Annotated in this window: 41 protein-coding genes, 1 riboswitch and 1 other annotated feature; of the genes, 9 read left to right on the top strand and 32 right to left on the bottom strand. The window is 31.6% G+C overall.

The genetic code is table 11. The features are described 5' to 3' along the window. From KPL54_RS22825 to KPL54_RS22805, 5 genes are all read right to left on the bottom strand, one after another. The coding region (locus KPL54_RS22825) for an L-fucose/L-arabinose isomerase family protein (RefSeq protein WP_375373013.1) at positions 1-797 on the bottom strand (797 nt) is incomplete at its 3' end. A gap of 496 nt (positions 798-1,293) precedes the next feature. Beyond that, positions 1,294-5,709, bottom strand: a complete 4,416-nt coding sequence (locus KPL54_RS22820; RefSeq protein WP_216108794.1) for a hypothetical protein — start codon at positions 5,707-5,709, stop codon at positions 1,294-1,296. Beyond that, on the bottom strand, positions 5,709-6,419 hold the full coding sequence (locus KPL54_RS22815) for a DUF6063 family protein (RefSeq protein ID WP_216108793.1): 711 nt from the start codon (positions 6,417-6,419) through the stop codon (positions 5,709-5,711). The genes KPL54_RS22820 and KPL54_RS22815 overlap by 1 nt, the downstream gene beginning before the upstream one ends. Position 6,420: 1 nt before the next feature. After that, complete coding sequence (locus tag KPL54_RS22810; protein ID WP_216108792.1) at positions 6,421-7,953, bottom strand: hypothetical protein; 1,533 nt, start codon at positions 7,951-7,953, stop codon at positions 6,421-6,423. Positions 7,954-8,227: 274 nt separating this feature from the next. Then, complete coding sequence (locus KPL54_RS22805) at positions 8,228-8,455, bottom strand: hypothetical protein (protein ID WP_216108791.1); 228 nt, start codon at positions 8,453-8,455, stop codon at positions 8,228-8,230. A gap of 264 nt (positions 8,456-8,719) precedes the next feature. Between KPL54_RS22805 and KPL54_RS26305 the strand changes: the two genes are divergently transcribed. Beyond that, complete coding sequence (locus KPL54_RS26305; protein ID WP_216108790.1) at positions 8,720-9,577, top strand: polysaccharide deacetylase family protein; 858 nt, start codon at positions 8,720-8,722, stop codon at positions 9,575-9,577. Between the two features lie 458 nt (positions 9,578-10,035). Continuing rightward, a riboswitch (cyclic di-AMP (ydaO/yuaA leader) is annotated at positions 10,036-10,165 on the top strand. A 115-nt stretch (positions 10,166-10,280) separates the two neighbouring features. Next, the gene (locus tag KPL54_RS26765) at positions 10,281-10,814 is read left to right on the top strand and encodes a cell wall hydrolase (protein ID WP_216108789.1); all 534 of its coding nucleotides are present in this window, start codon (positions 10,281-10,283) and stop codon (positions 10,812-10,814) included. A 56-nt stretch (positions 10,815-10,870) separates the two neighbouring features. Here KPL54_RS26765 and KPL54_RS22790 read toward each other — a convergent pair whose 3' ends face one another. The 5 genes from KPL54_RS22790 to KPL54_RS22770 form a co-directional block, all read right to left on the bottom strand. Then, on the bottom strand, positions 10,871-11,281 hold the full coding sequence (locus tag KPL54_RS22790; RefSeq protein ID WP_216108788.1) for a BRcat domain-containing protein: 411 nt from the start codon (positions 11,279-11,281) through the stop codon (positions 10,871-10,873). 30 nt (positions 11,282-11,311) lie between these two features. Beyond that, entirely contained in the window at positions 11,312-11,977 is a 666-nt protein-coding gene (locus KPL54_RS26635; protein ID WP_290444462.1) for a J domain-containing protein, read from the bottom strand. Then, on the bottom strand, positions 11,977-12,795 hold the full coding sequence (locus KPL54_RS22780) for a DUF5685 family protein (protein WP_216108787.1): 819 nt from the start codon (positions 12,793-12,795) through the stop codon (positions 11,977-11,979). The genes KPL54_RS26635 and KPL54_RS22780 overlap by 1 nt, the downstream gene beginning before the upstream one ends. Before the next feature lie 40 nt (positions 12,796-12,835). Next, positions 12,836-14,605, bottom strand: a complete 1,770-nt coding sequence (gene dnaK / locus KPL54_RS22775; RefSeq protein WP_216108786.1) for a molecular chaperone DnaK — start codon at positions 14,603-14,605, stop codon at positions 12,836-12,838. A gap of 71 nt (positions 14,606-14,676) precedes the next feature. Next, positions 14,677-15,912 (bottom strand): ATP-binding cassette domain-containing protein, encoded by a 1,236-nt coding sequence (locus KPL54_RS22770; RefSeq protein WP_216108785.1) that lies wholly within the window; start codon positions 15,910-15,912, stop codon positions 14,677-14,679. 146 nt (positions 15,913-16,058) lie between these two features. Here KPL54_RS22770 and KPL54_RS22765 point away from each other — a divergent pair, with 146 nt between their 5' ends. Together KPL54_RS22765 and KPL54_RS22760 are read left to right on the top strand one after the other, a co-directional pair. Then, positions 16,059-16,733 carry a response regulator transcription factor gene (locus KPL54_RS22765; RefSeq protein WP_216108784.1) on the top strand — a complete coding sequence of 225 codons (675 nt, stop codon included), beginning with the start codon at positions 16,059-16,061 and terminating at the stop codon, positions 16,731-16,733. A gap of 92 nt (positions 16,734-16,825) precedes the next feature. Continuing rightward, positions 16,826-17,761, top strand: a complete 936-nt coding sequence (locus KPL54_RS22760) for a HAMP domain-containing sensor histidine kinase (RefSeq protein WP_253203710.1) — start codon at positions 16,826-16,828, stop codon at positions 17,759-17,761. Here the strand turns inward: KPL54_RS22760 and KPL54_RS22755 are convergent, their stop codons facing one another. From KPL54_RS22755 to KPL54_RS26625, 20 genes are all read right to left on the bottom strand, one after another. After that, entirely contained in the window at positions 17,762-18,022 is a 261-nt protein-coding gene (locus tag KPL54_RS22755; RefSeq protein ID WP_216108782.1) for a hypothetical protein, read from the bottom strand. Positions 18,023-18,325: 303 nt separating this feature from the next. Continuing rightward, positions 18,326-19,048: an amino acid ABC transporter ATP-binding protein gene (locus KPL54_RS22750; protein ID WP_216108781.1), complete on the bottom strand. Its 723-nt coding sequence runs from the start codon at positions 19,046-19,048 to the stop codon at positions 18,326-18,328. Continuing rightward, on the bottom strand, positions 19,045-19,695 hold the full coding sequence (locus KPL54_RS22745; protein ID WP_216108780.1) for an amino acid ABC transporter permease: 651 nt from the start codon (positions 19,693-19,695) through the stop codon (positions 19,045-19,047). Before KPL54_RS22745 ends, KPL54_RS22750 begins: the two co-directional genes overlap by 4 nt. Before the next feature lie 94 nt (positions 19,696-19,789). Further along, complete coding sequence (locus KPL54_RS22740) at positions 19,790-20,575, bottom strand: transporter substrate-binding domain-containing protein (protein ID WP_216108779.1); 786 nt, start codon at positions 20,573-20,575, stop codon at positions 19,790-19,792. 257 nt (positions 20,576-20,832) lie between these two features. Continuing rightward, complete coding sequence (locus KPL54_RS22735) at positions 20,833-22,452, bottom strand: GDSL-type esterase/lipase family protein (RefSeq protein ID WP_216108778.1); 1,620 nt, start codon at positions 22,450-22,452, stop codon at positions 20,833-20,835. A 54-nt stretch (positions 22,453-22,506) separates the two neighbouring features. Beyond that, positions 22,507-24,696, bottom strand: a complete 2,190-nt coding sequence (gene gnpA, locus KPL54_RS22730) for a 1,3-beta-galactosyl-N-acetylhexosamine phosphorylase (protein WP_216101687.1) — start codon at positions 24,694-24,696, stop codon at positions 22,507-22,509. An 18-nt stretch (positions 24,697-24,714) separates the two neighbouring features. After that, positions 24,715-25,737: a glycoside hydrolase family 88/105 protein gene (locus KPL54_RS22725; RefSeq protein WP_216101688.1), complete on the bottom strand. Its 1,023-nt coding sequence runs from the start codon at positions 25,735-25,737 to the stop codon at positions 24,715-24,717. Between the two features lie 111 nt (positions 25,738-25,848). Then, positions 25,849-27,459 (bottom strand): extracellular solute-binding protein, encoded by a 1,611-nt coding sequence (locus KPL54_RS22720; RefSeq protein ID WP_216101689.1) that lies wholly within the window; start codon positions 27,457-27,459, stop codon positions 25,849-25,851. 72 nt (positions 27,460-27,531) lie between these two features. Continuing rightward, positions 27,532-28,410, bottom strand: coding sequence for a carbohydrate ABC transporter permease (locus tag KPL54_RS22715; protein ID WP_216101690.1), 879 nt, complete (start codon positions 28,408-28,410; stop codon positions 27,532-27,534). Positions 28,411-28,426: 16 nt separating this feature from the next. Continuing rightward, positions 28,427-29,401, bottom strand: a complete 975-nt coding sequence (locus KPL54_RS22710; RefSeq protein WP_216101691.1) for an ABC transporter permease — start codon at positions 29,399-29,401, stop codon at positions 28,427-28,429. A 229-nt stretch (positions 29,402-29,630) separates the two neighbouring features. Continuing rightward, positions 29,631-31,991, bottom strand: coding sequence for an AraC family transcriptional regulator (locus tag KPL54_RS22705; protein WP_216108777.1), 2,361 nt, complete (start codon positions 31,989-31,991; stop codon positions 29,631-29,633). A 160-nt stretch (positions 31,992-32,151) separates the two neighbouring features. Beyond that, complete coding sequence (locus KPL54_RS26630; protein WP_290444461.1) at positions 32,152-35,286, bottom strand: rhamnogalacturonan lyase family protein; 3,135 nt, start codon at positions 35,284-35,286, stop codon at positions 32,152-32,154. 18 nt (positions 35,287-35,304) lie between these two features. Then, complete coding sequence (locus KPL54_RS22695) at positions 35,305-37,503, bottom strand: SGNH/GDSL hydrolase family protein (RefSeq protein ID WP_216108776.1); 2,199 nt, start codon at positions 37,501-37,503, stop codon at positions 35,305-35,307. Between the two features lie 385 nt (positions 37,504-37,888). After that, positions 37,889-38,533, bottom strand: coding sequence for a cytidylate kinase-like family protein (locus KPL54_RS22690; RefSeq protein WP_216108775.1), 645 nt, complete (start codon positions 38,531-38,533; stop codon positions 37,889-37,891). 188 nt (positions 38,534-38,721) lie between these two features. Beyond that, a complete protein-coding gene (locus tag KPL54_RS22685; RefSeq protein WP_216108774.1) occupies positions 38,722-39,705 on the bottom strand; it encodes an aromatic acid exporter family protein in 984 nt (327 codons plus the stop codon). Positions 39,706-39,987: 282 nt separating this feature from the next. Continuing rightward, on the bottom strand, positions 39,988-41,889 hold the full coding sequence (locus tag KPL54_RS22680) for an FtsX-like permease family protein (protein ID WP_216108773.1): 1,902 nt from the start codon (positions 41,887-41,889) through the stop codon (positions 39,988-39,990). Then, the gene (locus tag KPL54_RS22675) at positions 41,876-42,649 is read right to left on the bottom strand and encodes an ABC transporter ATP-binding protein (protein WP_216108772.1); all 774 of its coding nucleotides are present in this window, start codon (positions 42,647-42,649) and stop codon (positions 41,876-41,878) included. Before KPL54_RS22675 ends, KPL54_RS22680 begins: the two co-directional genes overlap by 14 nt. 108 nt (positions 42,650-42,757) lie before the next feature. After that, entirely contained in the window at positions 42,758-43,777 is a 1,020-nt protein-coding gene (locus KPL54_RS22670) for a sensor histidine kinase (protein WP_216108771.1), read from the bottom strand. Continuing rightward, the gene (locus KPL54_RS22665) at positions 43,774-44,448 is read right to left on the bottom strand and encodes a response regulator transcription factor (protein WP_216108770.1); all 675 of its coding nucleotides are present in this window, start codon (positions 44,446-44,448) and stop codon (positions 43,774-43,776) included. Before KPL54_RS22665 ends, KPL54_RS22670 begins: the two co-directional genes overlap by 4 nt. A 10-nt stretch (positions 44,449-44,458) precedes the next feature. Beyond that, complete coding sequence (locus tag KPL54_RS26625; RefSeq protein ID WP_268037974.1) at positions 44,459-44,590, bottom strand: hypothetical protein; 132 nt, start codon at positions 44,588-44,590, stop codon at positions 44,459-44,461. 74 nt (positions 44,591-44,664) lie between these two features. Between KPL54_RS26625 and KPL54_RS22660 the strand changes: the two genes are divergently transcribed. Continuing rightward, complete coding sequence (locus KPL54_RS22660) at positions 44,665-45,456, top strand: flavodoxin family protein (RefSeq protein WP_216108769.1); 792 nt, start codon at positions 44,665-44,667, stop codon at positions 45,454-45,456. 211 nt (positions 45,457-45,667) lie between these two features. Here KPL54_RS22660 and KPL54_RS22655 read toward each other — a convergent pair whose 3' ends face one another. Then, on the bottom strand, positions 45,668-46,864 hold the full coding sequence (locus tag KPL54_RS22655) for a MerR family transcriptional regulator (protein ID WP_216108768.1): 1,197 nt from the start codon (positions 46,862-46,864) through the stop codon (positions 45,668-45,670). A gap of 340 nt (positions 46,865-47,204) precedes the next feature. Between KPL54_RS22655 and KPL54_RS22650 the strand changes: the two genes are divergently transcribed. The 4 genes from KPL54_RS22650 to asnB all read left to right on the top strand — a co-directional run bounded on the left by KPL54_RS22650 (position 47,205) and on the right by asnB (position 52,437). Then, a complete protein-coding gene (locus tag KPL54_RS22650; protein ID WP_216108767.1) occupies positions 47,205-48,518 on the top strand; it encodes an ABC transporter substrate-binding protein in 1,314 nt (437 codons plus the stop codon). Positions 48,519-48,630: 112 nt separating this feature from the next. Next, positions 48,631-49,497 carry a carbohydrate ABC transporter permease gene (locus KPL54_RS22645; RefSeq protein ID WP_253203708.1) on the top strand — a complete coding sequence of 289 codons (867 nt, stop codon included), beginning with the start codon at positions 48,631-48,633 and terminating at the stop codon, positions 49,495-49,497. 3 nt (positions 49,498-49,500) lie between these two features. Further along, on the top strand, positions 49,501-50,343 hold the full coding sequence (locus tag KPL54_RS22640; protein ID WP_216101701.1) for a carbohydrate ABC transporter permease: 843 nt from the start codon (positions 49,501-49,503) through the stop codon (positions 50,341-50,343). A 115-nt stretch (positions 50,344-50,458) separates the two neighbouring features. Beyond that, positions 50,459-50,713, top strand: a binding site (T-box leader). Positions 50,714-50,847: 134 nt separating this feature from the next. Further along, a complete protein-coding gene (gene asnB / locus KPL54_RS22635) occupies positions 50,848-52,437 on the top strand; it encodes an asparagine synthase B (RefSeq protein WP_216108766.1) in 1,590 nt (529 codons plus the stop codon). 60 nt (positions 52,438-52,497) lie between these two features. On the opposite strand, the gene KPL54_RS22630 is transcribed toward asnB, so the two are convergent. Continuing rightward, on the bottom strand, positions 52,498-55,026 hold a 2,529-nt coding region (locus tag KPL54_RS22630; RefSeq protein ID WP_216108765.1), incomplete at its 5' end, for a DUF7507 domain-containing protein.

The raw sequence follows: 55,026 nt of genomic DNA, 5'->3' as shown, positions 1-55,026 counted from the left end.
CATTTATTTGCAAAAACAACATATTTTCTTGAACCTTTATGTTCTTCCATCCAATCAAGTAATGTTATTTCATATTGAGCAAGCTTTGGCAGTATACCAGGCATTTTATTTCCTTTACCTAATTCTTTTTCCATACTAGTTATTACTTCTGGAATTCTTGAATCACCCGCATGAGCGTTGAAGGCTGCATATAAATCAAGTTCTGAATTTTCTTCTATTTCAACTTCTAGATTATATAATTGCTTAATTGGTGCATTACATGCTAGGAAATCTTGTGGACGAGGTCCGAAAGAAATTATTTTCAAATTGTTAAGGCCTAGTAATGTAGTAGCAACTGGTACAAATTCTGAAATCATATCAGCAACTTCACTAGCTGTTCCAACAGGATATTCAGGAATAAATGCCTTTATATTACGTAGTGCTAAATTGTAACTAGCATTTAACATTCCACAATAAGCATCCCCACGGCCATTCATTAAATTATCACCGCTTTCCTCTGAAGCAGCTACAAACATTACTGGTCCACCAAATTGTTTTGCAAGTAATGTTTCCGAAGTTTCAGGACCGAAATTTCCAAGGTATACTACTAATGCATTTACACCAGCTTCTTTAATTTCTTTTAATGCTTTTAACATATGAGTTTCATTTTCTACAGTAGTTAAACATTCAAATATATCAACATTAGATTTTTTATAAGATTCAACTACAGCTTTTCTACGGCTAACAGATAACTGCATTGGGAAGCAATCTCTACTTACTGCAATAATTCCTAATTTTAATTGTGGTAAATTTTTCATTTTTCATTCCTCCGATTATTTTATTATGAATAGTTATTTTTAAGTCTTGTATTATTTCTAAATCTTCTAATTATTTAATTTATGCATCACTTGGCAATGATGTCGTTTTCATTTTTCGACTAATTTAGAACAATTATAATTTTCTTAATAATAATATTTACCTTCTCCTTCATTTAAATATAAACCGAAATACTTTTTAAACTCGTTTTAATAAGTTCATTCTACATCTAATTTTCACTTTCTGCAATATCATTTTGTAAACTTTTTCATTTTTTTTAAAATTATTAAGATCTTGCCTATCGGTTTCACTAGTATTTGCCCCAAAAATAACCTCAGACTAATAAAATGCCATTCATTACCATTAATTGGAACAAACTTGACACAAAGCCACAACTGTAGTTTTTCAATAAATAGCTATTTATACAGCAAAAAAGAGCCTATTGGGCTCTTTTTTCTCTGACCTGCTATGATTTATAAATCTATGTGTTTTGGTTTTTTATGATAATTCAAATCCCAGCTGCTCATGTTCTATTTTCTTAAATTCAACCTGCTCCACGCAGACCTGACTTCTTACCTGCATTACTACCGTCTGCTGCTTATTACCAATAAGTTTTTGACCTAGTATATAATTTACATCAAACCTTCCAGATATAGCAGGAGTAGCACCACGGGCTGGCACAATTAGCTGCACATTATTTGTTTTTAGGAACTCAAATATAGGTTCCCAAATATATATGTCTTTAGCTGCTCCAAATGGATTGTCTATAAATATAGTTTTTCTTAATTTATTATTATCTACATTAAAGGAATTTATATTTTTAATGTAATTAATGATGGATATTAAAAATTGAATATATATTCCTTGTGACTGACCTGTACTACCAACTGCCTGCTCATATTCTAATATTTTACTTTGCTCTGCTATCTGTTCTCTTTTGTAAAGTTTTAAAACTATTTTATTCATATCTGTTACAATAACAGAAAAAAGCCTTTTAAGAGCTAATTGATTTTTAATATATTTTATTTCATCAAAATTATCATCCATATTATCAACATTTCTTATTATCTCTTCTATATACAAAGACATATTGAATTTTTGCTGTTCTTCCTTAACATATGGTAACTGAAGACTAACCATTTGTATTATCTCATCATTCAAATTTAATCTTGATAAACGCGGTAATCTATCAAGCTCTGTTTTCACATCTCTGCAACGTTGGAGACATTGATTTTGAAAATTATCTTTTATTTGCTCCATATCCTTAATATCATTTTCTATTTTCCCCTTTTGAAGAAATATAAGCTCTTTAATACTTTCTAAATTCTCTATAAGCACCCTACACTGCTTAGTTAAGACAGGAGCATTAATGCTCCTTAAAAATTCTTCTGCTAGATCAAAAGCTCCCATTTCTTTAAGAGCTTTTATATTTTTTTCTTTATTACTCGCAAAATTTGCTCCACTGTTTTTTTCTTTAATGCAAACTTTATCAAAGTCTTTTTCTAAACTTTCATAATAACTTTTTATATCGAGAGTGTCGTCTATCATGTCATTTGTTTTGTCTTTAGAAATATTACTAGATCTTAGAACTACTTCAATATTAACTATAATAGCTTTTAACTTCTCAATAACTTTATTAATTTTAATTTGCAATATTAAAAGTTCTGCTTTTTTCAAAGCAAGTTTTTCTCTTTTGCAAGTATTGTCTTCTTCAAATTGTTGAAATTTAAAGGCTTCAATTTCAATAGCTACATATTGTCCAAACTTCTTTGAAAAACTATCTTCTAATAGTTCAATTTTTCCACAAATATTACTCCTGGCTAATGTATACTTTTGAACATCTTTATTAACCAATTCCTGCTTTTCTTTTAATATTTTATATTCTTCTTTTAATTCTTTTAATTCTTCCTGCTTTGTTACTGAAATCTCGTTTCTATCTTTAAGTTCATAAAGCTTATCTATAGAATATTCTCTATTATCAATTTCACTCCTATCTTTATCCATATTACTTTGATAATTTTGTAGTAGTTGATCTTTGTCTTTTATATCTGAATTTTTTTCTTCTAATGCTTTTTTACTTCCTCTAAATTTCGCATCTATTTCATCATCAGTTATGTTTAATTCTTCATATTTATCGTTATTATAATATGTTTTATACATTTTAGTCCATTCATCATTTACTTCATCTATTTCTACCTTTAAGCGACTATTTACCCCAAGTTCATTTTTTTGCTTACCCTCCTCTGTTATCATTTGTTTTTTGATTTCCATATGCTTCAAGTTTAAAGAATTTAAACTTTCTACAAATTTCTGAAGTTTATTTTCTTCCAAATCTAAATTATCTAAATCAATCTTTAATTCACGAATATTCTTTAAATCCTTCTCCAAAACAGTTAACTTATTTTCTAAATCTATATTTTCTAAATTGATGTTTTTCATCTTGAATTCAAGTCCATCTATATCTTTACTACAAACTATCCTTTCATTTTCTAATGAAATCTTTTCAGAATTTAATTTAGTGCGTGACCCTTTAATCACATCTATTTTATTATCATAAGAAAACTTGAACTCTTTAATATATGTATTATCTATTTTTAAGGTTTCTTCATTTCTTTTAAGAAGGTCCAGGTTACTTCTTATCTCTGATATTTCTCCCCCTATTTTATCTTTTTCCTGTTTTATTTTCTCTGAATTTATAAATTTGGACCTATCTTTTAAGGCGAAATCCAAACCATTAATATTAAAGTCGAAATCATCTTTAATAGTCTCTAAGCTAATAATCGGAATAGCATAGTTACCAAAATCACAATCCCTAAACTTTTCGTCCTTAAGAAGTTTATCAAAATTATAAGTTACAATAATAGAGTATGGCAAGAAAGGTATCTTACTTAAAAGAGTTTCTTTTTCCTCTATTGAGAGGTCTTTAAGATATTCTATGCCCAAAATTCCGTCCTCATTATAGTTCCTATTAATATATCTTTTTAATTTTAATATTTCTTTAGTTGTTGGCATTGGCTTATCCTCATCTAACTGAGTATAATAATCTAATGATTTTTGTAATACTTGCTCCTGTGCAAGTATTTCTCTAAGCAGCTCTTTATATTTAATTTCTAGACTATTACTTAAAGATAAAACATCCCGTGCCTCATAAACTTCTAATAATTTATTGACCTTAATTTTATCTATGTCATACTTATGCGTTAAATCATTATATTCTACTATTTTGCCTTGAATTGAGGTTATTTTTTCTTCATTTTTAGCAATATCAATTTTGTAGTTACTATTTTTTAACATTAAAGAATCAAATATATATTTATTATCTTTTATTTTTAGAAGGGTTTGTGATCTATCCAGATCGATTTTTTTGATATCACCACCTATATCCCCTATAATCATAATGTTCAGCTGATTTCTAAGAACTTTAACCTTTTCTTTTAGTGAGTTAAGTCTTTCTTTTGATTGTAATATGTTACTTTCAGAGACAGCTATTTTATTATCAATATCCCTTTCTAACCTAACAAATTCTTTTACTTTACTTGACAAGTCATAAACTTTACTTAATGATTCAGTTAACTTATTATTTAACTCCTTAAGTTTAATCTCATCTCTAATTTTTTTATTATAGGCTAATATATTTAAATCTGATGTTAAATTTTCATTGGCTTTAAATATATTATCAATTACCTCTTTTATTTCAGAATGTTTATTTTTATTCTCTAGAAAATCTACAAAATAATTTTTAACTTGTCTAAGATTAATTTCATTATAAATATTGTCAACTTTAAGCTTAACATTTTCAAATTTTTCTTGTGAATTTTTAAGTTCACCTTGTCCTATATTTAACTCATTTTTCATGATTTGTAGCTTTATAGTTTGAATGTTTTTTTCTGTTTTCTTATCTTCTTCATTAATGTTATTTGTTTCTTCTTCTATTAAATTAAGTTCTTCATATTTGCTTTTCTTTTTGCTTTCCAGCGTATTGTAAGTTTTTACAATCGCATCTTCAATTTTATCCTTTTCGTCATATACATTAACAAGTGTTTTTGTCCTAATAATAAAGTCGTTAACAACACTCGCCTGTCTATCGTAATTTGAGATTTCTTTTTTCTTTTTAGATAACTCTATGATTTTATCCTTGATATCAAAAAGGGTTTTTGCCATTTCTTCTTCATCATTTATCTTACTTGTTTTAGCCATAAAAGCTTTTTGAATAATCTTTTCTATAAGTAAGTCCTCAACAATCTTTCTTGATGTCCTATAATTTTCTTCAAAGTAACCTCTCACATGACCCTCAGTCTTATTTATCCCCCTAATAATTTCCCATTCGCTTTCATATAAACCATGCTCACTAATAAACCTTTGATATTCTCCCTTTCTATCCTCAAAGATACCCGAAACCACAACAAAAGAATTATCACTTTGGAGAGTCCTTAATTGTTTTTTTAAGCCACCATAAGTTATTCTTTCTTTATTATCTTGAAGTGACAAATTATTTATATCATTTTCATTATAAGTATTATAAAATATGCAGTAATTAAAATAATCAAAAGATGTTGTGTCTTTTTTATTTTCAATATTTCCAGAGTTCTCTGCAGCTTTCCTAGCACAAAAACCTGTGGTCATATACTTATATCCTGATTTATCTCCATCATCTAATCGCCATTCAATTAGTGAATGAATAACATTACTAGAATCTTTACCCCTAAAAAGTTTTTCTATAGGTTGCTTGTCATCTAAATGACAGTTGGGTATAAGATTTTGCATAAGCAATAACATTAAAAGGCTTTTACCTCCACCATTTGCGAGGTCATACAAAGTATTGCCACAAGAAAGTTCCATCTTAAAATCATCATATGTTTGAGTACCATTATTATATTTAACATTGTTTATTCTTATCCTGTTTATTTGTGGCATTAATTAAGTCCTCCTTCTGACATTATCGCGTAAAGCCTACCTCTAAAGTCTTCAAAGTAGTTTTCTATAAGTGCCTTAAATCTAACGCTTGCATAATACCGTTCCTCTACTTCAATAAAAAGGTTCTGCTCTTTTAGAAAATTAAAAACAATTTTTATATACCCTAGTTTTGAACTTTTATAGGCTCTAGCATTTACTGATAAATCAGTTGAGTGAGTTAAAGGGAGTTCATCCCACAAAAGAGCTATGGCATTAAAACTGTTCTCCTCAAGTTCGTTTTTTACTATTACATCCATTTTACTAATAATACTTGAAAGTGAACCATCAACGCTCCGCAGAACATCCTCACTTTTTATATACTCTTGAAATGTGTAACTTGATGAATCTTTATAAAACAGTGTAATAATATTATAAATAATAAAATAACACATATATAATTCTTTATTAACCTTAAGTCCTAGCATCTTCCTTAATTCTTCATTAGTATAACCAAACACCTTATTCTTTTCTCCAGCCGTAATAAATAAAGCACCCTTGTATTGATATAAAGTTAAATTTAGCTTCTCAATCATGCTACCAAATATATTATACATTTCCATGTTTGAATTATATTCCTCGTATAAGTCTGTATTTTCGCTACTGCTTACATTCTCGCCAGTAATAAGCTTTGCAAATAGCTCAAGGGCTTTCTCCATATTCCAGTTATCCAATTTACTTCACCCTTTCAAATTTTATGTTGGTAATTTTAAACAATGATGATATTTCTATTACATCCTCAGGCATTGGTATTACTCTAAATTTAAGACCTATAAACTCATAACGGTTTTCAGGCGTTAATATATTAATTATTATTTTATCAAAGATAGTTTTTTCGTCGACGTCAAGCTTAGATAAATCATAATAATTTTTTTGAGCAATATGGAGTATAAAGGAATAATAATCTCCATTTTTTAAGATATCTCCTTTAAACTTTCCTGCTAAATACAAATTAAACTCTCTTAAGGAAAATTGACCTTTCTCCAAAAGGAATTTCATTAATAAATTCATAAATATTATGAAATTAGAAGTTATTCTTTCATCCTCTATATCGTCAAGTGATATATATTCTGTTTCTTTATAAGTTGTAACCTCTTCTATATCTTCCTCATTATTGGGTCTGTAGGTTAAAATCTCATCTGTATTTTTTAAATTAAAAGTCTTATTAAACTTTATCTTTAAAAGTGGATTCATAAGATAAGCTAAAAGTCCAACATTGTCCAAAAGGAGAGCCCTTTGATAAACGGTTTTAAAATCAAAAGACATCCTAAGTTTATTTAATGTAACCTTTTTAATAATTTCATCCGATTTTATCTTAAGGTCAGTAGAAGAATTTAAAAGTGCACTATGCTTTGAAATAGCTCGTTTAATCTCAGTTTCTAGATTATAAATATACTCCCTATTCTTTAAGAAATCCTCAGTGTCGTGACTTTCATTTTCCTCCATCCTCTCAAGAGCAATTTCTATTAGTTTCTTATTTTTATCAAACAGTCCTTGTTCCTCATCAAACCACTTCATACTATTATTAAAAAGTTCATCTGTTGCTTTTATTCCCTCAGCAACGTTGTAACTCAAAATATTCAAGATCTCATTCTTTCTTTGCATTAATTTACTAACTTCATTATTAATACGTTTTACAACTTCAATGCCACCTTTAAAATTCTTAGATTCAATCATTTTAGAGAGTAGTATCTGTTGAATACTTATTTTGCTCTCGTCCTTTATTTCCTTTGTATCAAGGTAAAACTCAATAGCCTCAGATGTTATATAATAACGTATTGTATCATCTGATATTTTGGATTCAATTAGTTTAATCCTAGAGGACATCTGTTTTTTTTGAGCAGGGTCAAAATAATTATACGAAAAAGGTTTTCCATCATTTATAATTTTCTCGAAAATATAATTTACAAGTAAACTATTCTCTTTTTCATCCATGTACAAATTATAATCCCGTTTTAGAATTTCTGTAGTAAACCTAGAAAACTTTTCAAAAGAAACCCCTATATTATTAAAATTATTTTCTTCTATAAATAATCTTAACGTTGCTACTACTATGTACCCCATATCAATGAAATTATATTTACCTTCATTAAATAGGTCTAAAGATATCTCCCTAATCTTAAAAAAAGGATAATATTTTTTTAGGTTTTGCATTCTTTCATTATGTTCACTTATTATCTCATCCATATAATCAAATTCATTATTCAAAATCTATCCACTCCTGATCTATATCTATTAATGCAACTGCACTCCCATATATTTCTTTAAACATGAGGTTCTTCCTTTCTTTAGATCGTATATAATCTACTTATATTATAAAGCATATGGTTATTTTTTTCATTAATAATATTTAAAACTTGTACTTATAAAAATGAACTACCTTTTGTAAGGCAGCTCATTGATATCTATATCAATCATTCATAAATAAAATAATAGCTTTATTTATAAATTTCTTTATATCTTGTCCAACTTTTAAATAAGATCAACCACACTTGTTACATTCATGTTTCTTACACTTTTTGCATTCGGGTTTCTCACACTTTTCACATTCATATTTGTCCCACTTATTACATTCAGGTTTTTTACACTTTTCGCATTCAGGTTTCTCACACTTACTGCATTCGTATTTCGCGCATTTATTATATCCATGTCTAACCCGCTTTTTACATTCATCATCTTCACTCATATCAGCCTGCCAATAACTATACATAATTTTACCTCCTAGCAGTCTCATTATTTAAACTGCTACTATAGGTTATTCAGCTCAATGTAAACTGTGACATAAAATAATATACAATTTTTCATTGGAATCAAATAAAAATCTACTAGTTCCCAACTTTAAGGTGCGGATAACTTCCGTTTATGACATAAAAATGACATTTTAGGAAGTTTTACTTGTATTATAGTTTTTTATAATGCATTATGTAAATAAAGCTTGTTAAAATTCAAATAATGAAATGATTGGTGATAAATTGTGATAAAACTTGAAAAAAGAAAAAAAAGAAGAATAAGAAAAAGAATTATAAAAAGAAGAAAATTTGGTTTAATAATATCAGTTATAGTTATAGTTATTCTGTCATGTTTAATATTTTATATTAATAGTAATGGTAAAGTAAAGAGTGTCCTTCCTGCTAATGCAGAAAACAGCTTAAAAAAAAGTGTAGTAACACCAAAAAAAGTGACTTTAAAACCAAAGTTAAAATCACCAACTGCAGATTTTTATAAACATATTTATAAGTCAGATGGACATAAAATAGCCTATCTTTCTTTTGATGATGGCCCTTCTGCCAACAATACTCCTTTGATTTTAAAGACTTTAGATAAATATAATATAAAGGCAACTTTTTTTATAGTGGGTAATATGGCAATAAAATATCCTGATTTGGTAAAAAAAGAATTAGCAGATGGGCACTCCATTGGGAACCATTCATATTCACATAATTATAATTATCTTTACTCTAACACTAACACTTTTATAAGTGATATTAACAAATGTGATACTATATTAAAATCAATCCTTGGTAGTAATTTCAGTACTAAATTAGTAAGATTTCCAGGCGGGTCATTTGGTGGAAAACTAAAACCTTTTAGAGAATCACTTAATAGTGCTGGATATAATTATGTTGATTGGAATGATTTAACTGGTGATGCAGAGGGACAAAATATTCCAGTATCTAAATTACTAAGTAACCTAAAAAAGAATACTGAGGGAAAAGACCATGTAGTTATTTTAATGCACGATTTCTTTACGAAATCAACAACTGCCCAAGCATTACCACAAGTTATTGAATATTTAAAATCTCAAAAATATTCATTTAAAACACTTAATTAAATGATTCTATAAAAAATAGGGACCATGGATAATATTTATCCATGGTCCCTATTTCCGTTAGTAATTTCGGTTTTACAAAAAGTTCACATTTAATATTTAGTTAATATTTTATGTAGAAATACAATATTTAACTAATAAGAAGATATTACAAATAATTCAAATAAGCTTCAATCCATAACTACTAACAATTAGAAAGGTATTACAAAATTAAAAAAGAGTTAAAATAATAACCGCATATTAGCTATCGGAGAGTATTTTTAGCTCCTTTTTAATATGTTAACAATTATTGAATGATTACCCATATATTTAAGTTTTATAGCATATGATAACGATTTCAAATGGTTCTTAATCCCCCTTGTGGTAAGGATAGGAGAAAACATATTATTTACTTTTTCTACATAAATCCGGTGTAAATCTTTAAATAGCCCAAATTGACATTTTTTACGAGCTGTATTATTATATCAGAGTAGCCGAATCTTCTAAAAGAAGTACCGGGGATTTAATTTTGGGGTGAAACTTTGATTCACAAAGTAGGGTACCTCTACCCTAACCCGTCAACTAACCTGGAAGGCATTAGGAGGAATTAATTATTAAATTTAAAAGCTATAAATCAATTTTTTTAACATCAGCACTAACAATTGGTATTTCAATAATTTCATCACAAAATATATTTGCAGCTACCTTAACAACTAGAAATTATACTGTGAAAAGTGGAGATACTTTATCTAAAATAGCGCAAAAATATAAGGAATCATTAACTACTCTAAGGAAAACTAATAACAAATGGAATGATTCTATTTTTCCTGGACAAGTTCTCAAGGTTTCAGGGACAACTAGCGCTACTGTAAAAAAAAGTGTATCTAGTTTAAAGGCTGTATCACCAAGTGCAAAAAAATACACAGCAAGCGATTTGAACTTGCTAGCTAGATTAATAACTGCAGAAGCCGGAGGAGAGTCATATATTGCTCAGGTTGCTGTGGGCGCAGTAGTTATGAATAGGGTTAAGAGCAGCAGATTCCCAAATTCAATTAGTGCTGTAATTAATCAAAAGTATAACGGTTCTTATCAATTTACCTGTGTACAAAATGGCAACATTAAAAGACCTGCACCTGCAAGCGATGTTAAAGCTGCACTTGCAGCAATTAATGGAACTAATCCAATAAAAAATGCATTGTTTTTTAATAATGGCGTTAAAAAATCAGGTTCCATAAAAATTGGTAATATGATATTTATGTAGTCTATAAAATAAGAACTCTTTTTATACTAAATATAAAAAGAGTTCTTATTTTATACTTACCCTAGAATACGAAGTTCAAATTCCTTATTGCAACTAGGACATTTTACTGTATGTTTCCCCCTCAATCGTTTCAAACGAAGCATCTTCTTGCAATGTGGACATTTGCGAAAACGATGCGTTTTAATTTCTTTGATTCTGCGAAGCTCAAAAGATCCTTTTGATTTAATAGGCTTAAAAAATTTCATAAATTTTTCATTTTCCATGTTTCTTTTGTAAATATTTCGAGACAATGTTCTGAAAACAATCAGGATCAAAATAGCAAACATCAAAACGCTGATAATAGCAGAACTAATAAAAGCATTAACAATTACCAAAACAAAATATAGAGCAATCAAAGCAATATACAGTTGATCTGTACCATATCTTCCATACATAAATTGTGCTAACTTATTTTTAAAATTTCCCATTCTATTCACTCCTTATTAATATTTTCGTCATCAGCACCCACAGAACAGTTTCGCAAAACAAAGACCTAAGCATATCTTATTTAAACTTATTGTTGGCATGCCAAAGTCCTGACTCTGCTGCTGATACACACGACCACCATTTTGTACTTGGTTTAATAATCTTTGATATTCAAGATTACTTGGTTCCATTTGCACTGCTGTTTTTGCGTGATTTAATGTTGTGATTGTGTTGCCTAAACCGGAATTTACAATTGCGCTGTAATAATACCACTTTGCATTCCTAGTTGTGATAGCTTCCAGAACATTAAGTGCTTCGTTAAAATATCCTGCATTCAAATAGCTATCAACCGAATCAAATTCGGAATATTCCTGTTTTTGCCTTTGACCACCACTGAAAGAACCAAATCCTTCAAAAGGGTTGAAGTCTCTAAATGGATCTTCTCCTCCATAAGAACTGTTCCTATTACCGTATGAACTTTGCTCACTGTAATCTCCGCCGCTACTGTTTTGGGTAGTTTTCCCTCTTTTTATCTGTTCGTAAGCAGCGTTAATCTCACTCATTTTTCTTGTGGCATCAGCATCTCCTTGATTCAAGTCTGGATGGTATTTTTTCGCTAGTTTGCGATAAGCTTTAGTAATTTCTTCTTTTGAATCATTTGAAGAAACACCAAGCACTTCGTAAGGATCTGATATCATTATTTGTGCACCCCTTTTGTCTTGTTTTTTTCTGCTTCATACTTTGACCAAACACCTGAATATAGAATATTTTCAATTAATCCCTTGTCTTGATCAATTGGCAACCTTTTATAATTTTCAATGCAGTCAGCCATAAGCAGATTTAAAATGTCATAAAATTTTTCAGATGATGATGTCATCATCGGATTATATCGCTCATTTTTTATATCAGACTTTAAATCCATACAACCATCCATTATATAAATAAACTTGCCAAGTGATGTTCCAAATGTTCGTAATTTATCCGCATATTCATCTTCCCTTAAAACGAAAATTTCGCCCATTAGTTCCCCAAAACATTTTGCAGGAACATCGGGGTTAAGCTCTCCTGATTTTTCGATTTCATAAAGCTCGCAAAGACACTTGCGAATTACCTTACATTGATTTGGATATTGCCTTTCAATGCGCTTATATTGACGTTCAAACAGTTTTGCCGCGCTAAGTGAAAGTATATTCCTATCATCTGTCCAATCGTCAAGAAAATTATAATAGGCAAGTACAACATTCATGTCAGCACCATACTTTGTAATTTCATTTTGGCAATATTCATGTGGCTTCAAAGGATGGATGATGCATCTCTCAGTTTGCATTTGTGTATCAGTCTTATAAAGTGCTGAAAGAAACAAAACAAGAAAAGTCATGTCATAAGTGAGTGTGAAACGGCTTATTATTCCGTGACGTGTTCCTAGTGTCTTACATAATCCGCAATAAAATGCTCTATATTGTTGTTTTTCTTCAATTGTTAACTTATCCGCATTCACCACTACATAACCAAACATACTATTCACCCACCTTATTTATATACTTCACTTACAACTGTTACTTTTCATTTTTTTCATTATCTTCATTATTACTTGTGGTATTCGAAATATCATCATGTGGAACTTTCTGATCCATTTCTTCTAACACTTTGGATAACTCATTTACGGCTTCAACCATTTGAGTTTTATCTTTGCTCTTCAATGCTTTCTTAGTGTTTTTAACAGATTCTTTTATCACTAAGCTGTCATTTTTATCAAGCTTTTTCATAACTACTGATGCCTTATAAATTAACTGTTCCGCCTGATCTTTTATTGTGGCTTCTTCTTTATTTTTTGCATCCTCGCTAGAGAACTGCTTTGCATCAAGAATAGCTTGATCGATTTCAGACTGACTAAGGTTTGAAGTAGCAGTAATATTAATGTTTTGTTCTTTGCCAGTTCCCAAATCTTTCGCAGATACATTTACAATGCCATTTGCATCAATACTAAATGATACCTCAATTTGTGGAACGCCTCTTAATGCACGGCGAATACCTTTTAGTTTAAATTTACCTAATGTTTTATTATGAGATGCCATTTCACGTTCACCCTGCAAAACATGAATTTCAACAGATGTTTGAAAATTACCGCTCGTAGTGAAAACTTGGCTCCTTTTTATTGGAAGCGTTGTGTTACGATCAATAATTCTCGAAAAAACTCCTCCCATAGTTTCGATGCCTAGAGAAAGTGGTGTTACATCCAAAAGTAATAAGCCTTTTACAACACCTACAAGGACCCCACCTTGAAATGCAGCACCCATAGCAACACATTCATCAGGATTAATACCTTTAAACGGTTCTTTGCCTATAAACTTTTTAACACTTGCTTGCACTGCTGGAATACGACTAGACCCTCCCACAAGTAAAACCTTGCTGATTTCTGATATACTGAGCCCAGAATCACGCATTGCCTGGTGCATCGGATCCATTGTGGCCTCCACAAGTTTCATTGTAAGTTCATCAAATTTTGCCCTTGTTAATGTAATATTCATATGTACTGGACCTGACTTATTTGAAGTAATAAAGGGAAGATTTACCTCAGTTGATGTCATACCGCTCAGTTCAACTTTTGCTATTTCTGCCGCTTCCTTTACACGTTGCATAGCAGTAGGGTCTTTTTTAATATTAAAATGGTTTTCCTTTTTAAACTCATCTGCAAGATAATCAACCACGCAGCTATCAAAATCATCACCGCCCAAACGATTATTTCCTGCAGTAGCAAGTACTTCAATAACTCCATTATTGATATCAAGAATAGACACATCAAATGTGCCTCCTCCAAAATCGTACACAATGACTTTTTGAGGTGTTTCTTTATCTACACCATAAGCAACTGCAGCAGCTGTTGGCTCGTTAATGATTCGTTGTACATTTAAGCCAGCAATTTTACCTGCATCTTTAGTTGCTTGCCTTTGTGCATCTGTGAAATATGCAGGTACTGTAATCACAGCATCACTTACAGTTTCGCCCAGATAGCTTTCTGCATCAGTTTTAAGCTTTTGAAGTATCATTGCGGAAAGTTCTTGTGGTGAATACTTCTTACCATCAATATTAGCCCTGTAATCACTTCCCATTTCACGTTTAATGGAACTTATTGTACGCTCATGATTAGTAACTATCTGATGTTTTGCAGGCTCACCTATTAAACGTTCACCTGTTTTAGAAAATGCAATTATAGATGGAGTTGTGCGACCACCCTCTGCATTAGGAATTATGACAGCCTCCCCGCCTTCCATTACAGCCACACAAGAATTTGTTGTACCTAAATCAATACCTATTACTTTAGACATAATGTTCTCTCCTTTATATTATAAAATATTTTCGTTCAAATAACGTATAGTCTCGATAATTTTTATATTCATTAGCCACTTTTTAACTCAAGAAAGTAATCTTTCTTTGCTGCAATTATTGAAGGAATAAAACCTGCCATAAGGTGAACTACCATACTGATTATAACAATCACCATCCAGGAAGTCGCAGGCAGTTTAAAAATTCCTAAAACATATATAATGTAAAACCCTATTACATCGGAAACAAAACCAATAATAAGTGTTTCGGCATTAAAAACAAGGAAAATATCTTTCCTCGAAACACCAATGCTACGTAATACACCTATCTCCTTAGTCCTCTCCAAAACAGAAATATATATGCTAGTACTAATACTAATTAAAGATACCACAAGTGAAATTAATGCAAATACAATAAATTTACACCTAATTTTCATACTGGAAGTCGTAACACCGCTTGAAAGCAACAAAATAAGTGCAATTCCTATAATACCACTGCTTGCCATAAATGAAGTTATAAAAGTCTTTCCTTTTTTGCTCATCAAGCTGTTAAGACTTAGGGACAAAGCGGTTAATAAACCCATAGAAGTTTTTTTACATTTTTGATTTTTTGTCGGCTTTTCTACAACCACATGATAAGGATTAGAATCATAAATTACATTACCGTCAAAAAGTTTTATAATTCTTGTCGAATACTTCTGTGCAATCTCCAAGTCATTGGTAACCATGATAACCAGTTTATCCCTTGAAATCTCTTTTAAGATTTCCATGATTTTTATACTTGTTTCTAAGTCAAGTGTTTCCGTTGGCTCATCTGCAATCAAAACCTCTGGATTGTTTACAAGGGCCCTTGCAATTGTAACACGCTTAATCTCACCATAGGACATTTTATTTGGCTTTTTATTAAACTTATTACAAATACCAACTTTTTTTAGAACTGTAATTGCCCTTTCGCGGCGCTCAAATTTTCTTGCACCCGAAAGTTTCATAGTAATCTCAACATTTCCAAGTACAGTCTCATGCGAAATCAGCTTATAGCTTTGAAGCATCAAACCAATAGAATTATTACGAAAGGCGTCCCAGTCTCTATTTGAAAATTTCTTTGTGGATTTTCCATTTATAGATAAATTACCACTTGTATATATATCAAGACCGCAAATAATGTTCAACATAGTTGTTTTTCCACAATTTGGAGGTCCCAATATAGATACTAATTCATTTTCTCTGAAGTCAATATTTATACCTTTTAAGGCTTTTATTCTTGTATTTCCTGCTGTGTATTCTTTTACAATGTTTTTAAGAATCAGCATTCAATAGACTCCTTTCTTCTATATTATACTTTTCATTATATATTACTAATATTAACTGAATGTAAACTGAATCAAAAATTGAAAAAAACCTATTTACAATAAATTAATAAACTATCATAATGTAAGGATAAGAAGGGGGCTTTCAAATGTTTCAAATCTTGGTTGTAGAAGATGATAAAAATACAAGAAAATTAATGGAAGAGGTATTGCTTCAAAATGGTTACGAAGTTATTCTTGCTAGTGACGGCATAGACGCACTTGATAAAATGGATAATCATCATGTTGATTTGATTGTTCTCGATATTATGATGCCACGCATGAATGGTTATGAATTAACGGTCACTTTGCGTAGCTGTAACAACACTCTACCAATATTAATGGTAACAGCAAAAGAAACGCATGCTGATAAAAAGGAAGGTTTTATTGTAGGAACAGATGATTATATGGTTAAGCCTATTGACGAGGAGGAAATGATTCTTCGAATTATAGCACTACTTCGTCGCTCTAAAATCGTAAATGAGCATAAATTAACAGTTGGAAAAACTATTTTGAATTATGATGCACTTACCGTTTTTCAAAATGGCAACACTACAGAATTACCCAATAAAGAATTCATGCTGTTATACAAATTATTGGCCTATCAAAATAAAATTTTTACCAGGCGAAGTTTGATGGATGAAATATGGGATATGAACTCTGGTACGGATGAACGCACGGTAGATGTTCACATAAATCGTTTGCGTGACCGATTTAAAGCTAATCCTGATTTTGAAATTATTACAGTTCGCGGACTTGGTTACAAGGCGGTGACAAAAGCATGAATAGAATAAAATCTCTAAAAATCACTATGGTATTTCTTGTATTTTGCATTATGATATCTGCAGGATTATTAACATGGTTATGTTTTCTTTTTTTGTATTCAGCCGGCATTTTTGCAATTCCTGCACTTGCACCAATTATTTCTCAGTTAATTGCATTATTTGTTAGTATAGTTATAGGAACTTCAATTTCAGCTGTAGCAAGTGAAAACATATTAAAACCCCTTAATCAACTGATTAAGGCAACTAAAGTAGTATCTACGGGAGATTTTAGCGTTCGTGTACAAGAACTAAGCTCTAGATCAGAAATAGCAGATTTGCTTAGAAATTTTAATCATATGACAGAAGAACTTGGCAGTATAGAAATGTTTCGTAATGATTTTATTAATAACTTTTCTCACGAATTCAAGACACCAATTGTTTCAATTCGTGGATTTGCAAAGCAACTAAAAAATGATAATCTTTCAACAGTAAAGCGAAAGGAATACACTGATATTATTATAAATGAATCTGAAAGACTAACTAATATGTCTGCAAATATTCTGGTCCTCACCAAATTTGAAAATCAACGAATTATTACGGATCAAACAGAATATGAACTGGATGAACAAATTCGAAATTGCATCATACTTCTTGAAAATCAATGGAGCAGGAAGAATATACAAATCAACCTTAATTTAGATACTATTAAAATTTATGGAAATATCGAGATGCTCTCACATCTTTGGATAAATCTCATTGAAAACGCAATAAAAAACTCCAAGGATAACGGCAATATAACAATCGAGTGCCATGAAACCCTTGATGATATTGCGTTTAAAATAAGCAATGATGGTAATGGCATGGATGATAATACATTAAAGCATATTTTCGATAAATTTTATCAAGGCGATAGATCACACACATCACCCGGTAATGGGCTTGGCCTTTCAATCGTTAAACGAATTGTAGAACTTAGCAGTGGTGAAATCGCAGTTGAAAGTAAACTCAATCAAGATACAACATTCACCATAAAACTACCCAAAATTTAATTATTTTTTATTTGATTGTGTTACACCCCGAATCATTAAACCAACACCAATGGCAACACAACCAAACATAAGTATAACAACATATAAAGTAGTCGGTCTAAACCTTATATCAAATCCCATCAATAATCCTAAAAGAATTGAACCGATACCAAATACTATTAATATCCATCCAAAAACTTGATTATCCATGGCAAATAACATAATAATACCTATTATTACTGGCAATAACAGTAATCCAAAAGGTGGATTATAACCGCCCATAAATCCACCTAAATTAAAGCCCGTTCTAACTATAGTATTTTGTGTTATTAAGAATGTACCTAAAACAAAAAGAATTAGTCCTGTAAGAAAATTTTTAATAAAATAACATCTCCATTCTAAAACAATAATAAGACTCCATAATATACATGTTAATACATCATTATCTAATATAAGGTATAAAAACTCATTTATTTGTGATTTGTTTCACCATATAAATTTTGATTATTAACAATAATATTTTCATGTCTAATTATAACATAAATGGGTAACTACACAAACGACCTCATATGCTAACTTTTAATATTATAGTACCTTACTTAAAAACTCTTTAGTTCTTACATTTTTAGGATTGTCGAAAATATCTTCTGGCTTTCCTTCTTCAACTAAATATCCATCTGACATGAACAATACTCTATTAGCTACCTCTCTTGCGAATCCCATTTCATGAGTTACTACAATCATAGTCATGCCTTCAATTGCTAGGTCCTTCATAACCTGAAGCACTTCTCCAACCATCTCAGGATCAAGCGCAGATGTAGGCTCATCAAATAACATTATTTCAGGACCCATAGCTAGTGCGCGAGCTATAGCTACCCTTTGCTTTTGTCCTCCTGAAAGTTTATCTGGATAAACATCAGCTTTTTCACTTAAACCTACTTTTTCTAGGAGCTCCAATGCCCTTTTTATTGCTTCGGCCTTAGATAATTTTTTTAAATTAATTGGTGCTAAAGTAATATTTTGAATCACTGTAAGGTTAGGAAATAAATTGAAAGATTGAAATACCATTCCTAATTTTTGTCTAAGAATATTTACATCCAATTTATTATGAGTAACATCTTCGCCATCAACTAAAACGGTTCCTCCATCTATTTCTTCAAGTCTATTAAGACATCTAAGCACCGTACTTTTACCAGACCCTGAAGGTCCTATTAAGCAAACAACTTCGCCTTTTCTTATATTAAAATCTATACCTTTTAAAACCTCTAAATCTTTAAATACTTTTTTTAACCCTTTAACTTGAATCATATCTTAAGTCTCCTTTCCACAGACCTAGCTGCATAGGTTAGTGCCATAATTACAACAAAGTAAAATATTGCAACGAAACTCCACGTTTCAAGAGAACGAAAATTAGCTGCGATAATTATTTCACCACTCTGGGTAAGTTCTCTAATTCCAATTACAGATAAAAGAGAAGTATCCTTTAAAGAAATAATAAACTGATTAATAATTGCTGGGATCATATTCCTTATAGCCTGTGGCAATATGACTAGTTTCATAGTTTCCCCATAAGGTAATCCTAAACTTCTAGCTGCCTCCATTTGACCTTTATCTACAGCCATAATTCCCGCTCTAAAAATTTCTACCATATAGGCACCAGCATTTAAACTGATACAAAGTACTCCTGCAACAAAGGCTGGTATCTTTATATCAAGACCAGCTGGAAGACCAAAATAAATAAAGAAGGCCTGTACTATAAGTGGCGTTCCTCTGAATATATCAACATAGGCAGTAGCCACAAATTTTAGTACTTTGTTTCTGCTTATTGCGAGCATTCCAAAACTTAAGCCAAGAATAGTTGCTATTACCAATGATATTATTGTTATTTGCAATGTCACATAAAATCCCGATAAAAGGGCAGGTAGACTTTGTTTAAATAATGTTAATATGTCCATTTGTTTTACCTCCTTTGTGGTATTGAATCATCATAAATTGTTATAATAACTTCAAAAGCAGATTTGTACTCCCTTTTAAGTTTACAAATTCACTTTATTTTTTAATGTATTTTTGTACTATTTTGTCATATTCGCCATTCGCTTTTAATTTTTTTAATCCATCATTAAAAGCAGTTACTAATTCTGTATTGCTTCCTTTTTTAACTGCGAAGCCATAATTTTGTGTTGTTAACTTATTACCAATAATTTTTAAGCCTGAATTTGGATCAACTGAAATCATATATGCAATTACAGGGTAATCTTCAAAAGTAACATCTGCATTACCATTCTTAACTTCTTGCATCATAGAAGCTGTATCATTAAAATACTTAACTGTTGCTCCTAATTTATCTTTATTACCTTCAGCATATGTTGCTCCAAGTGTTCCTTTTTTAACAGCAAAAATCTTACCTTTGAAATCCGCTTCAGATTTTAGTTTATCATTCCCCTTTTTCCCAACTGCTGAAAGTCCCGATTCAAAGTAGCCCTCTGACATATCTAAAACTTTTTTTCGCACATCTGTAATTCCCATGCCTGCGATTGCACCATCAACCTGATTTACTTGGAGAGCTGGAATTATCCCTTTAAAATCCATAGCCTTTAATTCATATTTAAACCCTTCTAATTTTGCAATAGAAGCTAACAAATCAATATCTATCCCGATGTATTTATCATCCTTTTCATACTCGAAAGGAGCATATGTTGCATCAGTTGAAATAACATATGTTTTAGTAAACTTTTTATTCGAATCCTTATTTTGAGATGTACTAGCATTACCGCACCCAGCGAGCCCCATTGTAACTGTCGCTATAATTAATACTTTTAATATCATTTTCTTCATTTTTTTCCCCCTTTATTTTTTTGCTATATCGTCGTACTTTATGCAATTTATTATGATAAGTTATTCATTATTCATATTATTACTAAATCTAAATTCTATCGCTTTCATAAAATCATATAAATAAACTTTGTTTCTTAACTGGAAGTATATAAAAAACAACAAAGAAAAAGATATATCAAATGAGATATATCTTTTTCTTTTTACATTTTCTGTTATCTGATAAATATGAATAAGAGTTAGCTTATCTCTATATTTTATTATACGCAACTCCTAGTTTTTAGTTTATATGCTCTTTTGGCTATAACCTTAACTTCTTCAATGGAAATTTGTTCTTTAGGATCTAAGTTTTTATTTTCATTAGAAATTAGGCCATAATTATAAGCAGCTTGAACTATTCCTGCGTACCACTCATCTCCAAATACATCTTCAAATATATCATTATAAACATTGGTAGGTGGATATTTTAAATCTTTAAGTATCGTATCTAAAAGTTCAACCTTAGAAACATTTTTCTTAGCTATGAATATATCAATATAGTTGTTAACATCAATTTCCTCTGCCCAACTATTTGCCTTTATCCACTGCTTAACATCAGCTTTAATCTCTTTATCGCTAGGCTCTACCCAACTTTTCAATTGTTCTATTTGTATTTTATCTTCTGGTATATCAATTAAGTATTTAACTAAAGGTTCTATATTAACTTTTTTAATCTCTTCAACTACTAATTTAGCCATTTCAAAAGCTCCAAAATCATTGTTATGTGTATAATCCTTAGGAACAAAGTATTTAGAAGAGTTTTTTTGACCATGCTTTAAAATAAAGTCAACGCTTCTTTCATGTAAGTCTATTAACGGCACTCCTTTTTCCTTTGCAACTAAAATGCAGGCATCAGCATAATCTTTAAACATATCATTAAACGCACAATCTATACCATTCCAAATAGTTCTACTAACTGGAGTTACAATAACTGGACAAGCACCTTTTTCTCTTACCTCATCTATATATCTCCTTAAATTATTAGCATATCCACCAAAAGCATCCAAGTTTTTGTCCTTTTGATCATTATGCCCAAATTGCATAATAAATAAATCCTTTGGTTTTATATTATTCTCTACAATACTCCAGTGACCTTCCCGTCTAAAACTTTCTGTAGTAAGCCCTGAATGAGAATGATTTGATACAGCAATACCTTGACCCAAAAAAAGAGGTAAAATTTGGGCCCACCCACAATAACTAGTCAAAGGATTATAGGGATAAATTGTCCCTTGATCCGTTAAAGTGGAATCTCCTGCAACATAGATTGTTGGTATCTCAAGAGCTTCCTCAAGAGTTACTAAATTCATGCATGCATTCTGGCCAATTATAGTGATATCAATACTATCATCCCTATAAATTTCAGTTTTTCCTCTTGGTATTATGTCACAAACATTAGCCGTAAAATTATGTTCTAGAAGTTTTCCAGCTTTAACTATTACATTTTTAAGAACACATCTTCTCCTTTGAGAAAAGACTGATATAATCATATCTGAACTATTATTTCCCATAACTAATTTTATATTATAATTCCCACTATGAGGAACTTTCACTTTAAAGCATAGTGGTACATCAGGCTTATCGCTAGAACAAAACCCGCTAATTAAGTCATTTAGGGTTCCCTTTTGCTCCATAATAATATTAGTAATATTTTGCCTAGTTAACTCTGGATCAATGTCAAAGGCACTTCCGATTTCAGAAATTTGAAGCAATTGATTTTTTTCTTTTAGCTTTTCAGTAACAAAACCATAACCAGTTTCGTCAGAATATAAGGTATCTTTCAATATATTTATAAAGCCTTCAACTTCTGCAGTTGCGCCGAATATAAACTTTTTAAAAAACACGGTTTTTCACTCCTCTTTTAACCATTTAGGCGTCTGTTTAAAGACGCCTAGTTATTATCCTAAATCTATTATTTTTATTCCATACGGTTTTAAAGAAACCGCAATTTCATTTTTCTTACAATCATACACCGTGGTTTCTTCAACTTGACCCGTAATATTAATAACTGCTAATTTATTGATTTTAGGATAGTAGGCACATTCTGTATTTGCGTTGCTACAAGTCCAGAAGCCAAATTCTTTTTCTTCATCAGCTGCCCAATATATTGCTCTTAATAATATTCTTATATTTTCAGGGGTATACTTATGTCCAGAGAAATATACACTCCTACCTTTTCCAAAAGTATTTGTAGCTATTTGAATTGATTGATTTTTATCTGCAATAACCTGTATATTTTTGTCTATTACATATATATTATCAATTTCTTTTCCAAAATCCAATTCTCCCTGAATATCCTTAAGAATAAAGTGAGTTTCTTCAACCTTTTTATATGCATATTTATCAAAACACACGGTTAAACCGACTTCTCTCTCCACCCCAAATACATGGCACATCTGAAAGTATTGACCGCTATATTTTACAGCAGAAGGTTCTCCAACCCCAATAAGACCACCTCCCTTTGAAACCCACTCTGTAAGGATTTCAATAACTTTCTCATTACTCCAGTTCCAACCACCACTCCAAGCATCATCAATTTGTCCAGCATTAATTATTACTTTAATATCACCGGAAATACCTTTATCAATAATATCTTTAAAACTAATAAACTCTACTTCTACAGGCAATCCTGAGATAGATTCCATAATTTCATTATAATAATTTCCATGATTAAAGTGACCACGACAACCCCACGCCCGCATATTTCCCCAAGCAGATAAAATAGCTACCTTAAATTTAGAAGAATAAGGTTTTCCCTCTTTATGCAATTCCCTAATTTCCCTAAACTCTTCTACTAATTCTTGAACATAATCAACAAATGCAGGATGATCATCAACTAAATGCAGGTATCCACCAAAACCGATTCTATCTACGCAATCACGAAGTAGAGCTCTCCTTATATCTAACCAATAAGTTTTACATTCTAGCGATGGGTCTCCTCCTTCTATAAAAGTTCCCACTCCATTTACTCCTGTTGGAAAGAAATATGGGTGAAGCCTTAATTCTCTTATTGCAACACCTTTAGTTCCTGAAACCTTTCTTGTTTCAAATCCGCTAAACACGCCATCAATTATCCCATCAAAGCCAAACTCTTTAAAACTATCTAAGGTAGGTTCCATTCCTATCCAATGGTCATTATAAAATACATAGGCTTTTTTCCCATGTTTATGAACTAAATCAATACACTTTTTACCAAACTCAATCACGAATTTATTTATAAAATCCATCCAATCTCTATATTTTTCAGAAGGTGGTAAATATGAGTTATTGTATAAACCTTTATTTACAAAATCCTCTGAAGTCATTTTATAACCTTTTTCTTTTTCAAAGAGTTTCATAGATAAAGGATTTACTGTGAAATCATAGGCGCCCCAATCATTTACGATAAACTTCAAATTAGGATCACTGCCCCATAGCCACCAAAAATTATAAAACATAGATGTGAATCGTACTACTTTTGTATGTTGGTGATCTATAAGCCATTGATCTAAATATTTAAGAATATGATCTTGAGTCTCTTTGTACATAGGCTCTATAGGTAATTCATGCTCCCTGTTCCCCCAATTATTTGTTATATGGTTGTATGCGGATATTTCTTCCCAAATTCTATACACAAGAAAATTAACCGTGTATTTATGCCATTTTTTTGTGTTTTTCACCATAACTGTTCCCGTGTTTATGTCTAACTCCCATTTAGAAATTTCTATTTCTAATCCAGTAGTTCTATCAAAAACTTGCCAAAACTCTTTTGGGTTATCTTTAATATTTATCAAAAATTGTTCTTTAAAAAAGCCTTGTAAAATATCTATCTTAACTGTATCACCCTTAGCAATTAGTGGATAACTCCTTAGATAACATTGTTGAAGTTTATCCATATTTAATTTAGCCCACTCATTGGAACCACGAACTAAACAAATGGTAGAATAAATATCATAACCCGAAGTTATTATTTTATCTGATAATTGAGTTCCATCACTATCCCTAATTACATCTGCTCCCCATTTTTCTGCCAATTTCAAAGTTAAATCTTCAAAGCCAGCTTCCCCTGGCAATGTAAATCCACCGGTATTTACTATTTTTTCACTCATACTATCCCACCCTTTAAATTATTGTTCATACTTCAAAATTGCTGCAAGAAAAACCAAAGTCAAACCCTGTCCCCAGCCTTGAACCCTCTTTTTAGGAACTTTCTTATAACCCTGTGTATCTATCATTACTGCAGTACCTGCAGAAACATTCATAACTGATCCCTCTTCTGAAATATTATTCATTATTCCCTCTAGCGCCTTTTGAACATACTTTCTTTGAAGAGGATGTCCCACAATTACAAGACTTGCAGCAATTCCAGCAGAAGCTGAAGTTTCTAAATAGGAACTTTCATCATCTAATATGGTATGCCATAAACCTTCTTCTGACTGCAACCTAACTAAAGCACTTAGTTGATCTCTTAAGGAACCACTTATGCCCATAAATGCTGGATACAAATAATTTATAAGGGTGGTTGCTTCTGCCATAGTATAGGATGCCCAAGCATTTGCACGCGCCCAATGAATGCCTGACATATGGTTTTGGTTAATGTTATCCCATCCATGAAAAAATAGATCAGTTTTATTATCTTGTAAAAATTCTTCATGCCAATAGTATTGATTTAAGGCGTCTTCTACATATTCTTTATTATCTAACTTTTTACCCATTCTAAGAAGAAAATAAGCTGCCATAAACAAACTATCTGCCCAGGCTTGTTCCGGAAAATCATTGCCTGGCGAAACTGTATGTTGGAAAACCCCTTCCCCAAACCTAGTTGCATCCTTTCTTAAATATTCAGCCTTTTCTATAGCCAAATCCATATATTTCTGATCCCCTGTAGCCTCAAACAATGTTATTAGAGTGTGTCCCATAGCAACTACATTAACCGTAAATTCAGGCAGTCCTATTTCAATATATTCATCTATCCATTTCACAAGATAATCGATATATTCTTGATTTTTAGTGACCTCCCAAGCCTTACATATTCCATAAAAGGCAACTCCACAAGGCCAATCCCAAGTAAAGTCCATTCTCATGGTTCTCTTTACAACTTTGTCTATAAGTTCTTTTATTTTTTCTTCATCATATTCTAACTTCTTCATTAAAATTACTTCCTTTCTTCATATATCCCTTGTGAATTTTTAAAATTACACTATATTATAAATATAGCCCTGTAACAAATTACTTTATCACAGGTCTATATTTTTATTATTTCACTTTTTCATACCTTCGTATATTGATTTTCTTTCATTAATAACTTCTTGGTATCCACTTGTTAAATAATCTTTACTATATTTTGCATATAAAGCATCGAATTCACTTACTTTACCCATAACTATTTTGGCAGAAGCTTCTTCCCACTTACTTCCAAGTGTTTTCGAATTTTTTGTTAAAGAAGTTACAGGTTTATTAAACATAAAGTTTGGTTTTGCACCTATTAACGTTTCTTTGTAACCGTCAATATACAATTTTTCAAAACCAGGTGCTCCTTTAGCAATTGCATCCATCTTTAAATTTTTATCTAAACTCCCAAATTCTTTTTGTTCAGTAACAATACCCCACATGTCCTTGTTAGAGCTAAAATTAAGTTTATCCTCTCCATTATAATTAGCTACTTCCACTGGAAGTCCACCCTTTAAATTATAGTTTTTACCTGCCACACCATTTTGAAGTACAAATAAATTTTCGCTTTTGCTCATCCAATCCATATATTTTAGGACTGCATCAGGATGCTTACACTTTTTATTTATACCACTAAGCATGCCATATGGTGCGTATGCGAAAGCTTGTGGTGCTTGACCAGCTGGTAAAAGTGCACCTGCAGGAAGTACAGTAAATTTTGCTGTAGGTACATTTTTTACAAGTGTTTGTAAAACTGGAGGAGTTTTTAAAGGCATAAGAAATACTCCAACCTTACCATTACTTATATCTGCTTGTAATTTTGTACCATCTTTATCTAGTACAAACTCAGGACTTATAAGCCCTTCATTAAAAAGTTTATTGTCCCATTTTAATGTATCCTCTGTTGGCTTCCATGATAACGATGGAATTACTACATCAGAATACATTGCAAACTCTTCAGCCGAAACATTAGCTGGTCTGAATGCATAATTTATATTCCCAGAACCAGCAGCAGACATACTCCACAATCCCTGTGGTATAACATTATTAGCTCCTACTTTACCGGGATCTTTTTCTTTAAATGCTTTAAGAACTGCATAGTACTCATCTCTATTTGTAGGAACTTTCATACCCAATTTATCTAGCCAATCTTGTCTTATAACACTAGATATACCACCTACAAGTGGTCTTTTAGCTGGTATTAACATTTGCTTACCATCAAACACTCCATATTTCAAAACATCTGCTCCAAGTGTTTTTTCGAGATTTGGTGCATATTTATCAAGTTGAGCTTTAGTTACTTCTTGGAAAGCACCCCTTGTGTAAAAACTTGACGCCGTTGTATAGTCATAACTAAAAATTATATCTGGAGCATCACCGGATGCAAGAAGCATATTAAACTTGTCTACATCCGTAGTCCTTGGGATTGTAACATAAGTAACTTTTACGTTATATTTCTTTCCAAAGGTATCATTAACGTATTTAGTCCAATGATTGTTATCTACAGTTGCTTGACCTTGGATGCCCCTGTCATATATTGGAATTTTGATTTCCACTTGCTTTTTATAAGGTGCATCCACGGCAACTGAAGAATCACTTGTTGAATCTGCTGATTCTTTTGATGAGCCACACCCTGCAAGGCTACTTACAATAACAGTCGTTAGCATAGCCACACTGACGATTTTCAGAAGTTTTTTGTTCATTTTTAATTCTCCCCCTTATAATCTAAAATTTGAAACTATATAGAAACTGCATATTATTTTAGCAGCAAACTATCATTCTTTTACAGCACCAATCATTACACCTGATACAAAGTACCTTTGAAGCCACGGATATATTAGTAATATAGGAACTGTTGCAAACATTACTACAGAAGCTTTTAAAACTTCTGGTGCTAGTTGCACAGCTGCTCCAACTCCCTCTGCTGCAAGGGCTCCATTTGAAGAAGTGGCACTTACTAATTGATAAAGCTTTAATTGAAGTGGATATAATTCTGGCCTTGTGATATAAAAAAGTGCATCTTGAAATCCATTCCATCTACCCACAGCATAAAATAAGCTCAAGGTTGCAATTATTGGCATTGAAAGTGGAAGTACAATTTTAAAAAGTATACCTATCTCTGTACATCCATCTAGCTTTGCTGATTCCTCAAGACTATTAGGTATTGAGTTTTGAAAAAAGGTTTTAAGTATTATAAGATTAAATACATTTATTGCTCCTGGGAGAATAAGCCCCCACATGCTATTTAACAAACTTAAATCCTTAACAAGAATATAATCTGGTATTATACCACCTGAAAAATACATTGTGATTATAATTAGTAAAAAGAAAAAATCTCTGCCCTTCAAAGAGCTTTTTGTCAATGGATATGCTGCACATATGGTGAGTACCATACTTAATACAGTATATATCACCGTCATTTTTATGGTAAAGAAAAGTGATGTAATCATTGATTTATCATTGAAAATTTGCTTGTATGACTCCATAGTAAAATCTACCGGCAAAAGCGTAACTTTTTGCGCTACAACAGCCTGAGAACTACTAAATGATACTGCTGCAACATGAATTAGTGGCACTAGGCATAGTAAAACTACAATACTTATAAACAAAAATACTATTATATCTAAAATTTTATCTAATAACTTTGTATTCATATTTTCAACTCCTTTCTTACATAATCCCTTGTTCACCGAATTTTTTAGCTAACCTATCTACAAATAGTATTAGAACTAATCCTATAACTGATTGGAATAAACCCACTGCCGCTGCTATATTATATCTAACGGATTGAAGTCCAACCCTATAAACAAAGGTACTTATAACATCGGAAAAATCCATTACCAACGGATTACCTAATACAAATGGACGATCAAATCCTATTTTCATTACATTCCCAACAGCTAAGATAAGCATCATAATTATGGTTGGCTTAATCGCAGGTAAAGTTACATACCATATTTTTTTTAATCTACCAGCTCCATCAATCATAGCTGCTTCATACAATTCTGAGTTAACACTCGTTATTGATGCCAAGTATATTATCGTTCCCCAACCTACCCCTTGCCATACCCCTATTACACAATAGGTTCCTAACCAATGCCATTTTTCAATAAGAAAAGGTACTGCCGCTGCCCCTAATGATTTAGTTAAGATATTAACCATGCCTGTAGGAGATAGTAGCTGATAAGCCATACCACCTATAATAACCCAAGAAAGAAAGTGTGGTAAATAAAGTATGGTCTGAGATACCTTTTTAAACCACTTAATCCTTATTTCATTTAATAATATAGCAAGGATTATAGGTGCTGGAAAACCTAAAATTAAATCCAATACATTAAGCGATAATGTATTTCTTAAAACTTTATAGAAATCCGCCATTTTAAAAACTTCTTTAAATGCATCTAGTCCGATCCATTTACTACCATTGATTCCATCGATTACATCGTAATCCTTAAACGCTACTATTATTTGGTACATTGGTACATACTTAAAAATCACAAAATATGTAACAGGTATAAATAATAGCAAATATAAAAAGAAATCTTTTTTAATATAATATAAAATTCCTTTTTTCTTTTTCTTAGTTACTTTAGAAACATCTAAAATACCAAAGTTACTAGGTGTAGGTGTACTGCCGTTTCCCATAAGGTTCACTCCTTTTTAAAAATATAAATCGTTTACATTTATATCTTATCCGCTTTTACAATACTTGTATATAATCACTTTTGCCAATAGGCTTTATTTTTGATAACATCCTCAAAGCCTTTATTTTGAAAACTTTCCTTATTTAACTTTGCTAATTTCCAATAAAACAAAGTAAATAAAAGACAATAATAAAAGCTACTATCAAAAATAATACTGATAGTAGCTTCTATTATTTCGCACAGTTCTTGAAATTTAAAGTTCTATACTCTCCTGGAGTTATACCCTCATACTTTTTGAAAAATCTAGATAAGCTTTGATAATTGTTATATCCTATACATGAAGCTATTTCCGGCAAACTTTTATCTGTATCCCTTAAATGTATTTTGGCTTCATTTATTCTTAATCTATTGGTATATTCTATAATTGTTTTTCCTGTGTTTTCTTTGAATATCTTTCTTATATAAGAGTAACTTATACCAATACATCTAGCCATACCTTCAAAATCTATATCTTTATGATAATTACTCTTAATATATCCTTCTATTATATCCATATACTCTAGACTCTCATTTGCAGATTTCTTTTTATATAAAATTATACGAGAATAAAAATCTACTAGCAACAACCTTATCTCCTCTAGTGTCTCCTTTGCAGACAACTTCTGATAAATATTATAGCCGCTTCCATAAATATAACTTATATTAGTATTATCATCTACAAGATATTTTATTGTACTACCTATAAGCTGATTAAAAATTTGTGTAATATTATCATAAGATATCTCTTCCATAGCTTTTATTTCTTCAATCATAGTTTTAACTTCCTTATCGATATCCACCATAGATCCAGCATTTAAGTAGTTAAAAATATGTTTTTCAATATTATACGGATAAAAATATTTGTACTCCTTCCCTAAAGAGGATTTCCATTTAATCACACTTCCATAACCGTATAAAATTTTACGTTTTATCGCCTCGTTAGCCTCAAAATATGATAATCTTATTCCTGTTTTTTCACTATGACATTCCCCTATTCCAACCGAAATTGTATTGTCCATTACTTTTAATATTTCACCTTGCACTTCTTTAAACAAGTCTTCTACTATTTTGTAGGTTCTATTTTTGTTGAAAACTTCCATATTAATAATTACTGCAATTTTACTGACATCAAATAACACACTTGCATTTACATAAGTTTTGTTGATTACTCCTTCACACACGTTAATAATTAACATTTTCAAATAGTATTGCTGCTCCTGTGAATATTTCTCCAAAAATTCATCAAATCTGTCGATTGCAATTATTGCACAAATAAAATTTTCATAGAAAAAATCATATTCAACTTGATTTTCAGAGTTAATATATTTCTGTAAGTTTCCTTTTACTAAATCTAAAATATACCCCTGTTTTAAGTCTTTCTTATTATTCTCTAATATCCCATACATGGTATCCTCTTCTCTTGCCATAGCACTAAAAGCATTAGAAAGAAGTTTCATTTCATCTTCTTTTAAATCAGTCCATTTGTTTCTTGCTTTAACATCTTGAACTAACTTATTAAGAGGGTTATAAAGTCTTTTTGCAACTATATAACAAAATCCTAGACCCAAAAATATAATAAAAATAATAATTAAAATGATTTTGGTTGATAACTTATTTGCCTTTTCCATAAGGTTTGCAAGAGGATAAACTCCTACATAAATCCAATCATTAAATTGTGACTTATAATATGTAATAACTTTTCTTTCATCATCAACATTATCAATCATATACCCACTTACTTTATCAAAACTTAATATATTTTTTACATACTTTGTGCTAGAAATGTTAGTTCTTACTAATGACTTATTTTTATGTGAAATTATATTTCCTTTAGTATCTGTTATATAAATATAACCGTCTCCTAAAAGGTCCCTATTATTTATTAATTTACTCAGCTCATCTTCATACATGTTAATAACTATTGCTCCATCCACTTTAGAGTTTATAGGTGCCAAAGGATATACATAGGATATAACAGAGGCTGTATTAGAATTTTCATTTTGTAATACAGAATTTTGAGGATTTCTCTCTGGAATTATTCTATTTCCTATCCAATGTGGTTCCAAATTTATAGCCCTAGCTTCTTTATAGGGTTTAATCCATTGGACATCGTTAAATTTGTTCATTTCCACAGTTCCGCGATTAGAAGTGATAATATAATCCGCTCCATCAATATAAACATAAATTGTAGTTATCCTATAATTTGATGCTAAAATCTCATTTAATAATGCATAAACCTGAGTTACTTTTACTACATTATTAGCATCTGATTTAATCTTATTATAATTTTCTACAGTACTTAAATTATTAAGTACATCGCTTTGTGATATTCTCGCTACGTCTTTTAATATGCTGGTACTAAATAAAACATTTATATTGTTAACCGTTTTCAAATTAATTTCAGCTGTACTACCAATTTCATTTTCCGAGTAACTAATCATTGTATAATTGAAAATAATTCCTGTAATAATTAACGGAATTACTAAAAAAAGAGTAAACGCCAAAAAAAACTTCACAATCATTGGAAACCTGTTTACTGATATTTTTTTCATAAATATCCCCCTAAAACTTCGTTAACATAATATACCAATTATACCACTTCATTTCACATAATTACTAGCCCAAATTCCCGCATATGCCTTCGCAAATCATCTTTTCCAAAATTAAAATAGCGCATTGATTTTTTTACTAATCAATACGCTATTTAATAGGTTATTTTATTTTAACTTCCGTGCCTCCACGTGACATTGTAATATTAGGTTGTGGTGGAGTTGTCATTCCACTTCCTAAATAATAACTTGTATGTGGTGGTTGATTGTAACCTGTATTTTGAAATGCAACTCCAAGTCTATAAATAGGATCATGCATTAAAGTAGATAATTTAGTTTCCGTTACATCACTAGTAGCATAAATTCTTAAAGCACTACTATCCTCCGTTCTCCAAATTACTTCTTCTCTCCAATCACCAAACAAATCTGCCTGCAAACAAGGATTACCTTTTGTTCCATTATTAGAATTAGTACCCGTCGCAGTTAATATGTTTACAGATTTTTTATTAACATAATCCCATTTGCTAATAGTTCCTGGACTTGCAGGACCACCATAGCCATTCCAATTATGATCAAGTAATTCTCTTTGCAAATCTCCATCCCACCATATAGCAAAGTTTGATGATGGTATCCCCTCAGATATTTTTTCTCCCTTAACAGTATAAAGTCCACCTGTACTGCTATTCCATGCGCCATCTATTGCCCAAATTTCTTCACCTATATAATTTGGATCAATATCTGCCGAAAGTCCTCTTCCTGTATCAATTCCTGATTTAACGCCGAAAAGAATTTTTCCAGTCCCAGCATCTCTTATATCCATTCCATAAGGTGAGCCTTTTTCTTCTTGAACTTGATATATCTCAAGTCCTGGATTAGTAGGATCTAAATCACCAAAATGCATAGCGTCACCATGTCCAAGTTTTGTAGTATAAAGAGCCTTACCATCTTGATTTATAACAGCAGCTCCTGTAATAATCTCATCCATACCATCTGCGTCAACGTCACCGACACTAACATTGTGATTTCCTTGACCTCTATACTCCGTGTACTTAAGACCATTTGGATCTACTTCATCAAACTGACTATCGAAAGTCCATTGCTTAACAAATTTTCCATTCTTAAAACCATAAGCAATTATTGCCATTCTAGTATAATAACCACGTTGCATTACCACACTTGGTGTTTTTCCATCTAAGTAGGCTACACTTGCTATAAAACGATCTCCACGATTTCCATAGATATCGCCCCATTCATTAATATCAGTAGCAAAAGCTCCTCTTTGTGGTTCATATACCTGGGTATCTAAAGCCTTGCCTGTTGCGCCCTCAAACATCGTGTGATATTCCGGTCCATCTAATATATATCCTCTTGCATTACTATAATCTTTATCTTCATCACCAATTATATTCCCTTCTCCATCTATTGTACCATCTGCTGTTCGAGTAGTAAGTTCAGCTTTACCATCCCCATCAAAGTCATAAACCATTATGTCAGTGTAATGAGCCCCTGATCTTATATTTTTCCCTAAGTCTATCCTCCACATAAAGGTTCCATCTAATTTGTAAGCATCAATATAAGTGTTACCAGTATATCCAGCCTGCGAATTATCCTTAGCATTAGTTGGTGCCCAATTTAGAACTATTTCATACTTGCCATCGCCGTCTAAATCAGCAACACTAGCATCATTTGCTGTATAATCATAGATTTCACCAGCTTTATTAATCCCTGCTGCTGGTTTTCTAATTGGGAGTTCCTTATAGTTATTTTCCCAGGCAGTAACCGTTTCCGATTGTGATTCTTTCGAATTTCCACCTCTAGTACGAACAAAATATTTTGAAGTTGTGGTTCCTTTTGCATCTAAATAATTTGTGCTTGATTTAATGGGTTTACTATTTATTTTAACATTATCTCTATATACATCAAATTCTAAATCTTGTGCTTCTGTACCAAGTAAACGCCAACTAACTAGGACTCCATTAGCTGCTTTTACCGCATTTATTCCACGATCAATGTTTTCCATTTGGCGTTTTAAGACAACCTTAGCCCCTACAGTTAATGGATTAACCTTAGAAGATTCTCCTCCTGCATTTACTGCTACCACCTTATAATAATAAGTTGCGCTGTCTACACTTTTTTCATCAACATACTTATCTTTATTTGTACTGCCAACATAGGTATATTTCATATCTTTGTATAATGATTTGTATATATTATAAGATGTTGCATTTTTTAAAGCATCCCATGTAAGTTTTAACTTATCCTTACTTTCATATTTATACTCTAAGTCTTTTACTGCTTCAGATAAAACAGTTACACTGCTATCTGCTAATTTTCCTGTAACTTCAGTAGATTTTAATGACTCTCCATTTTCATCTATTGAAGATACTTTATAAAGATACTCAACCCCTACAGCTGCTTTTGTATCCTTATAAGTTCCATTTGTAGAAGTTCCTATTTTACTGTAAGCATAATCCACCTTTGCCGCTCTGTAAACATTGTAACCGGTTGAACCACTTACTGTTGCCCAACTTAAATTAATAACTGCCTGACTAGTAGCCTTACTATTAACTAAAAGTTCTGTTGGAACCGCTCTAAATGTAGCTGTAAGCTTTGCAGCTATAACTTCTGATAATGCTGATTCGCCACTAACATTCACAGCTGACACTTTATAATAATACATTGCATTTGCAGCACCTACATTACTATCTATATATAATCCATTAGTTGAGGTACCTATTTTAGTGAAAGTACCACGTTCACTAGTAGATCTATACACATTGTAACTAGTAGCACCATAAGTGTATGTCCAGTCAATTCTCACTTTATAGATTCCAGCACTTGCTACCATAGAATTTAATGTGAGTCCTATTGGAGTAGATGGTTTATGAATAACCTTTTTTGTAGTTACTTTAACTGCTGCTGTTTTTTCTGATTCTCCAATATAATTAAATGCAGCGAACTTATAAAAATAGTCCTTATGTGCAGTTAAATTTGTATCTTTATAATGGTAATCATTATTGGCCTTTGTAGCCTTTCCTAATAATGCATAAGTACCATCTTTAGCATCAGATCTATATACATTACATCCTATTGCCAAACTAGTAGAGCTACTTGTTAATTGGACTACAGACCAACCAGCTTTGTCTACTGTAACTTTTGCTGGCACTGCTGGAACTACAGTTAACGCCTCTGGAACTGAAAGTGAACTAGCCGCATGCACACTTTCCATTGGAAAAATACTGAAAATGAAGAAAAATAAAATTAAAATGCTAATTGAACTAATTTTTTTTCTATACATTTAGTGCCCCCTGGTGTTTTATTTTTTAAGCTCCGATGCTACAATACTAGCAAGTTTTATAGCTCCTGCGCGATTAGGATGTAAACTATCACTCATAAAAAGCTTAGCTGTAGCTTCTTGACCTATTGATGTATAATACTTCGAGCTTAAAACATTAAGATCTATTAATGGAACTTTTTCCTCATCAGCCAAAGCGACTGTTGAATGTCTATACCATTTGTCTACAGCAGAGTGTACATTATTCAAATCAAAATCAGTTGCCTTTCCTTGTGAAGTTACGATAACTACCTTTGCACCTTTACTTTTCACCTGCTTAATCATATCACGCATAATTTCTTTAAATTCCGCTTCTGTCTCATATTTTGAGTCATTAATACCAAATTCTAATATAAAGCAATCTCCTTTTTTTATATATTTCATTATAGATTCAAATTGTCCATCATCGCGAAATCCTCTTGCAAACTGTCCACCCGAAGCCATATCTCTAATTTGATATTCCTTATTACTTAGGAATTGTGGCAACATCTGCCCCCAACCACACTGCAAACTAGTATCAATTGGATAATAGTTACATACGGTAGAATCTCCACTAATGTATATAGTCTTATCTGTTTTGGACTTATCTGATATCTTTGTAATTTCAAGTGCACTTAACGTAAATGCTTTGCCTGCCTTACCTTCCGTCACAAGTATATTTAACTGTCCATCTGTAATAGGAATCTGAAATTTATCAGTAGCACCATTACCTGTCATATTCATTACTTGATAAACGCCCTCTGCTGCTACACTTGTTCTTGATGTATCTCCTAACGTCACCGCAACCTCATAAAGTCCATTTGGCAAATCTACATTAAATGTATTTGAACTTTTTGTGCCAAAAGTCATGAACTGAACTGCATCACTTCCTGCCCCGCTACCAGTTGCTGTAACATTTTTCATATTTACCGGAGTATTAAAACCATAACCCACAGATGGATTGTATTCTAGTGATGCACTAACATTTGTATAACCTGGCTCTGCCACGCTTCCAAAATCAAACTTGTAATTTGTTTGTTTTACATTTGAATTCATAACATATTTTGAAATAGATATATTAAGCGCTTTGATTTTTTGCGTAGTCATACTGGCAATCATATTTGCTCCGGCTTGCGTAAAATGAGTATAATCTGTTCCATTGGCTGATACTAAATAATTAGGAAATACAGTGTCATATCCAACGGAGGTATAATAATCGATGCAAGTGTTCATCATATCAATTATTGGTGTGTTTGTTTCAATTGCTACCTGCTTCATTGCAATCACATAATCCGGAAAATCATTTACAAATACTCCATTTTTGTAATTAAGCCTTGCTACAGGCGTAATCAATATAGGAATCGCTCCTATATCACGGGATTTCGTAATATATTGTTTAAGATAATCCTTGTAATTAGTATATGGGTCTGTATGACGAGCGGGAATATACGACGCATCATTATGACCAAATTGGATAAATAGGTAATCTTTTGGCCTAATTACGCTTAAAATATCATCCAGCCTGCCCTCAACAATGAATGATTTTGAGCTTCTTCCACCTATAGCTCTGTTATCAAACATCACATCTCTACTAAAATATTTTTCAATACATTGCCCCCATCCTGTTTGTGGAGCAAAGCTTGTACCATAGGTCTGCGCAGTTGAATCCCCAGCAATATAAACCATAGTGGGTGAATTATTTTTGAATGCACTGCCTGATACTTTAAAATCACAAATGCTTGCATAATCATTAGATGGAACATCTAAAATAATAATTTTCACATACCTTGCAAGGCCATTAAAAATGTCCTTTTGTTTTTGGATAGTACTGGTATTATTGCTTTTATCTATCCTTAAAGTCCAATGCAAATTATCTGTAGACGTTTCCACTCTGTACTTGTAAACAATATTTTTTCGCCACTTTACCTCAGTTTCCTTAAGCTCATAAAGGCCTCCCAAATCCACCGTCCAGTAATGGTTGTCACTTGTATCCGCAGCACTCCAATACGTTGATTGCTTGCCATCATTACCATTTGATGCACCATGCCCTAAAAGTTCACTATCAGATGTCGATGTTTTACCCATAGCAATATTGCTTGAAGCATATACTTTTTGAGGGCTAACAAATAAACTTGTTGCAATAAACATTACAATAAGAATCATTGAAAATAATTTTTTAGATCTACCTCTTGATTGAATCATTTTCTTCACATCCCTTTATTAAGATTTTGATAATAAATAGATCTTTGATATTATATGAAATCACTTACGTAAGTGTTGTATACAACTTGTCTTTTCGTATCCTGCCTAAATTATACATACTATTCGCCATTTTTGTAAATGTTTACTTTTGATTAAAGCTATCATTTTTGTCATAATTATGCAATTCATTCATTGCATTTTAAGCGCTAAAACTCTTTGTATATCAACGTTTCAGCTCACTATTTTACATATAATTAAACAAAAAAAACAAAAACTTCTAATTTCTATTACGACCTCTGAGATCGCAGTAATAACTAGAAGTCTTTGCGTATATTTCACCTTAAACGGAACAGATTGTTAAAATAACCTTCTTTTTCAAACTACATTATTTGGCTTTTAACAATTCATCCCCAAACCTTTCTTTCAGATACTCCATTATTAAAATTTCACTTTTTTCAATTCCCAATTTACTTGTATCTATTGACAAGTCATACCCACAGGCATTGTACATATCTGTCCCTGTAAACACCTTGTAATATTTTAATCTTTGCTTATCAATTTTTTCGTTTAAGTGCTCTGCTTCATCTCCTGATATATTATTGGATTCCCGAGTACGTTTTTTACGATAATCCACATCAGCATGCAAAAAAATACTTACATGTCTAGGATGGTTGCGAAGAATATAGGATGCTGCTCTTCCTATTATTACTGCTGGCTTTTCATTTGCAATTTTTATAATAATATTTGACTCTGCTTTATGTGCTTTATCGTCTGTAATTATTTCTACGTCTGAAAAAGATGAAAGGTTACCATGTTCAGAATATGACAATATATTCTTCCATATACCATCTTGCTTCTCATCATATGGTTCTATCTCTTCAACAGAAGTCTGCAAGTCTTTTGCTGCTTCTCTCACTATCTCATCATCATAATATGAAAATTTCAACTTTTCATTCAGTCTTTCACCTATTTCTTTTCCACCGCTTCCACTCTGACGATCAATTGTTATTATAATATTTGATTTATTCATATTTATCCCTCCACTGTAAGATTAAAATACTGTTTTTCGACTCAACTACTCAATAATAATAATTTAGAGCATACCATTTATATTCCACAAAACACTATATTTTCCTCTTTTCTTATTCTTTATTCCTATATTGAATTCTTCTACCTTATATTTAAATGTGTTATTCAACATATTTTTACATCTATGTCTCAATATGTATTTCTAAAAAGCTCTTTAAATTCCTTCTTAATAATTAGAAAATCCCCTAAATCATTTAAAAATTGAAATAATAATGCTCTAGCTTCGAATTCATTTCTATCCTTTGGTAGTTCCATGGCCCCATAATTTTTTCTAAGTAGTTCTAGCTTATTAATAAGTTCAATACAATCATTATCTTCATGAATGTTTACTGCAACATCATTTGTGAACTCTGCCAATATTGTAGTTTGTTCATAGGTCATATAAACCCTAGAAAAATGCCTTTTCATTCTTTTTATAGCATCTAGTTGTAGAATTCTCATATCTATATAACTTCCATAATAATCTTTACTTTTAAACAAATTGTTATTATTTATTCTTTGTGCCATTAATTTAGTGTTTACAATTAGTTTTTCAACTGTTAAAAGTACATTTTGTTCATAAATCGGCACCGCTTGGGTGACTAAGCTAGCAGCCATATCTGATAAAATTAATCTGTATTGTTCTTCTATCTTCGCCTTGTTTTTTTCAAAATCTTCCTCTAAAGAAGCACTATATAGATTAAATATCATTGCAACACCAATACCTATTATAGTTAACTTTGCTTCATTTATAATCCACAAAATATTAATATTTGTACTTGTTAAAAGATGTGTTGATAATACTGCACCAATAACCATTCCCTCCTTGGTTTTTGAAATATTGGTTAATGGTATAAATATAAGTAAAAACAGTCCAAATATCATAGGATTATTTCCAAGTAGTGTATATAAAGTAAAAGATAAGAGTATAGCTACAGTGGATGATATTATTCTTTTACCTGCAACTAATAGCGCCTCTTTCTTGGTATCTTGAATGCTTAATATCGCAATTATACCTGAAGTTACTCCAAATTCTAATCCAATATAATTTGATAGAGTAATTGCTATAGTGGCAGATAATGCTATCTTAAATGTTTTTGATTGTACAGTTTTTATTTGAAGGTTTTTTATCATTCCTTAATTTTTCTCCTTTTCTCTTCACTCTTCAATAACAAGGTTAATATGTGTTTTTAATCCTTGTAATCCAGCAATTATAGTCTTATTATATCACTGAAATTCTATTTAATTGATTTTTACTTCTTCTCATAAAATTAAAAAGCATATATCACTCCACTATAGAAATGATATATGCTTTTAAATTTTACATTTTTGGGGTCTTGTTGAACAATATTATAACATTAAATTATTCAGTTCATGTCCACCTTTAAATTCCAATATTGGAATTTAAGTTAACTTCTAGTTACTTACAATTTTAATATAGGCTTTTAAAGTTATTAAATAATATATACTATAAAGCACTGCATAAACTAAAATTATAATAATAAACTCTTTAGTAATATTAACTGCAACCATTTTTCCAATTGGAATTGAAGCAGCAAAAGTATTTATCGTTGCCACAATGAAAGGTACTCCAAATAAAATCATGAGTTCCTTTGAGATAGCTTTTGTTATTTCGGCTTTACTAGCCCCTATATTTTTAAGAATTATGAATTTGTTTTTATCCTCCGAAGCTTCCATACACATTTTAAAATATATAATACCTCCTGTGGCTGTAACAAATACCAATCCAATAAATAATCCAATAAAGGCCAATATGCCCATTATTTTTATGCCATCCATAAAACTTTCATAGAAGGTTAAAAGTTTATTTTCTGGCGGTATTACACTTTTTAAATCCTTAATAAAATTTTCTGAAAGGAAATCATTATTAAGCATATATCCCGTTACTTTATAGGTATTCTCTTTAGAAATTGTACTTTTAATTTGAGAGTAGACACTATCCTTAACAATTAAAGTTGGTTTAGAGTCATCAATTGCCATAAAGCTTTTCTTATCAGTATCGGTTATTTTTAGATTATAGTCACTACCTCCGCCAGATAATTTAACCTCTTTACCAATTACACTTTTATCTGAAACAAAATTTGCTACTTGAACGAAATTACAATCCATATCATTTTTCAAATTTATTTTTATGTCCGATTTTTCATGACTATTAATTTCATTAAATTTACTCTCGTTTAGAACTAAAAATTCATGATTGCCAAGCAGGAAATCTTTAGTTTTTACTTTAAGAAACTCCATATTGTCTTTATATGCAACTGAAATTTCTTTGTGGTTTTTAATAGTATTCTCGAAAGTTTTATCTGTATTATACGTACCGTTTGCATATTCTATAGAAAATGGTCTCATATTTCTTGAATTTTCTTCAACTTTATTAAAAAAACCAAAGCAGAAAATCGATGCGCAAAGTGCTACACTAGTAGTAATTGCTATTACACTTAGGGTACCTACATTACCTTTATATCTATGGTAAAGCTGTGAAATATATATGAGTTTTGTTCCTTTAAAGAGACTTTTTTCATTCTTTTTACTAATATAAATAATTAAAGAAGTAAAGCTTGTAAAAAATAATATAGTCCCAATAACAACTAACAATACTACTATGGGAGCTAGCAAAATATTAGCAACAAGATTTCTAATAGCAATATAATATCCATAGCCTAAGAAAACTATAGAAAGAATGCTAATTATCAGGGTTAAAAAGGATACTTTTAAACCTTTTTCAGCTTTTTTTGATGAATTGAAAAGATCTATAAGGTTATCCCTGTATATAAGCTTAGAACCGTGAATACTAATTATTATAAACATAGCTCCAAATACTATAGAGCAAAATTTTAAAGCTTCTAAACTAATTTGAAAAGACACATCACCTGTAGCTCTTATCATTACATATAATAGCATTATAAAAAATTTATTAAAAATCAGCCCTAAACAAATTCCCGAGCAAAAGGCGAAAGCTATAGTTATTAAATTTTCTATAATATTTAATTTTACCACCTGCTTTTTAGACATGCCTAGTAACATATAAGTTGCAAATTCTTTTTTTCTTGACTTTATAAGGAAAGAATTAGAATACCATATAAAAAATGCTGAGAAAGCTGCAATCATATATGCTGCTATGATAAATACAATCATAATGCTTTTCATGTCTCCTAGTTTGGCTTTTACATCTTCATTATATACAATAGACATAAAAAGATATAATACAAAAACACTGAAAGTAGAGCTTAGAAAAAATGTCCAGTAATTTTTAAAGTTTTTCTTTATATTGTTTATAGCCATACTAATTAAGGTCATCTGTCTCCCCTCCTATGACTGAAAGAATCTTTAATATATTCTGATAGAAATCCTTCCTTAATTTATCCCCTTTATAAATTTCATTAAATAGTTTACCATCTTTAATAAATATAATTCGCTTACAATAAGATGCTGCAAATGCATCATGAGTAACCATAATAATTGTAGCTTTATTTTTATCATTTAAATTTTCAAGGCAGCCTAGTAATTCTTTGGAAGCTTTAGAATCTAGAGCTCCTGTAGGTTCATCAGCAAGTACCATAGATGGCTGCGTAATCATTGCCCTTGCAGCAGCTGCTCTTTGCTTTTGTCCGCCTGATACCTCATAAGGATATTTGTTTAATATATCATTAATGCCAAGCTTAATACTTATTTCTTGTAGCTTTTCCTTTATAGTCTTATAAGGAGTTTTCGATAGAGCCAAGGGAAGCACAATATTTTCCTTTAGCGTCATAGTATCAAGTAAATTAAAGTCTTGGAAAATAAACCCTAGTTTTTCCCTTCTAAACTTAGACAAATTTGGCTCCTTTAGCTTGGTTATGTCATCACCACTTATTAAAACACTTCCTGAAGTTGGTTTATCAATAGTTGATATTACATTTAAAAAAGTTGTTTTTCCTGAACCAGATGGTCCCATTATTGCTACAAACTCACCATTTTCTACTTTCAAATTTATATTATCAAGTGCTGTATATTTTACACCCCCAAATTTTGATCCATAAACTTTTCTTAAATTTTCTATTTTTAATACTTCTGTCATTATAAAGACCCCCGTAATATTAATTATTTTGAATATGTTTTACACTCTTAGTATACAAAAAAGCAAAATATACCGCCATTGCTTCGGCTTACATTTTGCTCTTTCAACTTACATTTTTGTAACATCATAATAATTATCCCATTTCAAAAAATGAATAATCACTCCAGTTCCGCTGCCATATTCTGACTCTATGGTAATATAATGACCAAGTTTTTTAGCAATCTTTTGTGAAAGGTACAAACCCATTCCACTAGCTTTCAAGTTTTCGTTTCTTCCATTAAAACCTGTAAAGGACTTTTTAAACAATCTATTTATATCTTCACTTTTAATCCCTATTCCAGTATCTTCTACTATTAATAAATCTTCTTTTGTGGATTCAGTATGTTTAAATATTATACTTCCACCATTACTGGTATATTTTAATGCGTTTGATAGGAGCTGATCAATTATGAAAAGCAACCACTTTTTATCAGTATCTATAATAAATGTTTCAGGGACTTTATTTATTAATTTAATGTGTTTTTTTATAAATATAATTGAATGTTTTTTAATGCTTTCTTTAATTAATTTATTGATACTTACTTCTGAAAGAATATAATCCTGTGAAAAACTATTACTTCTAGAATAGCAAAGCACTTTTTCAACATAATCATCAATCTTTTCAATTTCTTCTTTTAATGATTCGCAGCCTTTCTCCTCACTCTCAAGCAGTAACTTTGAGGTAGTAATTGGCGTTTTAATTTCATGAACCCAAGCAGTCATAAACTCTGCATTTTCTTTGAAATCTGTTTCCGTGACCCTTGCCATTTTGATGAAATCTTCATAAATCATCTGAATTATCTGAGCATATATTTCATCTCTATAATCCATCGGACTAGGTAAAATAGGAGTTTTATCCTCTGAATCCTTTACGAATAAAAGCTTTTTAATATGTTGGAATTGTACATAATAATCTATACTTATATAAATTATTAACATAAAAAAAGAAACGAATATAATATAAAGAACATTAGAAGTAAGTACTCGGTTTTGTCTGTCAAAACATATAGTTAATAAAATAAAACCCATGAGAATAAAATAAAATACTAAGAGCCTAAGGTTTTCCTTTAAATATTTAGTAAACCTCATTTAATAACATATCCTTGATTTATAATAGTCTTAATAAAATCTGTAAGACCAATTTCCTTTAGCTTTTTTCGGAGTCTATTTATATTAACTGTTAGTGTATTGTCATCGATGAAATTTTCATCCTGCCAAAGTTCTTGCATTATATCTTCTCTACTTACTATGTTCTCATGTTTTTCCATTAATATGTATAGTATTTTAAATTCATTTTTAGTTAGTTCAATTGATTTTTCATTGAAATATAACATGTTATCTTTTAGTGATAACACAACTCCTTTATAATCAATGGTATCCATACTTGTATCTCCATAAGAATAGGTTCTACGTAAAATTGCATTTATTTTTGCCATAAGTATATCCATTGAAAAAGGTTTTGTAATGTAATCATCCGCGCCCATATTCACAGCCATAATGACATCCATATTCGTACTTCTAGAAGATAAAAATATGACTGGCACCTTAGAAATGCTTCTAATCTTATTACACCAATAAAAGCCATCAAAAGCAGGCAGATTTACATCCATAAGAACAAGTCCCGGATTTATCCTAGCGAATTCTTCAAATACATTATTGAAGTTATCAACTGCATAAGCCTCAAACCCCCACTTGCCAAGGGATTTTTTTATTATATCCCTGATTTTCTCTTCATCTTCAATTACTAATATTTTATACATAACGTCCTCCCTAAGTGGTTTTGCAAAATATCATGACTGCTACAGTTCTTACTTGGCTACAAGGAACAGTTGCATTTGTAGTTTTATTTTGTAAATCTGAGTAACCATCTGTTATTGCTAAGTTTTTTAATGTACATTTCATACTAATTATACTATAATAATGTTTAATTGGATATAACTGTTACCCCTGGGGTAATTGAATGGAGGTAATGCTAATTGAAGATATTAATTGTTAATGGTAGTGCACATAAAGGAAATACATGGGCGCTTGTGGAAATAATAAAAAAACATATGCAAGAAATTTCACATAATAAAATAGTGTTTGACGAGATACATTTGGCAGAAATAAATCTCCCCTTTTGCATCGGATGTAGTTCATGTTTTATTAGAGGAAATAAAAGTTGTCCTCATCACTTGGAAGTACAAATATTTATTGATAAAATCGAAGAAAATGATGCCACAATTATCGCTTGTCCTTGCTTTGCCAATCATGTGACTTCATTGATGAAGAATTTTATAGATCATTTAGCTTTTAACACTCATAGACCAAAATTTTTCAAAAATAAAATGTTAGCAATATCAACTGCAGGTGGGAGTGGTGCTAGAAAATGCACAAAATACTTACGAGAAACTTTTATGTGTTGGGGATTTAATCATGGATATGAACTTCCAGTTATATCTAATAGCTACGGTGGATATAAACCTTCACAAAAGGTGATTAAAAAGTGCAAATTAGTTGCTGAAAAATTCTATCTGAATGTATCTTGTGGAAAATTATATTCTCCAACATTTGTGAGTTTGTTAGTTTATAATATTTTTCGTGGGATGAGCCATTCTGGAACTGAGGGTGAGTTTTATGACAATGAGTATTGGAAAAAGACTGGACTAATTGATGTTGCCTATGCGACGGAAATACCCCTTCCATTATACAAACATGTTTTGGGGAATATCATATATTCCATTTCGAAGAAAGTAGCTAAAAAGACAAAAGTAACTTACAATAAATAAATAACTGTTACCCCTGGGGTAAATGGATGCGATACTATTTTATTCTTTCCAGTACTCAGAATGATTAAGAGAAAAATAAAATGACGTGAACCAAAATTCACGTCATTTTTCATGTTCTATACCCTCATTCAACTTTAATATATATAATAAATACTTAACTTCATATATTGGTATCTAATTGAGAATAAACACTACTTTTATGCATTATCCATTACTTATTATTTTCAGCATAAAATTTTAAAGCTTCTCCCATAAATTTAGATGAACCACTGCCATATTTCTTGTCCATTACTTTGATATACATAGGATTTGACAAATAAAGTTCTGCTGTATAACCCCAATGATTTTCTCCCTCATCTACTTTTAAATATTCATTTATTTTTTGGTTCTCATCTGCTATTTCAGAAACAATTTGTTGAATCTCTTTTGAAGTAGGGTCTTTACTTAAGTCAGCTTCAAGTTTTTTATATAGTGTTTCTATTTTAGGCTCATAATCTCCCAAATAAATTTTTAAAGCTTTTCCCATAAATTTAGACGAACCCTGTCCATATTTTTTATCCATTGATTCTATCCATGACATGCCACTTCCATCATAGTTTTTTTCTAAGCCCTTAGGAAATTCCAACAAAAGCTTTACCATAATGTTCCAATAGTAATCTCCAAGCTCATTTTTAAAAACTTCATAATCTCTTTTAGCTATACTCGTTATTTCACCAGCAATATCTTGGATTTCATCTGAAGAAGGATCTTTACTTAAGCCTTCTGTAAGTTTTTTATATAGCTCTTTTAATTTAGGATGTCTATCATAAAGACAATCTTTTTTAAAATTATCAATTTGTTCTGCTTTAGTCATTGCATCACTATTAAAATTTTTCTTCATAGATTCCACATATTTTTTTATACTTCCATATTCTTTTATAGCCATTTTAGCAATTTCAGTTTCTTTAGATTTACATGTTTCAATAAATTCATCATATTTATCTATATTACCCCAACTTTTAATTATAATATCTTTGTGTTCAGTTTTAAACCCTTCTAGTGCATTATAATATTCACTCATATCAAATTCTTTAAAACTCATTGTATTTTCTCCTTTTAATGTTTTATTTACAAGCTCTATTAAACCATTTAATCTGTTGCGTTTTAAAATAAGCAACTTTTCATGACTTTTTAGTGCTTGCATTTTATCAAAGTGGGCACTAGCCATGATTTCTTTAACTTCTTTCAAAGGTATTTCAAGTTCCTTAAAAAATAAAATTTGTTGCAAGGTTTCAAGAGCTTCATCGTCATAAAGTCTGTAACCTGAGTCTGTGAAATTACTTGGTTTTAGCAATCCGATTTTATCGTAGTAATGTAGCATGCGCACACTTATTCCTGTCAAATCCGAAACTTGTTTTATTGTTTTCATTGCTGCACCTCCAACTTTGATTTTAGAGCTATCAATACTGCCAGGCACTCCGCCGGCTATGAGTTTTTGTCAATATACTTAAGCTCTATTTTTATATTACACTATGACACTGTGTTAGGGTCAACACTTTTTTATAATTTTTTTTGTGAGCATCTAACTTAGTTAGACAAAGTAATTTAAATCACTCCATATAATAAGATGTAAAAGACTGAGCGAAAAAAATATAATTATATGATTTAACATATTAAGACAGTCTATTAATATACTATTAGTGTGGTATATAATGTTAATAATTTATTTCTGTTAAGGTAAAAAGTAAAAAGAAAGAGGGCTGTAAACGATGAGAATGAAAAAAATATTTTGTCTTCTAATAACTGGAATTATGCTTACTAGTCTATCTGCATGTGGTAAAAAAGATAGTAAATCAACAGTTTCTACTACAACTCATGAAAGTACTAAAAGCACAGGTAAAGACATACACATCGCATCATGGAACAATGCAGCAGATAATTTGACAACGATTGCAAAAGCTTTCAACCTAACACATAAAGGCAGCGGCAAGGTTATTATTGATTATGCAGATAGTGATTATTCAAAACTTAAACCTACACTTGCTTCGGGTAGTGGTGTACCTGATATTTTTCAAACTCAAAATCGTGATATACCTGCATTTTATAACAATTATGGGTTAAAGTCATTTGCTGATATAAGTGATATTGTTAACCCGGATTCTGCAAATTGGGTAGATTTTGCATTAGAAACATGTAAAGCAAAGGACGGTAAATACTATTCGATTCCATGGGATATCGGACCAGTTGCCCTATACTATAGAACTGATGTGTTTAAAGCTGCCGGAATTGATGTTTCCACATTAACAACTTGGGATAAATATATTGAAGCAGGGAAAAAAATAAAAACAAAAGGTAATTATTATTTAGAAGCATATAATTTTAATGGTTCTACTTGTCAAGATGAATTTATGATTTATCTAAATCAATTGGGAGGACAATATTATAATAAGGATGGTAAAGTAAACTTAGCATCTGAGCAAATGGTTAAAGCCTCAAATTTAATTAATAAAATGGTTGATGCAAAAGTTGCTATGGATATTCCCAATGCATGGGATGATAGGATTAAAGCAATTAATGACAATAAATTAGTAGCATTCGCGTATCCAGCTTGGTTCATGGGAACAATGAAAAATTCATGTGCAACTACTTCTGGTAAATGGGGTATTATTAAAATGCCTGCTTTTGAAGAAGGAGGAAACTCTTATGCTAATGCTGGAGGTTCTATACTAGCTGTTTCTGCTAAAACTGTAAATTTACCTTTGGCAAAAGAGTTCTTATCATATGCAATGAAAACTAACGAAGGTAATGATGTAAACATGAAATTTGGTGAGTTTCCTTCCTACAAACCTGCATATGAAACAGAATTTTTCAAATCTAAAAATGAATATTATGGTGGAGTATCAGTTGGTACTATTTTCTCGAAATTAACTGGTGCTAAAGCAACTACTTGGGGTCCTTACTTTACAGATGTTTCAGCTGGTTTAAAAACTGCTGCTGGTAATATATTAGCTAACAAAATGGAACCTAAAACTGCTTTAGATGCAGCAACAAAAGCTGCCCAGAATACAATAGATGCTAAATAGCTTTAATAAGCCATAAAACTTTCATTAATATGTAATGAAAGCTTTGTACCATAACATAGGTATGAAGCTTTTATTTTTAAGACTTCCATAATAAGAAAGGAAGGTGAGTCTTTTGAAAGAAAACACCAAAAGAAAGATAATACCATGGATGTTCTTAGCGCCATTTCTAATTATATTTTTAACTTTTATGGTATATCCAATCATTTATTCACTTGCGATTAGTTTTACAAAATACAGAGGTGGAGAATTCGTTCCTGTTGGATTGTCTAACTTTAAATTTGTTTTAACGGATCCTACTTTTCTAAAGGCAATTAAAAATACATTTACAATTTTGATTATTCAAGTTCCGATTCAAACTATGCTTGCACTTGTAATAGCAAATTTTTTAAATAGCAGACACTTGAAATTCAAAGGATTTTTTAGAATGTTTGTATTTATGCCCGTACTTATAGATACAGTAAGTTATTCTATTGTATTTTTACTCTTCTTTAGTAATAGTAAAGATGGTTTAATTAATAGTTTAATTAGTATGCTAGGTGGATCATCCGTTGAATGGATGAATGTAGCATGGTTATCAAAGATTGTAATTATTACTGCATTAACCTGGAGATGGACAGGTTATAACGCCATTATCATCTTAAGTGGACTACAAAATATAGCTGCTGATTTATATGAGGCAGCATCTATCGATGGAGCTACTAAAATAAAACAGTTTTTTTCGATAACCTTACCAGGTGTAAAACCAGTGTTACTGTTTTCAGTAGTTTTATCAGTAAATGGGGTACTTCAGTTATTCACAGAGACAAACTTAATTACTAGAGGCGGGCCTGTTGATGGGACTTTAACAATTGTTCAATATTTATACAATACAGGATTTGTTTCATTTAACTATGGGGTTTCATCTGCTGGGGCATATATTCTTGCGGTTATGATTGCTATTTTAACCTTTATTCAGATGAAAGTGACGAAAGGAGATTAAGTTATGGCTGATATAAAAAAATCTAAAAGAGTAAAAGGGTCAGGACTTGTTTATGTTATATTAACAATTGTTGCTATAGTGTGCTTCTTTCCATTTGTATGGACTATCATAGCATCATCTCATACAAACACACAAATTTTCCAGAGTTCTAAATCATTTGTTATAGGAACGAACTCTATTAAAAATTACATCAACCTTATGGCATTCTCTAATATTTGGAGAAATTTGTTTAATAGTATTTTTATTGCCACGGTATATACGATTTTAGTCTGTATAATTGATTCAATGGCTGCCTTTGCATTTTCTAAATATAAATTTAAAGGAAGAGACGTTCTTTTCTTTATTTGTGTATGCTCCATGTTCATACCACAGCAAGTTACATTAGTTCCACTTTTCATGCAACTTTCAGCAATGAATTTAATTAGCAGTCCATCAGCAGTTATTTTGCCGGCACTTGCTAGTATCTTCGGAGTATTCTTAATGCGTCAGAACCTTATGGCGTTCCCGGATGAACTTATGGAATCCGCAAGAATCGACGGAGCTAATGATTTCAGGATGTTTTTTCAGATTGTCGTACCAACTATGAAACCAGCATTTACTTCTTTAGCTATTTTATCATTTGTTCAACAATGGGGTAATTATTTATGGCCATTGATTGTTCTAAATACTAAAGATTCTTTTACTATTCCGCTAGTTTTAGCATTAATGCGGGCTGGTGGAAATATAGTAGATTATGGTGCTATTATGGTTGGAGCTGTTATGGCATTAGTTCCAGTACTTGTATTATTTCTCTTTTTTCAGAAGAATTTTATACAAGGTATGCTTAGTGGATCTTTAAAAGGATAAGATAATATTTCAAAAAATGAATTTTATTTTAAAAAACAATTCATAAAACTATTGACGAATTATAAAATACAAAGTAAAATGAAAGGAATTCAAAAACAAAATTCATATAATCAATATAAAAGCCTTGATGGGAAGAGTAGTTATTATGAAGTAGTCAAAGCGAATCAGTGGTGGTGAGAGACTGATACTAATCAAATGGTGAAGAACATCCCGGAGCTTCCAAACGAAATTTATTAAGAGTAGTATTGGACGGAGCCAAACCGTTACATCTTGGACAGTATCGAATTTATATTAATTCCGTACTGATTAAAGTGAGCTTTTTAAGCTAATTTAGGTGGTACCGCGGAAGTATAAGTCTTTCGTCCTATTTTTTATAGGATGAGGGCTTTTTTTTGTATCTAAAATTAAGGAGGTTAAAGTCCTAAATGGACTTTAACGGGTAATTTGTTAGCGGAGCGAGCGGGTTTAATTGCCCCGTGTTCCGACTAAAAGGAGGATATTAATATGTGTACAATTATGTGTTATACAGGAACAGATATGAAACATGATAAATTTGCAGAGGCTCTGCAACGAACCGAATCTAGAGGGCCAGATATGACAGAGATTCTTACTTTACCGTCTGGTATTTTAGGGTTTCAAAGACTTTCTATTATGGATTTAAGTTTCAGCGGAATGCAGCCATACACAAGGAATACAGATGCATCCATCTGTAACGGTGAAATTTTCGGTTTCCGTGAAATTAAGAAAGACCTAATAGAAAAAGGACATAAGTTTATTTCTAATAGTGATTGCGAAATATTACTTCCAATGTACTATGAGTATGGGCTAGATATGTTTTCAAAATTAGATGCAGAATTCGCAACTGTAATATACGATGGAAAAAAAGACACTTTCATTGCAGCAAGAGATCCAATTGGAATCCGTCCTCTCTTCTATGGTTATTCCGAATCAGGTAAAATCATATTTGCAAGTGAAGCGAAAAATTTAATTGGTCTTACGTACAAAATCATATCATTTCCACCAGGCCATTATTATGCTAATGGTAAATTTACATGCTACTGCGATATTGCGGCAACAAATGGTGATTATTGCAATGATGACGTAGAAGTTATCTGCAGCAAAATTCATGATAAATTTGTAACTGCCATAGAAAAACGTATGGATGCTGATGCTCCTGTAGGTTTCTTGTTAAGTGGAGGTCTGGACAGCTCCCTTGTATGTTCAATTGCTCAAAAAATGTATCCCGGTAAACCAATTAAAACCTTTGCCATAGGTATGACTGAAGATGCAATTGACCTTAAATATGCTAAGGAGGTTGCCGATTACATTCATAGTGATCACACCACTATATATATGACAAAAGAAGAAGTTCTTGGATCACTTGAACAGGTTATTAAACTTCTTGGAACCTACGATATTACCACAATAAGAGCAAGTATGGGAATGTACTTGATTTGCAAGAAAATACACGAGATTTCTGATGTCAGAGTACTTCTAACCGGTGAAATTTCTGATGAGTTATTTGGATATAAATATACTGATTTTGCTCCAAATGCAGAGGAATTTCAAAAGGAATCACAAAAGAGAATAAGGGAGCTTCATATGTACGATGTACTTCGTGCAGACCGTTGTATCAGCTCAAATTCTATAGAAGCAAGGGTGCCATTTGGGGATTTAGATTTTGTAAAGTATGTTATGTCCATAGACCCTGAAAAGAAATTAAACAAATACAACATGGGTAAATACCTTTTGAGACATTCGTTTGAAGGTGATTATCTACCAGATAATATTTTATATCGTGAAAAAGCAGCATTTAGCGATGCTGTAGGTCATTCTATGGTAGACTATTTAAAAGAATATGCCAAGGATTGCTATTCTGATGAAGAATTTGAAAAACTATCTAACAAGTATAAATATAATTCTAAACCATTCACAAAAGAATCATTGTTATACAGAGAATTGTTTGAAAAATATTATCCATTACAATCAGAAATGATAGTAGACTTTTGGATGCCAAACAAAGAATGGGAAGGCTGTAACGTAAATGATCCTAGTGCCAGAATGTTGTCAAATTATGGTGCCAGCGGAAAATAATCAAGGAAACAAGGGTACCCTTTGTAGGATACCCTTGTTTATTTATAGCTGCAGCAAAACTTACTTGTATACTCCAGGATAAGGCATATCAAATGTGTTGAAAGTCAAAGTGGAGTTGTTATATGCATCTAAAACCATAGTAAGGTAATTTATATTTGCAATCACTTTGTTTGAGAGTTTGTTGTCGTGCGTATTACCATCAAAGTTCTCCTCTACTAGTATTGCTTGCGCATAGTCAGCTGCATAGGATGCTACTGTGCTCAATAATGCACTATGCACATGATTGAGACGGTATGCCAAAAGCTGTGCTGCCAAATTAAAGCAGAGGTCGCTGAACATTTTTTTCTTACCATTGATGGTAAATTTGTTCATTATATTATAAGCATATATTTCAGAAGTTCCGGCATTATTTGGAGTAGTTCCTCCTGGCAAAGGCAGTATGCCAATGATTATAGTCTTATTAGCTTGTGTAGTCTTATAAAGCATCCTTGGAGTTTGGTTGTAGCTACTTCTTTTGTATGAAGAATGGTCTCTCCAATATCCGAGAGTCAGTGGCATCTGGCCAACTTGATTGTTTATTTTAATTTTTTTCACTGAATTCATTGTCCGATTCCTAACTTGCAAGTTAATTGCGCCATTGCTTTTCACGATAAAGTTAACCGCTACCCACACTACTGGCTCGGTGCCACCTGCATTTGGTGCATAGCCCGGTTTAAACCATTCTTCACCATAAGCGCCCAATATATAGTCTGGTATATAACCATTAGGTACCAGCTGGCACAGCTGATAAATTCCCGGCATAAGAGGTTTGTTAAACTGTACAACTCCATTATTAGTGACCATGTTATTGGCTGTTTCAATGGCTGGTAGTCCGAATGCACCATCAATTGGTGCAGCACCCTGGCGAAGTTGCAATCTAACTTCGGGACTTGAAGATATCTTATTTTCCACAGTGCTAATTACAGAGATACTAGATTTACCAATATATCCGGACTTGTCAGAACTTGTAATATCCACACCTGTTGGGGACTTGCCACTAGCAGTACCAATGTTCTGGTAAAGGCCACAAACAGCGATTCCTGTCTGCTCCAGTGTAATGCTTTTACCTGGTGCAAGAGTATTAATTGTACCTATACTCCCAATCACATTGTCAGTGACATTAATGGCTGTTAATGTAACATTCCCGGTATTGGTAACTGTGTAGGTCCATTTTATAGGCGTGCCAGCTATGATGGTGACACCGTCATTACAGGCTGGTTTATTTGTATCCATAATACAGTTATCATGAGACTTGCTTTTCCGTATGATAGAAGTCCTACTGTTGCAAGTTGACCAGCCAATACTCTGCACCAGACAAGCAGGTATGGTTATGCTAATAGGAAAAATTTTGTCATTGCAGGGTTTCTTGCAAGGGATTTTACTCATATCTAGCGTTTTCTTTACAAGAGATAGTCTCGGATTCTGAACAGCATTTACTGTGGCAGTTGCCACATTGGTGCCAGCTGATATAGCTGAGTTTGTTATATAACCAGTATCTAAATCCAGCTGTGTGATTATATAGGTTGCAGTTCCAGTTGTAGACTCACCAGGACTTAACGCACCATCAGAGGGCTGAATAACAGTTACTGTTACCTTATCATCAGTTATACTGAATGGCCCAATGAGTGTAATATTACCAGTATTAGTAAGTGTATAGGTATAGGTTATTGCCTGACCAACCTTATTATAGGTTGATGGACTTGCGGTCTTAACAAGTGTGGGATCAGGCTTCTGGGATGCTGTTACTGTTGCAGTAGCTTCATTTGATAATATGGTACCATTGTCTGCTGTAGCTGTAGCTGTATTTGTAACATGGCCTATATCCAAATCCAATTGAGTAATTGTATAGGTAGCAGTTGCTGTTGTAGATTCACCAGGTGTTAAATTACTATTTAGTGGCGGAGTTACAATTGCCTTGTTGTCAGTTACATTGAATGGACCATTGATTGTAACATTACCGGTGTTGGTAATTGTGTAAGTGTAAGTTATTACATCATCAACCTGACTATAAATTGATGGACCTGCTGCCTTTGTAAGTGTAAGCTTTGGCTGCTGGGTTGATGTTACCGTTGAGGTAGCTTCATTAGATAAAATAGTGCCATTGTCTGCTGTAGCTGTAGCTGTATTTGTAACATTACCAGCATCCAAATCCAATTGAGTAATTATATAGGTGGCAGTTGCTGTTGTAGCTTCACCAGGTGTTAAATTATTATTTAGTGGCGGAGTTACAATTGCCTTGTTGTCAGTTACATTGAATGGTCCATTAATCGTAACGTTGCCGGTGTTTATTATTGTGTAAGTGTAGGTTATTACCTCCCCTATCTGACTATAGGTTGATGGACCCGCAGTCTTAACAAGTGTAAGCTTTGGCTGCTGAGTTGATGTTACCGTTGAGGTAGCTTCATTAGATAAAATAGTGCCATTGTCTGCTGTAGCTGTAGCTGTATTTGTAACATGGTCTATATCCAAATCCAATTGAGTAATTGTATAGGTGGCAGTTGCTGTTGTAGATTCACCAGGTGTTAAATTACTATTTAGTGGCGGAGTTAC

Source organism: Clostridium estertheticum (assembly GCF_018861295.1).
Lineage (GTDB): Bacteria > Bacillota > Clostridia > Clostridiales > Clostridiaceae > Clostridium_AD > Clostridium_AD estertheticum_D.
The sequence above is the reverse complement of the archived record's forward strand: the minus strand, read 5'-3'. Positions and strand labels throughout refer to the sequence as shown.

Excerpts from the sequence above, each read along its gene's own strand:
- KPL54_RS22820 (WP_216108794.1), bottom strand. The coding sequence starts at position 5,709 with ATGCCACAAATAAACAGGATAAGAATAAACAATGTTAAATATAATAAT.
- KPL54_RS22805 (WP_216108791.1), bottom strand. The coding sequence starts at position 8,455 with ATGTATAGTTATTGGCAGGCTGATATGAGTGAAGATGATGAATGTAAA.
- KPL54_RS22790 (WP_216108788.1), bottom strand. The coding sequence starts at position 11,281 with ATGGGAAATTTTAAAAATAAGTTAGCACAATTTATGTATGGAAGATAT.
- KPL54_RS26635 (WP_290444462.1), bottom strand. The coding sequence starts at position 11,977 with ATGATATCAGATCCTTACGAAGTGCTTGGTGTTTCTTCAAATGATTCA.
- KPL54_RS22780 (WP_216108787.1), bottom strand. The coding sequence starts at position 12,795 with ATGTTTGGTTATGTAGTGGTGAATGCGGATAAGTTAACAATTGAAGAA.
- dnaK (WP_216108786.1), bottom strand. The coding sequence starts at position 14,605 with ATGTCTAAAGTAATAGGTATTGATTTAGGTACAACAAATTCTTGTGTG.
- KPL54_RS22770 (WP_216108785.1), bottom strand. The coding sequence starts at position 15,912 with ATGCTGATTCTTAAAAACATTGTAAAAGAATACACAGCAGGAAATACA.
- KPL54_RS22765 (WP_216108784.1), top strand. The coding sequence starts at position 16,059 with ATGTTTCAAATCTTGGTTGTAGAAGATGATAAAAATACAAGAAAATTA.
- KPL54_RS22755 (WP_216108782.1), bottom strand. The coding sequence starts at position 18,022 with ATGGGCGGTTATAATCCACCTTTTGGATTACTGTTATTGCCAGTAATA.
- KPL54_RS22750 (WP_216108781.1), bottom strand. The coding sequence starts at position 19,048 with ATGATTCAAGTTAAAGGGTTAAAAAAAGTATTTAAAGATTTAGAGGTT.
- KPL54_RS22745 (WP_216108780.1), bottom strand. The coding sequence starts at position 19,695 with ATGGACATATTAACATTATTTAAACAAAGTCTACCTGCCCTTTTATCG.
- KPL54_RS22740 (WP_216108779.1), bottom strand. The coding sequence starts at position 20,575 with ATGAAGAAAATGATATTAAAAGTATTAATTATAGCGACAGTTACAATG.
- gnpA (WP_216101687.1), bottom strand. The coding sequence starts at position 24,696 with ATGAGTGAAAAAATAGTAAATACCGGTGGATTTACATTGCCAGGGGAA.
- KPL54_RS22725 (WP_216101688.1), bottom strand. The coding sequence starts at position 25,737 with ATGAAGAAGTTAGAATATGATGAAGAAAAAATAAAAGAACTTATAGAC.
- KPL54_RS22720 (WP_216101689.1), bottom strand. The coding sequence starts at position 27,459 with ATGAACAAAAAACTTCTGAAAATCGTCAGTGTGGCTATGCTAACGACT.
- KPL54_RS22715 (WP_216101690.1), bottom strand. The coding sequence starts at position 28,410 with ATGAATACAAAGTTATTAGATAAAATTTTAGATATAATAGTATTTTTG.
- KPL54_RS22710 (WP_216101691.1), bottom strand. The coding sequence starts at position 29,401 with ATGGGAAACGGCAGTACACCTACACCTAGTAACTTTGGTATTTTAGAT.
- KPL54_RS22705 (WP_216108777.1), bottom strand. The coding sequence starts at position 31,991 with ATGAAAAAAATATCAGTAAACAGGTTTCCAATGATTGTGAAGTTTTTT.
- KPL54_RS26630 (WP_290444461.1), bottom strand. The coding sequence starts at position 35,286 with ATGTATAGAAAAAAAATTAGTTCAATTAGCATTTTAATTTTATTTTTC.
- KPL54_RS22695 (WP_216108776.1), bottom strand. The coding sequence starts at position 37,503 with ATGATTCAATCAAGAGGTAGATCTAAAAAATTATTTTCAATGATTCTT.
- KPL54_RS22690 (WP_216108775.1), bottom strand. The coding sequence starts at position 38,533 with ATGAATAAATCAAATATTATAATAACAATTGATCGTCAGAGTGGAAGC.
- KPL54_RS22685 (WP_216108774.1), bottom strand. The coding sequence starts at position 39,705 with ATGATAAAAAACCTTCAAATAAAAACTGTACAATCAAAAACATTTAAG.
- KPL54_RS22680 (WP_216108773.1), bottom strand. The coding sequence starts at position 41,889 with ATGACCTTAATTAGTATGGCTATAAACAATATAAAGAAAAACTTTAAA.
- KPL54_RS22675 (WP_216108772.1), bottom strand. The coding sequence starts at position 42,649 with ATGACAGAAGTATTAAAAATAGAAAATTTAAGAAAAGTTTATGGATCA.
- KPL54_RS22670 (WP_216108771.1), bottom strand. The coding sequence starts at position 43,777 with ATGAGGTTTACTAAATATTTAAAGGAAAACCTTAGGCTCTTAGTATTT.
- KPL54_RS22665 (WP_216108770.1), bottom strand. The coding sequence starts at position 44,448 with ATGTATAAAATATTAGTAATTGAAGATGAAGAGAAAATCAGGGATATA.
- KPL54_RS26625 (WP_268037974.1), bottom strand. The coding sequence starts at position 44,590 with ATGAAATGTACATTAAAAAACTTAGCAATAACAGATGGTTACTCAGAT.
- KPL54_RS22655 (WP_216108768.1), bottom strand. The coding sequence starts at position 46,864 with ATGAAAACAATAAAACAAGTTTCGGATTTGACAGGAATAAGTGTGCGC.
- KPL54_RS22650 (WP_216108767.1), top strand. The coding sequence starts at position 47,205 with ATGAGAATGAAAAAAATATTTTGTCTTCTAATAACTGGAATTATGCTT.
- KPL54_RS22640 (WP_216101701.1), top strand. The coding sequence starts at position 49,501 with ATGGCTGATATAAAAAAATCTAAAAGAGTAAAAGGGTCAGGACTTGTT.
- asnB (WP_216108766.1), top strand. The coding sequence starts at position 50,848 with ATGTGTACAATTATGTGTTATACAGGAACAGATATGAAACATGATAAA.